The 56138-nt window shown below is 58.7% G+C and carries 53 protein-coding genes, 1 other RNA gene and 1 pseudogene (2 of these 55 cut by a window edge); 21 read left to right on the forward strand and 34 right to left on the reverse strand.

The genetic code is table 11. From position 1 onward, the window contains the following. A protein-coding gene (locus C2E16_RS17160; RefSeq protein ID WP_084970472.1) for an endonuclease/exonuclease/phosphatase family protein crosses the window boundary here: on the forward strand, positions 1 to 152 show its 3' end. 754 nt of this gene lie to the left of the window's left edge; only the last 152 of its 906 coding nucleotides appear in the window; the start codon falls outside the window, past its left edge; it ends in the stop codon at positions 150 to 152. A 101-nt stretch (positions 153 to 253) separates the two neighbouring features. Here C2E16_RS17160 and gcvP read toward each other — a convergent pair whose 3' ends face one another. The 7 genes from gcvP to C2E16_RS17195 all read right to left on the reverse strand — a co-directional run bounded on the left by gcvP (position 254) and on the right by C2E16_RS17195 (position 9627). After that, positions 254 to 3127, reverse strand: a complete 2874-nt coding sequence (gcvP, locus tag C2E16_RS17165; RefSeq protein WP_084970473.1) for an aminomethyl-transferring glycine dehydrogenase — start codon at positions 3125 to 3127, stop codon at positions 254 to 256. Between the two features lie 109 nt (positions 3128 to 3236). Continuing rightward, entirely contained in the window at positions 3237 to 3623 is a 387-nt protein-coding gene (gene gcvH / locus C2E16_RS17170) for a glycine cleavage system protein GcvH (protein ID WP_038624315.1), read from the reverse strand. 21 nt (positions 3624 to 3644) lie between these two features. After that, positions 3645 to 4739: a glycine cleavage system aminomethyltransferase GcvT gene (gene gcvT / locus C2E16_RS17175; protein ID WP_084970474.1), complete on the reverse strand. Its 1095-nt coding sequence runs from the start codon at positions 4737 to 4739 to the stop codon at positions 3645 to 3647. 544 nt (positions 4740 to 5283) lie between these two features. Beyond that, positions 5284 to 6483, reverse strand: a complete 1200-nt coding sequence (ubiI, locus tag C2E16_RS17180) for an FAD-dependent 2-octaprenylphenol hydroxylase (protein ID WP_038624311.1) — start codon at positions 6481 to 6483, stop codon at positions 5284 to 5286. A gap of 13 nt (positions 6484 to 6496) precedes the next feature. Then, a complete protein-coding gene (gene ubiH, locus C2E16_RS17185) occupies positions 6497 to 7675 on the reverse strand; it encodes a 2-octaprenyl-6-methoxyphenyl hydroxylase (RefSeq protein ID WP_084970475.1) in 1179 nt (392 codons plus the stop codon). Next, positions 7672 to 8994 carry a Xaa-Pro aminopeptidase gene (gene pepP / locus C2E16_RS17190; RefSeq protein WP_084970476.1) on the reverse strand — a complete coding sequence of 441 codons (1323 nt, stop codon included), beginning with the start codon at positions 8992 to 8994 and terminating at the stop codon, positions 7672 to 7674. Before pepP ends, ubiH begins: the two co-directional genes overlap by 4 nt. Positions 8995 to 9042: 48 nt before the next feature. Next, positions 9043 to 9627, reverse strand: coding sequence for a YecA/YgfB family protein (locus tag C2E16_RS17195; RefSeq protein WP_038624305.1), 585 nt, complete (start codon positions 9625 to 9627; stop codon positions 9043 to 9045). Positions 9628 to 9796: 169 nt separating this feature from the next. Here C2E16_RS17195 and zapA point away from each other — a divergent pair, with 169 nt between their 5' ends. From zapA to C2E16_RS17210, 3 genes are all read left to right on the forward strand, one after another. Further along, positions 9797 to 10126 carry a cell division protein ZapA gene (zapA, locus tag C2E16_RS17200; RefSeq protein ID WP_038624303.1) on the forward strand — a complete coding sequence of 110 codons (330 nt, stop codon included), beginning with the start codon at positions 9797 to 9799 and terminating at the stop codon, positions 10124 to 10126. A gap of 40 nt (positions 10127 to 10166) precedes the next feature. After that, positions 10167 to 10350, forward strand: a non-coding RNA gene (gene ssrS / locus C2E16_RS17205) — 6S RNA. A 109-nt stretch (positions 10351 to 10459) separates the two neighbouring features. Continuing rightward, on the forward strand, positions 10460 to 11053 hold the full coding sequence (locus C2E16_RS17210; RefSeq protein ID WP_084970477.1) for a 5-formyltetrahydrofolate cyclo-ligase: 594 nt from the start codon (positions 10460 to 10462) through the stop codon (positions 11051 to 11053). Positions 11054 to 11108: 55 nt separating this feature from the next. On the opposite strand, the gene serA is transcribed toward C2E16_RS17210, so the two are convergent. Together serA and rpiA are read right to left on the reverse strand one after the other, a co-directional pair. Continuing rightward, complete coding sequence (serA, locus tag C2E16_RS17215; RefSeq protein ID WP_038624299.1) at positions 11109 to 12347, reverse strand: phosphoglycerate dehydrogenase; 1239 nt, start codon at positions 12345 to 12347, stop codon at positions 11109 to 11111. 281 nt (positions 12348 to 12628) lie between these two features. Further along, on the reverse strand, positions 12629 to 13288 hold the full coding sequence (gene rpiA / locus C2E16_RS17220) for a ribose-5-phosphate isomerase RpiA (RefSeq protein WP_038624297.1): 660 nt from the start codon (positions 13286 to 13288) through the stop codon (positions 12629 to 12631). Between the two features lie 190 nt (positions 13289 to 13478). Here rpiA and C2E16_RS17225 point away from each other — a divergent pair, with 190 nt between their 5' ends. Continuing rightward, on the forward strand, positions 13479 to 14390 hold the full coding sequence (locus C2E16_RS17225; RefSeq protein ID WP_038624295.1) for a LysR family transcriptional regulator ArgP: 912 nt from the start codon (positions 13479 to 13481) through the stop codon (positions 14388 to 14390). 44 nt (positions 14391 to 14434) lie between these two features. Here C2E16_RS17225 and C2E16_RS17230 read toward each other — a convergent pair whose 3' ends face one another. From C2E16_RS17230 to epd, 6 genes are all read right to left on the reverse strand, one after another. Beyond that, the gene (locus C2E16_RS17230; protein ID WP_084970478.1) at positions 14435 to 15160 is read right to left on the reverse strand and encodes an oxidative stress defense protein; all 726 of its coding nucleotides are present in this window, start codon (positions 15158 to 15160) and stop codon (positions 14435 to 14437) included. 173 nt (positions 15161 to 15333) lie between these two features. Next, positions 15334 to 15957: an arginine exporter ArgO gene (gene argO, locus C2E16_RS17235; RefSeq protein ID WP_038624291.1), complete on the reverse strand. Its 624-nt coding sequence runs from the start codon at positions 15955 to 15957 to the stop codon at positions 15334 to 15336. A 127-nt stretch (positions 15958 to 16084) separates the two neighbouring features. After that, positions 16085 to 16960 (reverse strand): small-conductance mechanosensitive channel MscS, encoded by an 876-nt coding sequence (mscS, locus tag C2E16_RS17240; RefSeq protein ID WP_038624289.1) that lies wholly within the window; start codon positions 16958 to 16960, stop codon positions 16085 to 16087. 181 nt (positions 16961 to 17141) lie between these two features. Further along, on the reverse strand, positions 17142 to 18221 hold the full coding sequence (gene fbaA, locus C2E16_RS17245; protein WP_038624287.1) for a class II fructose-bisphosphate aldolase: 1080 nt from the start codon (positions 18219 to 18221) through the stop codon (positions 17142 to 17144). Positions 18222 to 18317: 96 nt separating this feature from the next. Next, a complete protein-coding gene (gene pgk / locus C2E16_RS17250) occupies positions 18318 to 19481 on the reverse strand; it encodes a phosphoglycerate kinase (protein WP_038624285.1) in 1164 nt (387 codons plus the stop codon). Positions 19482 to 19531: 50 nt separating this feature from the next. Beyond that, a complete protein-coding gene (gene epd / locus C2E16_RS17255; RefSeq protein ID WP_084970479.1) occupies positions 19532 to 20551 on the reverse strand; it encodes an erythrose-4-phosphate dehydrogenase in 1020 nt (339 codons plus the stop codon). Between the two features lie 630 nt (positions 20552 to 21181). Between epd and C2E16_RS17260 the strand changes: the two genes are divergently transcribed. Beyond that, complete coding sequence (locus tag C2E16_RS17260; protein ID WP_159378863.1) at positions 21182 to 21718, forward strand: bactofilin family protein; 537 nt, start codon at positions 21182 to 21184, stop codon at positions 21716 to 21718. A gap of 340 nt (positions 21719 to 22058) precedes the next feature. Here the strand turns inward: C2E16_RS17260 and tkt are convergent, their stop codons facing one another. Continuing rightward, positions 22059 to 24050: a transketolase gene (gene tkt, locus C2E16_RS17265; RefSeq protein WP_084970481.1), complete on the reverse strand. Its 1992-nt coding sequence runs from the start codon at positions 24048 to 24050 to the stop codon at positions 22059 to 22061. Positions 24051 to 24342: 292 nt separating this feature from the next. Here tkt and loiP point away from each other — a divergent pair, with 292 nt between their 5' ends. Further along, positions 24343 to 25101 (forward strand): metalloprotease LoiP, encoded by a 759-nt coding sequence (gene loiP, locus C2E16_RS17270; RefSeq protein WP_084970482.1) that lies wholly within the window; start codon positions 24343 to 24345, stop codon positions 25099 to 25101. A 255-nt stretch (positions 25102 to 25356) separates the two neighbouring features. Here loiP and C2E16_RS17275 read toward each other — a convergent pair whose 3' ends face one another. The 16 genes from C2E16_RS17275 to speA form a co-directional block, all read right to left on the reverse strand. Next, complete coding sequence (locus C2E16_RS17275; protein WP_104951581.1) at positions 25357 to 26997, reverse strand: thiamine pyrophosphate-binding protein; 1641 nt, start codon at positions 26995 to 26997, stop codon at positions 25357 to 25359. A gap of 15 nt (positions 26998 to 27012) precedes the next feature. Further along, positions 27013 to 28482: an aldehyde dehydrogenase gene (locus C2E16_RS17280; protein WP_104951582.1), complete on the reverse strand. Its 1470-nt coding sequence runs from the start codon at positions 28480 to 28482 to the stop codon at positions 27013 to 27015. Between the two features lie 11 nt (positions 28483 to 28493). Then, the gene (locus C2E16_RS17285; RefSeq protein WP_084970561.1) at positions 28494 to 29264 is read right to left on the reverse strand and encodes an aspartate dehydrogenase; all 771 of its coding nucleotides are present in this window, start codon (positions 29262 to 29264) and stop codon (positions 28494 to 28496) included. 9 nt (positions 29265 to 29273) lie between these two features. Beyond that, positions 29274 to 30068: an SDR family oxidoreductase gene (locus C2E16_RS17290; protein ID WP_084970560.1), complete on the reverse strand. Its 795-nt coding sequence runs from the start codon at positions 30066 to 30068 to the stop codon at positions 29274 to 29276. After that, the gene (locus C2E16_RS17295; RefSeq protein ID WP_038624267.1) at positions 30052 to 30822 is read right to left on the reverse strand and encodes an alpha/beta fold hydrolase; all 771 of its coding nucleotides are present in this window, start codon (positions 30820 to 30822) and stop codon (positions 30052 to 30054) included. Before C2E16_RS17295 ends, C2E16_RS17290 begins: the two co-directional genes overlap by 17 nt. Positions 30823 to 30831: 9 nt before the next feature. Next, the gene (locus tag C2E16_RS17300; protein WP_038624265.1) at positions 30832 to 31356 is read right to left on the reverse strand and encodes a cupin domain-containing protein; all 525 of its coding nucleotides are present in this window, start codon (positions 31354 to 31356) and stop codon (positions 30832 to 30834) included. 10 nt (positions 31357 to 31366) lie between these two features. After that, positions 31367 to 32623: an MFS transporter gene (locus C2E16_RS17305; RefSeq protein ID WP_038624263.1), complete on the reverse strand. Its 1257-nt coding sequence runs from the start codon at positions 32621 to 32623 to the stop codon at positions 31367 to 31369. 26 nt (positions 32624 to 32649) lie between these two features. Next, a complete protein-coding gene (locus tag C2E16_RS17310; protein ID WP_084970559.1) occupies positions 32650 to 33843 on the reverse strand; it encodes an NAD(P)/FAD-dependent oxidoreductase in 1194 nt (397 codons plus the stop codon). Beyond that, entirely contained in the window at positions 33840 to 34766 is a 927-nt protein-coding gene (locus C2E16_RS17315; RefSeq protein WP_038624259.1) for a VOC family protein, read from the reverse strand. Before C2E16_RS17315 ends, C2E16_RS17310 begins: the two co-directional genes overlap by 4 nt. Before the next feature lie 85 nt (positions 34767 to 34851). Continuing rightward, the gene (locus C2E16_RS17320) at positions 34852 to 35637 is read right to left on the reverse strand and encodes an IclR family transcriptional regulator (RefSeq protein ID WP_038624257.1); all 786 of its coding nucleotides are present in this window, start codon (positions 35635 to 35637) and stop codon (positions 34852 to 34854) included. A gap of 16 nt (positions 35638 to 35653) precedes the next feature. Continuing rightward, positions 35654 to 36403 carry an SDR family oxidoreductase gene (locus tag C2E16_RS17325; protein WP_038624255.1) on the reverse strand — a complete coding sequence of 250 codons (750 nt, stop codon included), beginning with the start codon at positions 36401 to 36403 and terminating at the stop codon, positions 35654 to 35656. Beyond that, on the reverse strand, positions 36403 to 37425 hold the full coding sequence (locus C2E16_RS17330; protein WP_038624254.1) for an aromatic ring-hydroxylating oxygenase subunit alpha: 1023 nt from the start codon (positions 37423 to 37425) through the stop codon (positions 36403 to 36405). The genes C2E16_RS17325 and C2E16_RS17330 overlap by 1 nt, the downstream gene beginning before the upstream one ends. Positions 37426 to 37435: 10 nt before the next feature. Next, positions 37436 to 37744 (reverse strand): recombinase-like helix-turn-helix domain-containing protein, encoded by a 309-nt coding sequence (locus C2E16_RS17335; RefSeq protein WP_038624252.1) that lies wholly within the window; start codon positions 37742 to 37744, stop codon positions 37436 to 37438. Then, positions 37741 to 38064: a Rieske (2Fe-2S) protein gene (locus C2E16_RS17340; RefSeq protein WP_038624250.1), complete on the reverse strand. Its 324-nt coding sequence runs from the start codon at positions 38062 to 38064 to the stop codon at positions 37741 to 37743. Before C2E16_RS17340 ends, C2E16_RS17335 begins: the two co-directional genes overlap by 4 nt. 614 nt (positions 38065 to 38678) lie before the next feature. Next, positions 38679 to 39614, reverse strand: coding sequence for an agmatinase (gene speB, locus C2E16_RS17345; protein ID WP_038624248.1), 936 nt, complete (start codon positions 39612 to 39614; stop codon positions 38679 to 38681). A 179-nt stretch (positions 39615 to 39793) separates the two neighbouring features. Then, positions 39794 to 41770, reverse strand: coding sequence for a biosynthetic arginine decarboxylase (gene speA, locus C2E16_RS17350; protein ID WP_038624246.1), 1977 nt, complete (start codon positions 41768 to 41770; stop codon positions 39794 to 39796). Between the two features lie 782 nt (positions 41771 to 42552). Here speA and metK point away from each other — a divergent pair. The 8 genes from metK (at position 42553) to ruvX (ending at position 49957) form a co-directional block, all read left to right on the forward strand. Continuing rightward, positions 42553 to 43704: a methionine adenosyltransferase gene (metK, locus tag C2E16_RS17360; protein ID WP_038624242.1), complete on the forward strand. Its 1152-nt coding sequence runs from the start codon at positions 42553 to 42555 to the stop codon at positions 43702 to 43704. A 424-nt stretch (positions 43705 to 44128) separates the two neighbouring features. Continuing rightward, positions 44129 to 45526: a sugar porter family MFS transporter gene (locus tag C2E16_RS17365; RefSeq protein ID WP_071883656.1), complete on the forward strand. Its 1398-nt coding sequence runs from the start codon at positions 44129 to 44131 to the stop codon at positions 45524 to 45526. 102 nt (positions 45527 to 45628) lie between these two features. Continuing rightward, a complete protein-coding gene (locus tag C2E16_RS17370; RefSeq protein WP_038624238.1) occupies positions 45629 to 46147 on the forward strand; it encodes a SprT family zinc-dependent metalloprotease in 519 nt (172 codons plus the stop codon). A gap of 134 nt (positions 46148 to 46281) precedes the next feature. Next, complete coding sequence (gene endA / locus C2E16_RS17375; protein ID WP_038624236.1) at positions 46282 to 46995, forward strand: deoxyribonuclease I; 714 nt, start codon at positions 46282 to 46284, stop codon at positions 46993 to 46995. Positions 46996 to 47108: 113 nt separating this feature from the next. Beyond that, positions 47109 to 47840, forward strand: a complete 732-nt coding sequence (rsmE, locus tag C2E16_RS17380) for a 16S rRNA (uracil(1498)-N(3))-methyltransferase (protein WP_038624234.1) — start codon at positions 47109 to 47111, stop codon at positions 47838 to 47840. Between the two features lie 94 nt (positions 47841 to 47934). Then, positions 47935 to 48879 carry a glutathione synthase gene (gshB, locus tag C2E16_RS17385; protein WP_038624227.1) on the forward strand — a complete coding sequence of 315 codons (945 nt, stop codon included), beginning with the start codon at positions 47935 to 47937 and terminating at the stop codon, positions 48877 to 48879. Positions 48880 to 48971: 92 nt separating this feature from the next. Continuing rightward, positions 48972 to 49535 (forward strand): YqgE/AlgH family protein, encoded by a 564-nt coding sequence (locus C2E16_RS17390; RefSeq protein ID WP_038624225.1) that lies wholly within the window; start codon positions 48972 to 48974, stop codon positions 49533 to 49535. Then, entirely contained in the window at positions 49535 to 49957 is a 423-nt protein-coding gene (gene ruvX / locus C2E16_RS17395) for a Holliday junction resolvase RuvX (RefSeq protein WP_174705322.1), read from the forward strand. Before C2E16_RS17390 ends, ruvX begins: the two co-directional genes overlap by 1 nt. Here the strand turns inward: ruvX and C2E16_RS17400 are convergent. Next, positions 49920 to 50945 carry a type IV pilus twitching motility protein PilT gene (locus C2E16_RS17400; protein WP_038624219.1) on the reverse strand — a complete coding sequence of 342 codons (1026 nt, stop codon included), beginning with the start codon at positions 50943 to 50945 and terminating at the stop codon, positions 49920 to 49922. The two genes, ruvX and C2E16_RS17400, sit on opposite strands and share 38 nt — an antisense overlap. A 15-nt stretch (positions 50946 to 50960) precedes the next feature. On the opposite strand from C2E16_RS17400, the gene C2E16_RS17405 reads away from it, so the two are divergent. The 6 genes and pseudogenes from C2E16_RS17405 (at position 50961) to C2E16_RS17430 (ending at position 55455) form a co-directional block, all read left to right on the forward strand. Continuing rightward, complete coding sequence (locus C2E16_RS17405) at positions 50961 to 51674, forward strand: YggS family pyridoxal phosphate-dependent enzyme (RefSeq protein WP_038624218.1); 714 nt, start codon at positions 50961 to 50963, stop codon at positions 51672 to 51674. Between the two features lie 8 nt (positions 51675 to 51682). Next, entirely contained in the window at positions 51683 to 52234 is a 552-nt protein-coding gene (locus C2E16_RS17410) for a YggT family protein (protein ID WP_038624217.1), read from the forward strand. A gap of 33 nt (positions 52235 to 52267) precedes the next feature. Beyond that, positions 52268 to 52861, forward strand: a complete 594-nt coding sequence (rdgB, locus tag C2E16_RS17415; protein WP_038624216.1) for an RdgB/HAM1 family non-canonical purine NTP pyrophosphatase — start codon at positions 52268 to 52270, stop codon at positions 52859 to 52861. Beyond that, positions 52854 to 53990 carry a radical SAM family heme chaperone HemW gene (gene hemW, locus C2E16_RS17420; RefSeq protein ID WP_084970558.1) on the forward strand — a complete coding sequence of 379 codons (1137 nt, stop codon included), beginning with the start codon at positions 52854 to 52856 and terminating at the stop codon, positions 53988 to 53990. The genes rdgB and hemW overlap by 8 nt, the downstream gene beginning before the upstream one ends. Positions 53991 to 54333: 343 nt before the next feature. Further along, positions 54334 to 54757 (forward strand): annotated as a pseudogene (locus C2E16_RS17425) (DUF5675 family protein). Then, positions 54754 to 55455: a hypothetical protein gene (locus C2E16_RS17430; protein ID WP_038624213.1), complete on the forward strand. Its 702-nt coding sequence runs from the start codon at positions 54754 to 54756 to the stop codon at positions 55453 to 55455. Before C2E16_RS17425 ends, C2E16_RS17430 begins: the two are co-directional and overlap by 4 nt. Positions 55456 to 55523: 68 nt before the next feature. Here C2E16_RS17430 and C2E16_RS17435 read toward each other — a convergent pair whose 3' ends face one another. Beyond that, positions 55524 to 56138: the 3' portion of a YggN family protein gene (locus C2E16_RS17435; RefSeq protein WP_038624212.1), read on the reverse strand. 102 nt of this gene lie beyond the right edge of the window; the window shows 615 of its 717 coding nt (coding positions 103-717); its start codon lies beyond the right edge, outside the window — the gene reads right to left on this strand; its stop codon occupies positions 55524 to 55526.

Here is a 56138-nt window from a genome sequence, read left to right on the forward strand (position 1 = left end):
CTGCTCTGGACCTTGACCATATTTTTACGTTTAAAGGGCAGAAGTGGAACGTTAAGGGACTTAATGTTCCTGATGAAAAAGAGGGGTTCAACTGGGCGGCCGCCAGCGATCATTTACCGCTGATTGCTGAACTGGAACTCCAGGAACAATAAAACGTTTTTCATAAAAAAAGGGTTTGCTGGCAAACCCTTCTTATTTTACGCCTTATGTAACAACCGGCTGCGCCTGATAGTGCAGGCGCAGCCCAACGCGATTACTGGTATTCGCTCATCGGCACGCAAGAGCAGAACAGGTTACGGTCGCCGAATACATCATCCAGACGCTTCACCGTCGGCCAATATTTGTTATCGCTGCCCGCCGGGAAGACCGCCAGCTCGCGGCTGTAAGGATGCGACCACTCGCCTACCAGCTCCTGCTGGGTGTGCGGCGCGTTGACCAACGGGTTATCCTCCAGCGGCCATTCGCCATCCGCCACACGATCGATCTCCATGCGGATCGCCAACATCGCGTCGATAAAGCGATCCAACTCCGCTTTCCCTTCCGACTCGGTCGGCTCTACCATTAGCGTGCCCGCCACCGGGAACGACATGGTCGGCGCGTGGAAACCGTAATCAATCAGGCGTTTGGCGATATCCAGCTCGCTGATGCCGGTCTGCTCTTTCAGCGGACGAATATCGAGAATACACTCGTGCGCCACGCGGCCATCACGTCCGGCATAAAGGATCGGATAAGCCGATTGCAGACGGCTGGCGATATAGTTCGCGTTAAGGATAGCGACGGCGCTGGCCTGCTTCAGCCCTTCCGCGCCCATCATGCAAATGTACATCCAGCTGATCGGCAGAATCGAGGCGCTGCCGAACGGCGCGGCGGAAACCGCACCCTGCTGCGTCAGCATGTCGTCAATCTGCACCACGCTGTGGCCCGGCACAAACGGCGCCAGGTGGGCCTTGACGCCGATCGGCCCCATGCCCGGACCGCCGCCGCCGTGCGGAATGCAGAAGGTTTTATGCAGGTTCAGGTGAGACACATCGGCGCCGATATAGCCCGGCGTGGTGATGCCGACCTGCGCGTTCATATTAGCGCCGTCGAGGTAAACCTGGCCGCCGTACTGATGAACGATCTGACAGACTTCGCGGATCGTCTCTTCATACACGCCGTGCGTAGAAGGATAGGTGACCATAATGCAGGAGAGCGCCTTGCCCGCCTGCTCCGCCTTCTGGCGCAAATCGTGCAGATCAATGTTGCCCTGCTTGTCGCAGGCCACCACCACTACCGACATGCCGGCCATCTGCGCCGACGCCGGGTTGGTGCCATGGGCGGAGCTGGGGATCAGACAGATATGGCGTTCGCCTTCGCCACGGCTTTCATGGTAGCGACGGATCGCCAGCAGACCGGCGTATTCGCCCTGCGCGCCGGAGTTAGGCTGCATGCAGAGCGCATCATAACCGGTGAGCTGCACCAGCCACTGCGACAGCTGGGCAATCATTTGCAGATAGCCTCCCGCCTGCTCGGCGGGACAGAACGGATGCAGTTCGGCGAATTCCGGCCAGGTAATCGGGATCATCTCAGCGGCGGCGTTAAGCTTCATGGTGCAGGAGCCGAGCGGGATCATCGCCTGATTAAGCGCTAAATCCTTTTTCTCCAGACTGTGCATGTAGCGCATCATCTCGGTTTCGCTGTGATAGCGGTTGAAAACCGGATGCGTCAGCAGCGGCTGTTGACGTTGCAGCGCCGTCGGAATTGAGCCGCTGTTGGCTGCGACTGCGTTATCCAGCGCCTCAATATCCAGGCCATGCTCGTCGCCGAGCAGGATCGCGAACAGTGTGGCGACATCTTCCCGCGTGGTAGTCTCATCCAGCGTAATGCCGACCGCATGATGGATATCGGTACGCAGGTTAACGCCGAAGCTGAGCGCGCGCGCCAGCACCGCCGCCTTATCGTTTACCTCAACGGTAAGGGTATCGAACCAGTGTTGATGGCGCAGCGTCAGGCCGCCCTGCTTCAGGCCAGCGGCCAGAATATCGGTCAGGCGATGGATGCGCCCGGCGATGCGCTTCAGTCCTTCCGGGCCATGGAATACGGCATAGAAACCGGCAATATTGGCCAGCAGCACCTGCGAGGTACAGATATTGGAGTTCGCTTTTTCACGACGAATATGTTGCTCGCGCGTCTGCATCGCCATGCGCAGCGCGGTATTGCCCGCGGCGTCGCGCGAGACGCCGATAATGCGCCCCGGCATTGAACGCTTGTATTCATCGCGCGCGGCGAAGAAGGCGGCGTGCGGCCCGCCATAACCCATCGGCACGCCGAAACGCTGGGCGGAACCGAAGACGATATCCGCGCCCTGCTTGCCCGGCGCCTCCAGCAGCACCAGCGCCATAAAATCGGCCGCCACGCTGACGACGACGTTGCGCGCCTTGAGATCGGCGATGAGTGCGCTGTAGTCATGCGCTTCGCCGGTGGTGCCGATCTGTTGCAGCAGCACGCCGAACAGCTCGTCATGATCGCGCGCGCGCTCCGCTTTATCGATAATCAGCTCAAAGCCGAAGGTCTCCGCGCGGGTTTTCACGACGTCCAGCGTCTGCGGATGAATATCCTCGGCGATAAAAAATTTGTTGGCGTTCTTCAGCTTGCTGACGCGTTTGGCCATCGCCATCGCTTCCGCCGCCGCCGTCGCTTCGTCCAGCAGCGACGCGGAGGCGATATCCAGCCCGGTCAGATCCAGCGTCAGCTGCTGGAAGTTCAGCAACGCCTCCAGCCGGCCCTGCGACACCTCCGGCTGATAAGGGGTGTAGGCGGTATACCAGCCCGGATTTTCCAGCAGGTTGCGCAGGATAACGGGCGGCGTCAGCACCGGCGTATAGCCCATGCCGATATAAGATTTGAAACGCTGGTTGCGGCTGGCGATCGCTTTCAGTTCCGCCAGCGCCTGATGTTCCGTCAGCGCATCGCCGACAGCGGGCGGCCCCGGCAGCTGAATGTCGGCCGGCACGATGCTGGTGATTAACGCATTGAGCGAGCTGGCGCCGATCGCCTGCAGCATGCTTTCCTGCTGCGCGGGAGACGGGCCGATGTGGCGTTCGATAAAGGCGCCAGTATGTTCAAGCTGGCTGAGTGTCTGAGTCATGAATCGTCAATCCTGAAGAGCTGGCTACGGCTGGTGATAACGAGTCGTCTGTCGCGGCCCGTAAAGAGAGCCGCCCGCGCCTGACTGCGCGCGGACGGCCCGCCTGAAGTTATTCGTCGATGGCGGCCTGGTAGCCTTCGGCGTTCAGCAGCTGTTCCAGTTCGGACTCATCGCTCGCCTTGATGCGGAACAGCCAGCCTGCGCCGTAAGGATCGCTGTTCACCAGTTCCGGCGACGCTTCCAGATCGGCGTTTACCGCGACGATTTCGCCGCTCAGCGGCGCGTAAATGTCAGAGGCGGCCTTGACCGATTCGGCGACGGCGCAGTCATCTCCGGCGGCGAAGCTGGCGCCCGCGTCCGGCAGATCGACAAAGACCATATCGCCCAACAGCTCCTGCGCATGTTCGGTAATGCCTACGGTGTAAGTGCCGTCCGCTTCCTTACGCACCCACTCATGACTTTCACGATATTTTAATTCGTTTGGCACATTGCTCATCGCCGCATTCTCCTGAAATAGTTACTGAGCGACCGGCTTACCGGCGCGGACAAAAATAGGTTTGGTGACTTTTACCGGCATTTCCCGGTTGCGAATTTGCACGATAGCGCGTTCGCCGATGCCTGCCGGCACGCGCGCCAGCGCGATGCTGTAGCCCAGCGTGGGCGAGAAGGAGCCGCTAGTGATAACGCCCTGGTGCAAGTTGCCCTGCGCGTCGGTGAACATCACCGGCAGTTCATTACGCAGCACGCCCTTCTCCGTCATGATCAGGCCCACCAGCTTGTCGGTACCTTTTTCACGCTGCAATTCCAGCGCCTCCCGACCAATAAACTGGCGATCGGTCGGCTCCCAGCAGAGCGTCCAGCCCATATTCGCCGCCAGCGGCGAGACGCCTTCATCCATTTCCTGACCGTAAAGATTCATGCCCGCTTCGAGACGCAGCGTATCGCGCGCGCCCAGCCCGGCGGGCTTCACGCCAGCGGCCAGCAGGCGCTGCCACAGCCCGGCGGCCTGCGCGTTCGGCAACGCGATTTCATAGCCGCTTTCGCCGGTATAACCGGTGGTAGCGATAAACCAACCGTCCGCCTCGACGCCGAAAAAGGGCTTCATGCCGCTTACCGCCTGGCGCTGCGCGTCGCTGAAGACCGTTTGCGCTTTCTGCTGCGCCTGCGGTCCCTGAACGGCGATCAATGCCAGATCGTCGCGCTCTTGCAACGTGACGCCGAACGGCTGCGCATGCTCGCCGATCCACGCCAGATCTTTGTCGCGCGTAGCGGAGTTAACCACGAGGCGAAACCATTCTTCGGTCATAAAGTAAACAATCAAATCGTCAATCACGCCGCCCGATGCGTTGAGCATCGCGCTGTAGAGCGCCTTGCCCGGCTGCGTCAGACGCGCAACGTCGTTGGCCAGCAGGATGCGCAGAAATTCCCGGGTGCGCTCGCCGCGCAGATCGACAATGGTCATATGGGAGACATCAAACATGCCGGCATCCTGACGCACCGCATGATGTTCATCGATCTGCGAGCCGTAGTGCAGCGGCATCATCCAGCCATGGAAATCGACCATGCGGGCGCCGCAGGCCTGATGCTGTTCATACAAAGGAGTCTGCTTCATAACATTCCTGTGCGTTAACGGGTTGGGTAGACGCTAAATGTGGCTAAAACGTCCGACGCAAACGTTCTCTTTGCCCTGACGTTACCACTGAACGCCGGTTTTAACCATAAGCTAAACAGGGGCGAAACGGCGTCGGCATCGTCCGATGTCTTTGGGATTGTGCAGAATTTTTGACTACAAAAATGCGTCATAAGGCACATAACGAACAACAGACGCGCAACAAAGCCGTTTAAAAACCAGACAGCGGATAAATAACGTGAAAATCGCCCGGCACAGAAAAGACTTACTCATGAGCAAAAGTAATGCGAAGCAGGGAGTGAAATTAGAATAATTCAAATGAGCGCGCGAAAAGCGTGCGCGCGCCTCAAAATGGTGCGAATCGCGTTGGAGCCTCGAATAACGTCGCGTCAGGGCGGGGCTGAGCACCCCAACGCCTTCAATACGCTTAGAGAAAAGATGCGTGAGGGCAACAGGCATGGCGCAAAAATGAAAAAGGACCTTTCGGCCCTTATTGAAGAGATGTCTCAGCGCAATGAGAAAGATATCAGCGCAGCCATTCCGGCAGATCGTGCAGCCCCATCGCCTGTTTCAGCAGGCGCGGCTTCACGCCAGGCAGGTTGTCCGCCAGCCGCAGGCCGACGTCGCGCAGCAGCTTTTTTGCCGGATTATTGCCGGCAAACAACTCACGAAAGCCCTGCATGCTTGCCAGCATCACGGCGGCGCTGTGCTTGCGCGTACGCTCATAGCGACGCAGATAGAGATGCTGACCGATATCTTTGCCCTGCTGATGCAGGCGGCGGATTTCGCCTGTCAGCTCGGCGGCGTCCATAAAGCCCAGGTTGACGCCCTGCCCCGCCAGCGGATGAATGGTATGCGCGGCGTCGCCGACCAGCGCCAGCCGGTGAGCGGCAAACTGGCGGGCATAGCGCGCCATCAACGGAAAGGTCTGGCGTTCGCTCTCTACCTTGCATAGCCCCAGACGCATATCAAACGCCACCGACAGCTGCTGGTTAAACAGCTCGGCGGGCATATCACGTAGCCGCGTCGCTTCCTGTGGTGACAGCGACCAGACGATTGAACAGAGATGCGGATCGCTGAGCGGCAGAAACGCCAGGATGCCATCGCCGTGGAACACCTGACGCGCTACCGCCTGATGCGGCTGTTCGGTGCGAATATTGGCGACCAGCGCATGATGGTCGTAGTCCCAGAAGGTTAACGGGATATCGGCTTTGCTGCGCAACCACGAGTGGGCGCCGTCGGCGCCGATCAGCAGCCGGGCGCTCATCATATTGCCGTCTTCCAGCGTAATAAAGGCTTCGTTATCGCCGAAGGCGACCTGTTGCAGCTGCGCCGGCGCCAGCAGCGTGATATCGCTCAGCTGCTGCGCGCGCTGCCAGAGCGCCTGGTGGATCGCCTGGTTTTCAATGATATGGCCAAGATGGCTGACGCCCTGGGGCTGATCAAATTCAATACGGCCAAAGCTGTCGCGATCCCATACTTCCATACCGTGATAGCTGCTGGCGCGCAGCGCCAGAATCGCTGACCAGACGTCAAGATGCTGTAACAGACGCTCGCTGGCCGCGTTAATGGCGGAAACGCGCAGTCCGTGCGGTTCGTTGGGGTTAAACGCGTCCGGCGCCGCTTTCTCCAGCACCGCGATACGCAGCCCGCAGCCCTGTAAGCCGCAGGCGACCGCCAGGCCAACCATACCGCCGCCGGCGATCACCACATCATAAGTTTGCATTGAAATCCTCTTTTCAGCGCGTTACCCAGCCCAGCGTCCGCTCCGCCAGGCGGTTGCGCAGCCAGGGTAAATTATCCATTGTCATCAGGCCGAGATTACGCCCAACGACCAGCGGCAGGTAGCGGTTGGCGAACAGCCGCACCAGCCCATCCGTTATGCCGATCGTGGCGTCACGATCGGTTGCGCGTCGTTGTCCGTAGCGCTGCAGCACGGCGAAGCTGCCCGCATCCTGCCGCTCGCGATGCGCCGCCGCCAGCGTTTCCGCCAGCGACATAACATCGCGCATGCCGAGATTGAAGCCCTGTCCGGCGATCGGGTGCAGCGTCTGCGCCGCGTTGCCCACCAGCGCCAGCCGATGCGCGACCGTCTGGCTGGCCATTTGCAGCGCCAGCGGATAGCTGTGGCGCTGCCCCACATGGGTAAAACGCCCCAGCCGCCAGCCGAACGCCTGTTGCAGCTCCGCTAAAAAGGTCGCGTCGCTCCAGCCGTCGATGCGTGTTTTCGCTTCCGGCGGATGACACCAGACCAGCGAACTGCGGCCGTTCGACATAGGCAGCAGCGCCAGCGGCCCGTGTTGCGTGAAACGTTCAAACGCCCGCCCCTGATGGGCGATCTGCGTCGTCACGTTGGCGATAACCGCGATCTGCTGGTAATCCTCGCTGCGCCACTGAATGCCGCAGGCGGCGGCGATATGCGAACGGGAACCATCCGCCGCCACCAGCAGCTGTCCATCCAGCTTTTCGCCGCTCGCCAGCGTGACGCTGACGCCATCCTGCCGCCGCTCAACCCGGCTGACCGTTTCCGGGCAGCGCAGCGTCACGCCCGGCGCTTTGCGTAGCAGCTGATAGAGCCGGTTGCCCACCTCATGCAGCTCAACCACATTGCCCAGCGCCGCAACGCCATAATCGGCGGCGTCGATATTCACAAAACCGGCGTGCCCGCGATCGCTAACGTGCACATGGGTAATCGGCGTGGCGCAGCTCGCCAGCGCAGGCCAGAGGTTAAGGCCCGCCAGCTGCTGGCAGGTGCCTTCCGCCAGCGCGATCGCCCGTCCGTCATAGCCTGGATGCGCGCGGTCTCCCGGCGCGACCGCCTCAATAACTGTTACCGGCAGTGCGCCCTGAGTAAGATGAGAGATCGCCAGCGCCAGGGTTGCGCCCGTCATGCCGCCGCCGGCAACGATCACGCTCATGCCTGTTGCGCTGCCGCCATCAGCGCTTCGATAGCGTCAGCGTCTTTCACTACGCTATCGGTAAGATTTTCATTGCCCTGTTCAGTAATCAGGATGTCATCCTCAATGCGCACGCCGATGCCGCGATATTCCGGCGGCACGTCGGCGTCCGGCGCGATATAGAGTCCCGGCTCGACGGTTAACACCATGCCCGGCTCCAGGATACGACCGCGATCCGGCGTGCCGTAGTTACCGACGTCATGCACATCCAGCCCCAGCCAGTGACTCAGCCCGTGCATAAAAAATTGCCGGTGCGCATTTTCCGCGATCAGCTGCTCGACGTCGCCCTGCATCACGCCAAGTTCGACCAGCCCGCTCACCATGACGCGCACGACCTCTTCGTTCACCTGACGGATGCTGACGCCGGGACGAAACAGCGCAAGCGCCTTGTAGAGCGAGGCCAGCACGATGTCGTAAATCGCGCGCTGCGGCGCGCTGAATTTGCCATTCACCGGAAAAGTGCGGGTAATATCGCCTGCGTAACCGTGGAATTCGCAGCCCGCATCGATCAGCACCAGATCGCCATCGCGCAATTCGCTTTCGTTTTCGGTGTAATGCAGAATGCAGGCGTTGTCGCCGCCGCCGACAATGGTGTTGTAGGAAGGGTGCTGCGCGCCATGGCGGGTAAACTCGTGGTGAATTTCCCCGGCGAGCTGATATTCAAACATGCCGGGCCGACAGGTCTGCATCGCCCGTGTATGGGCCATAGCGCTGATTTTCCCGGCGCGACGCAAAATATCCTGTTCTTCGGGATCTTTGAACAGCCGCATTTCATGCACCCAGGGACGCCAGTCGGTCAGCGTGTCCGGCGCCGTCAGGTTCTGCCGGAAGCCGCGACGCAGCTTGTCCAGCGCGCTAAACAGGATGCGATCGGCAAATTCATATTCGCCCTGCGCATGATAGACCACATCAAGGCCGTTCAGCAGCTGATGTAGCTGTTCATCCAGCGCATCCCACGGCAGCGCGCGATCGACGCCCAGCTTCTCCGGCGCCGCCTCCTGTCCCAGACGACGGCCGAACCAGATTTCCGCCTGTTTATCGCGCACGCGGTTAAACAGCACGCTGTGATTATGCGTGTCGTCGCTTTTAATCAGCACCAGCAGCGCTTCAGGCTCGTTAAAGCCGGTGAAGTACCAGAAATCGCTGTTCTGACGGTAAGGGTATTCACTGTCCGCACTGCGCGTGACCTCCGGCGCGGCGAAAATCAGCGCCGCGCTGCCCGGTGCCATACTCGCCAGCAGCCTCTGGCGGCGCTGCAAAAAAGTATCCAGCGTAATCATCCGTATCTTCTCCCTGAGTGAGGCCGTCGCGCGGCGATAGCAAAACGATCAGTGTAGCGTCGGTTTTTTCATCTCCGGCGCGGTCGGCATCTCCGGCGGGTTGAATGTCTCGTGGCACAGCAAGGCCGCCACGCGCACATACTCAATCACTTCTTCCAGCGACTGCGCCAGCTCTTCGCGATCGTCTTCTTCTTCATCATAGCCAAGCTGAGCGATGGTGCGCAGATCGTCGATGGCTTCGCCAGCTTCGCCTTTTACCTTATCCAGTTTAGGCTGCGTTACGCCCAGCCCCAACAGGAAGTGGTTCACCCAGCCGGCCAGCGCGTCGGCGCGCTCAAAGACGCTGCTCTCTTCTTCATCGGGCAGCATCAGCTGGAACAGAAAACCTTCTTCTTCCAGCGTGTCCTGAATATGGCCGTGCAGCGCCTGCAGCGGCTGGGACAGCGACTGAGAGAACGCCAGTCCTTCGTTGGTCAGATCGTGAACCAGCGTTTTCCAGCTGTGATCTTTATTGCCACCGCAGACAATGCCGCTGATCAGGCCATGCATTTCAGCCGGTGTCATTCCCACGCCCTGTTGGCTAAGAGCGGACGCCAGCGCCTGATAGCCCGGCTGTGTGTTATCTGTAGACATACGCATTCATCATCGTTGGCGGATTAAGTTCGTGATATGCTACCACCAGGTGCCTTGGGGTTTCCAGAAAGGGCTTGTTTCTTCACACAAGGGTCGATATAGTGGCGCCCCTTCTGAGCCGGAGCAGGTTCAGAGCGATGCGGGCGCAGTAATCAGTCAGGAAGGTGGCATGTCTGCACAACCGGTAGATATTCAGATTTTTGGACGTTCATTGCGCGTGAATTGTCCGCCTGAACAGCAAGATGCGCTGAATGCGGCGGCGGAAGATCTTAATCAGCGGTTGCAAGATCTGAAAGTTCGCACTAGAGTCACAAATACAGAGCAACTGGTGTTCATCGCGGCGTTGAACATTTGCCATGAGCTGGCGCAGGAAAAGGTGAAAACCCGAGACTACGCTGCTAACATGGAACAACGCATTCGCATGTTGCAACAGACCATTGAACAAGCGCTGCTTGAGCAGGGTCGTATAACTGAACGCCAGGGTGCGAAGTTCGAATAATACTTTGCGGCCAACTGTGATACAGTGGCGGTGAGGTCAAATTTCTCTGAGATGTTTGCAAGTGGGCCAGTCCCCTGAGCCGATATTTCAAACAAACAGAATGTGACGCTCCGTAACCTGTGAGCATGCCCGGTCCGTCCGGGAAGCCTAATGGTTGCGACGGCATGTTCACCTTGAACCAAGGGTTCAAGGGTTACAGCCTACGGCGGCATCTCGGAGATTCCCTTCTTTATCCCTTTCGTTGTTGCTTTTCCCGGCGCGTTGCCGACGGGTTGAAAGTACTTGCCTCTGCTGTGTATAGTCGCAACACACCCGCAGGCGCAGGAAAATCCCATGTCTCACTCTCAGCTCGATCGCCAGGTTATCCGTACTCACGTCCGTCATTTGCGGCGCGGGCTGAGCGCTGAACAGCAAACCCTGGCGGCGGACAGCGTTGCCGAACATGCGCTAAACGTGGCGCCGGTGGATCAGGCGCAGCATATCGCCCTGTTTCTCTCCGTTGACGGCGAACTTAATACCCGCCCGCTTATCGCCCGGCTCTGGCAGCATCATAAGCAGGTTTATCTGCCCGTTCTGCACCCCTTTTCGCCCGGCAATTTGTTGTTTATCCGTTACACGCCGGAAACCGTGCTGACGCAGAACCGTCTGAGAATTCCCGAACCCCCGCTTGATATACAGAACCTGATTCCGCTCGATCGACTGGATGTAATGTTCGTGCCGCTGGTGGCGTTCGATCGCCAGGGACAACGGCTCGGCATGGGCGGCGGCTTTTACGATCGCACCTTGCAGAACTGGCGTCGGCATCGGTTTCTGCCGATAGGGCTGGCGCATGACTGCCAGCAGGTTGAGAAGCTGCCGTGCGCCGACTGGGATGTGCCGTTACCGGCGATTCTGACCCCTTCGCATTTCTGGCAGTGGGAAAAGTAAAACGCCGCCCTGAGACAGGACGGCGTGGAAACAACAACCAGAGCGCTTATCTCAATCAGTAAAGCAGGCGCGCGCGCATGGTGCCGGGGATCGCCTTCATCGACGCCAGCGCTTTATGCGCCGCATCCTGCTCCGCGTCGATATCGATCACCACATAGCCCATCGCCGGCGTGGTTTGCAGATACTGCGCGGCGATGTTGATGCCCTGCTCCGCGAAAATCTGGTTGATCGCCGTCAGCACGCCTGGGCGGTTTTCATGGATATGCAGCAGGCGGCTGACATGCTCGCCGTGCATCGGCAGGGAGACTTCCGGGAAGTTAACGGCGGAGAGCGTAGAGCCGTTGTCCGAATATTTCGCCAGCTTGCCCGCCACTTCAATGCCGATATTCTCCTGCGCTTCCTGCGTCGATCCGCCAATATGCGGCGTCAGAATAACGTTATCAAACTCGCACAGCGGAGAGCTGAACGGATCGCTGTTGGTAGCCGGTTCTTCCGGGAATACGTCAATCGCCGCGCCCGCCAGATGTTTGCTGGCCAGCACGCCGCACAGCGCCGGAATATCCACGACCGTGCCGCGCGAGGCGTTGATCAGCAGCGAACCGGGCTTCATCAGCGCCAGCTCCTCGGCGCCCATCATATTCTGGGTCGACGGCGTTTCCGGCACATGTAGACTGACCACGTCGCTCATATTGAGCAGGTCGGAAAGGTGCGTCACCTGCGTGGCGTTGCCCAGCGGCAGCTTGTTTTCAATATCGTAGAAGAAGACATGCATGCCCAGACTTTCCGCCAACACGCCCAGCTGCATGCCGATATGGCCATAGCCGATGATGCCGAGTTTTTTGCCGCGCGCTTCATACGAACCCGCCGCCTGTTTGTTCCAGATGCCGCGGTGTGCTTTGGCGTTAGCTTCCGGAACGCCGCGCATCAGCAGCAGCAGTTCGCCAATCACCAGCTCCGCCACCGAGCGGGTATTGGAGAAAGGCGCGTTAAATACCGGCACGCCGCGCTTCGCCGCCGCATTCAGGTCCACCTGATTGGTGCCGATGCAGAAGCAGCCCACGGCCACCAGCTTCTCCGCCGCGGCGAAGATCTCTTCAGTCAGCTGAGTACGGGATCGAATGCCAATAAAGTGCGCATCGCGGATGGACGCTTTCAGCGCGTCACTGTCGAGCGCACCTTTGTGATATTCAATATTGGTGTAACCTGCCGCGCGCAGATTATCCAGCGCGCTCTGGTGGACGCCTTCCACCAGCAGAAACTTAATTTTGTCTTTCTCCAGTGATACTTTTGCCATTTCCCGACCCTATTTTGCAGACTTCAGATGGGGCTGTGATAAGCCAGCCTTCTGCCAAAATATCAAAATTTACGCGCGCGGCAATACAAACGATTGCCTGCCGCTCAGCATGGCTGGGGGGCGAGAACAACAGATACGGCAGATTATGATGGCAACGACGGCGCAGGCAGGATGATAATGCTGCGCGTTACCGTTATGTGACATAAGTCACCAAATTACGCCAGCCAGAGAAAAGATGTTTTTCGACAAGAAATAACTGGCGCCTTGACGCGCCAGCAAGATCATTTGGTGATAGTTTTAACGCCGTCCGGGCCGCCAATCAACGCCACATCCGCACCGCGCGCGGCGAACAGGCCCACGGTCACCACGCCGGGCAGCGCGTTAATGGTGCGCTCCAGCTCAGTGGGATTGACGATGCTGAGATTATGCACGTCGAGAATAATGTTGCCGTTGTCGGTCACCACGTTCTGACGATACTCAGGCAGGCCGCCCAGCTTCACCAACTCGCGCGCCACATAAGAACGCGCCATCGGGATCACTTCGACCGGCAGCGGGAAGCGGCCCAGCACATCCACCTGTTTCGAGGCGTCGGCGATGCAGATAAACTTCTCCGCCACCGCCGCAACGATCTTCTCGCGCGTCAGCGCCGCGCCGCCGCCTTTGATCATCTGCATCTGCGGATTGATTTCATCCGCGCCGTCAACGTAGATCGCCAGCGAGTCCACTTCATTGAGATCGAATACCTGAATGCCGAGGCTCTTTAACTTCAGCGTGGAAGCTTCGGAGCTGGAGACCGCGCCATCAATCTGATGTTTGATCGAGCCGAGCGCGTCAATAAAGTGGGCGGCGGTGGACCCCGTGCCTACGCCGACGATGGTGCCCGGCGTGACATAGTCCAGCGCGGCCCAGCCTACTGCTTTTTTAAGTTCATCCTGCGTCATGGTATGTTTAAAACCTGTGCTAATGGTGTGCGCGTAGTATAAAACAAGCGCGGATTAAAGTGCGCGTTCGCCGCGCGGCGATTTGCCGCTTTGTAAGACAGCCCACAGATTGATGACCGCGCATAAGGTGCAAAGCGTGAATTTTATGGCATAGTGCCTTACCCATACCTGAAGGAGAGCCACAATAACAATGAAAAGACCCGATTATCGAACGCTTCAGGCTTTGGATGCTGTGATCCGCGAACGCGGCTTCGAACGCGCGGCGCAAAAATTATGTATTACCCAGTCAGCGGTGTCGCAACGCATTAAGCAGCTGGAAAATATGTTCGGCCAGCCGCTGCTGGTGCGCACCGTTCCGCCGCGTCCGACCGAGCAGGGACAGAAGCTGCTGGCGCTGCTGCATCAGGTCGAACTACTGGAGGATGAGTGGTTGGGCGATGAAAACGGCGGCACCACCCCGCTGCTGCTGTCGCTGGCGGTGAACGCCGACAGTCTGGCGACCTGGCTGCTGCCCGCGCTAAAGGATGTGCTGACCGATTCGCCGGTGCGCCTTAATTTGCAGGTTGAAGATGAAACCCGTACTCAGGAACGGCTGCGTCGCGGCGAAGTCGTGGGCGCGGTAAGTATCCAGCCGCAGCCGCTGCCCAGCTGTCTGGTCGATCGACTTGGCGCGCTCGACTATCTGTTTGTCGGCTCGCGCGAGTTCGCCGCGCGCTATTTTCCCAACGGCGTCACCCGCTCCGCGCTGCTGAAAGCGCCGGCGGTGGCGTTCGACCATCTGGATGATATGCATCAGGCGTTTTTGCAACAGAATTTCGATCTGTCGCCGGGCAGCGTTCCCTGCCATATCGTTAACTCGTCCGAGGCGTTTGTGCAGCTGGCGCGCCAGGGCTCGACCTGCTGTATGATCCCGCATTTGCAGATTGAAAGGGAGCTGGCCAGCGGCGAGCTGATCGATCTGACGCCGGGCCTCTATCAGCGCCGTATGCTTTACTGGCACCGCTTCGCGCCGGAAAGCCGCCTGATGCGCAAGGTAACCGACGCGCTGCTGGCGCACGGCCATCGCGTGCTGCGTCAGGAAGATGAGACGGTTCCCGGCTGAGGAACAACGATGTAAAAAAGGCGACCTGGCGTCGCCTTTTCGCTTTATGGATTGCGTTGCAGCTCAAACACCACATCCACCTGATCGTCAAAATGAATGCTCTGCTGCTCATAGGTCTGCGCGGCGGAGGCCATCGGCGCCGCGTCGGCTGCTTTATACATGCGCGCTATCGGCATCGGCTGATAGTTGGCGACATGGTAGCGCACGCTGTATACCGGCCCCAGCTTGGCGTTAAAGCCCTGCGCCAGCGCCGCCGCCTGCTGCGTGGCGTTTTCAATCGCTGCCTGACGCGCTTTCGCTTTGTAATCGTCCGGGTTCGCCACGCCCAACTCTACGGAGCGGATTTCATTCAGTCCCGACTTCAGCGCGCCATCCAGCAGGTCGTTCAGCTTATCCAGCTGGCGTAACGTCACCTGCACCTGACGCACCGCGCGGTAGCCCTTCAGCACCGACTTGCCTTCTTTGGTGTAGTCATACTCCGGCTGAGTGCGCAGATTGGCCGCATCGATATCTTTCTTCTCGATACCGTTTTTATTCAGAAAATCGAAATACTGGGCAACGCGATCGTCAGCCTGTTTTTTCGCTTCGGCGGCATCCTTTGAAGAGACGTTGACTTCGATAGCCAGCGTAGCAATATCGGGACGCGCGTCGACGCTGGCCTGTCCGGATGTCACGATATGCGGTCCGCCAGGCAGCTCATCGGCATGCGCCGCCAACGATCCGGCGCCTAATCCCATCATGGCAGCCAGTGCCAGTGCTTTCAGTTTCACGAACGGTCCTCCTTGAAGACAAAACAAATTAACGGGGCGCTATGCCGCGCCGCTGTGACGATGACGCAAGCCTGCCACAAGCACGCGGACGATGACATGCGTGTTCCTCTGAGTTTTTATTCTGGCAAAAGTTTCTTTTTTTGCCGCCCCGCCCCGTTTAATTATTCTGCCGCTCAGTGGAAACCGGCCAGCCCCTGCATCGCCAGCCGGAAAGCGATAACCCACATCACCAGGCCGACGAACAGATTGATGACGCGCTGCGCCCGGACGGTGCTGAGACGCGGCGAGAGCCAGGCCGCCAGCAGCGCCAGGCTAAAGAACCAGAGACAGGAAGCGCTGACGGTGCCGAGCGCGAACCAGCGTCGCGCTTCGGCGGGCAGCTGCCCGCCCAGGCTGCCCAGCACCACAAAGGTATCCAGATAAACATGCGGGTTCAGCCAGGTGACCGCCGCCAGCGTGGCGATAATCCGCCAGCGGCTCTGCTGCTTTATCTGGTCGCTGGCCAGGCTGATATTGGCGCTGAAGGCGGTGCGCAGCGCGCCCCAACCGTACCAGAGCAGAAACGCCACGCCGCCCCAGGTGACCAGATTAAGCAGCAGCGGCGACTGATTCAGCAGCGCGCTGCCGCCGAAGACGCCGGCGCAGATCAGAATAATATCGCTAAGCGAACAGAGCGCCGCGGTCATCACATGATACTGGCGACGAATCCCCTGATTCAGTACAAACGCATTCTGCGGTCCCAGCGGCAGGATCAGCGCGACGCCTAACGCAACGCCCTGAAGATAGACGGATAACATACATTTTCTCCCTGATAAGCATGGCGAAGGAGTGTATAGCGACGGATCGGCGGGGGGAAATGGAAAGAACTAATCGGGTATCAGCAGGGCTAATAGAAACGGGCGGGAAAGTTCCCGCCCGGTCAGCTTATTGCGCCTTCGCCGTTTCGGCCTCGGCAGTTTTTACCTGGTGCAGATGCACATCCATCTGCGGATAAGGAATGCCGATGCCGTGCGCATCCAGCGTGCGCTTGAAGTTTTTCATCAGATCCCAGTAGACATCCTGCAGATCGCCGCTGTTGCTCCAGCAGCGCACCACAAAGTTAAGCGACGAGGCGGCCAGTTCGTTCAGGCCGATCTGTACGCCGCGATCCTGCAACACGCGCGGATCGGCGTCTACGACTTCACGCAGCAGAGCGATCACCTGATCCACGTCGGCATCATACGCCACGCCGATAACGAACTCGTTGCGGCGCACCGGCTCACGCGAGAAGTTAACGATGTTGCCAGCAATAATCTTACCGTTAGGCACCACGACGATTTTGCCGTCACCGGTGCGCAGCGTGGTGGAGAAGATCTGCACATGGAGTACGGTGCCCATGACGCCGCCGAGATCGACGAACTCGCCGGTGCGGAACGGACGGAAAGTCACCAGCAGCACCCCAGCAGCCAGGTTAGAGAGCGATCCCTGTAATGCAAGACCAACGGCCAGACCGGCGGCGCCCAGTACGGCGATCACCGACGCCGTTTGCACCCCAACGCGCCCCAACGCCGCGATCAGCGTAAAGGCGATAACGCCGTAGCGCACCAGCGCCGACAAGAAATCCGCCACGGTAGCGTCAATATGCCGCGCCAGCAGCAGACGGTTCACGCCGTTAGAAATAATGCGGGCGATGAGCATCCCGACAATAATGATGGCAATGGCGGCGACAATATTGACCGCATAGCTCAGCAGCAACGCCTGGTTATGCACCAGCCAACCGCCCGCGCTGTTAATACTGTTGACCACGTTTAAATCTTCCATTTATCCACCCTGTTGTGGTTCCCAAAAAAGTAACGACAACCGTCAGCGGGAACTGACGAACCATTCACAAAGGGTAAACAATATATTTCCTGTTCGCCAAGTAACTGACGAAAAACGTTACATTTTTGACACAATAAACGTAAAAAAGGCCCCGCAGGGCCTTTTATAAGCAACTCGCCGATTACAGCGTGTTAATGTTGTTCAGCTCTTTGAACGCCTGTTCTAAGCGCACAACCATAGAGGACTGTGCGGCACGCAGCCAAACGCGCGGATCGTAGAACTTCTTGTTCGGCTTATCTTCGCCTTCCGGGTTGCCCAGCTGAGCCTGCAAATAGCCTTCGTTCTTTTTGTAGTACTGCAGAATACCGTCCCAGGTCGCCCATTGGGTGTCGGTATCGATATTCATTTTGACCACGCCGTAGTCGATAGACTCTTTGATCTCCTCCGCAGAAGAACCAGAACCGCCGTGGAATACAAAGTTCAGCGCGTTGTGCGGCAGGTTGTGTTTCTGGCAAACATATTCCTGAGAGTTTTTCAGGATTTTCGGCGTCAGCACTACGTTGCCCGGCTTGTAAACGCCATGAACGTTGCCGAAGGAAGCGGCGATGGTGAAACGATGGCTCACTTCACTCAGCTTGGTGTAGGCGTAGTCTACATCTTCCGGCTGGGTGTAAAGCGCGGAGCTGTCGAGATGGGAGTTGTCCACGCCATCTTCTTCACCGCCGGTCACGCCCAGTTCGATCTCCAGGGTCATATCCATCTTCGCCATGCGCGCCAGATATTTGCTGCAGATTTCGATGTTTTCTTCCAGAGATTCTTCAGACAGGTCGATCATGTGAGAAGAGAACAGCGGTTTGCCGGTCTGGGCGAAGTGTTTTTCACCCGCGTCCAGCAGGCCGTCGATCCACGGCAGCAGTTTCTTGGCGCAGTGGTCGGTGTGCAGGATAACCGGCACGCCATATTTTTCAGCCATCAGGTGAACATGGTGCGCGCCAGCGATAGCGCCGGCGATAGCGGCAGCCTGCGGCTCGTCAGATTTAAAACCTTTGCCGGCGATGAACGCGGCGCCGCCGTTAGAGAACTGAACGATAACCGGCGCTTTTACCTTAGCGGCAGCTTCCAGTACGGCGTTGATAGAGTCGGTGCCCACGCAGTTTACAGCGGGCAGAGCGAATTTGTTCTCTTTCGCTACCTGGAACACTTTCTGTACGTCATCACCGGTGACAACGCCTGGTTTTACGAAATCAAAAATTTTAGACATCTGTTTTGTCCTGTTTCGTCGGCCGTGTTACGGATTCACGCCCATGTCATAAGCTGGGCAATACGTTCTGGCAGGGCCTGCGCCCTGCCCCAAAAGTTACTGTTTCGCGCGCTCTTCCAGCATCGCGACCGCTGGCAGTTTTTTGCCTTCCACGAACTCAAGGAACGCGCCGCCGCCGGTAGAGATATAGGAAATTTTATCTTCGATGCCGAACAGGTCGATGGCTGCCAGCGTATCGCCGCCGCCTGCAACGGAGAAGGCTTCGCTGTCGGCGATCGCGTTAGCGATGATTTCGGTGCCTTTACGGAAGTTCGGGAATTCGAACACGCCTACCGGGCCGTTCCACAGGATGGTTTTCGCCTCTTTCAGCACTTTCGCCATCGCCTGCGCCGTTTCATCGCCGAAGTCCATAATCTCTTCGTTGTCGGCGACTTCGTTAACTTTTTTCACGGTCGCGGTCGCAGTTTCAGAGAATTCCGTGCCTACGCGGGAGTCGGTCGGCACCGGAATGCCGAACTGATCGCGCAGGCCTTTCGCCGCTTCAACGAAGTCCGGCTCATACAGAGATTTGCCGACTTTGTTGTCGATCGCCACGAAAGTATTGGCGATGCCGCCGCCGACGATCACGGTGTCGGCGATTTTTACCAGCGAGTTCAGCACGTCGAATTTGGTGGAGACTTTAGAACCGCCCACCACCGCAACCAGCGGACGAGCCGGGTTGTTCATGACTTTGCCCAGCGCTTCCAGCTCGGCGGAAAGCAGCGGACCGGCACAGGCGATCGGCGCGAATTTGCCGACGCCGTGCGTGGAAGCCTGCGCGCGGTGCGCGGTGCCGAACGCGTCCATAACGAACACGTCGCACAGCGCCGCATATTTTTTAGAGAGGGTTTCGTCGTCTTTCTTCTCGCCTTTGTTGAAACGCACGTTCTCCAGCACGACCAGCTCGCCAGCGCCCACTTCCACGCCGTCCAGGTAGTCTTTCGCCAGCGTCACGTTGGTGCCGCTCAGCTTCTCTTTCAGGTAATTAACCACCGGCAGCAGCGAAAACTCTTCGTTGTATTCGCCTTCGGTCGGACGACCCAGGTGCGATGTCACCATCACTTTCGCGCCCTGCTTCAGGGCGGCTTCGATGGTCGGCAGAGAAGCGCGGATACGCGCGTCTGACGTCACTTTCCCTTCTTTAACCGGTACGTTGAGATCGGCACGGATCAGAACGCGTTTACCAGCAAGATCCAGATCGGTCATCTTAATTACAGACATGGTGAACCCTCTCGTTGATTCTCATAAGTTTTGTCAGACGCATCCGCGTCTTACCTGAAACCGCTTGCGGCCATCGCTAAGGTGGTGTCGAGCATCCGGTTAGCGAAGCCCCATTCATTGTCACACCAGACTAATGTCTTAACCAGGTGGTGACCGCTGACCCGCGTTTGCGTGCCGTCCACTATGGCACTGTGCGGATCGTGATTAAAATCGATCGAGACTAACGGTATTTCCGTATAGTCAACTATACCACTAAAAGCCCCCGCTGAGGCATTTTGCAGCACCGCGTTCACCTCGCTGGCCGTGACCGCCGCCCGCACGCTGACGCTCAGATCCATCGCGGTGACGTTGATCGTCGGCACGCGCACGGCGATCGCTTCGAAGCGATCGTGGAACTGCGGCAGGATACGGCCAATCCCCGCGGCCAGCCGCGTATCCACGGGAATGATCGACTGGCTGGCGGCGCGCGTGCGGCGCAGATCGCTGTGATAAGCGTCGATCACCTGCTGATCGTGCATCGCGGAATGGATAGTGGTAATCGCGCCGGATTCAATGCCGAAAGCGTCATCCAGCAACTTAATTATTGGAATGATGCAGTTAGTGGTGCAGGAAGCGTTGGAGACAATGCGGTCAGTTTGTTTAAGAGCCTGTTCGTTAACGCCGAACACTACCGTAGCGTCGAGATCGCCGCCGCCGGGATGGGAAAACAGCACTTTCTTCGCGCCCGCCTGCAGATGGGCTTCGCCATCGGCGCGGCTGCCCCAAATGCCGGTGCAGTCCAGCACGACGTCGACGTTCAGTTCGCGCCACGGCAGATCGGCGATCCGCGCCTGATGCAGCAGACGAATGGTATCGTCGCCGACCCATAGCAGATCGCGCTCCTGACGCACCTCCCAGGCGAAACGGCCATGGCTGGTGTCATATTTCAACAGATGCGCCATCCCGGCGGATTCCGCCAGTTCATTGATGGCGACCACGCTGATTTCCGCCCGGCGTCCGGTTTCATACAGCGCGCGCAATACGCTGCGTCCAATGCGACCAAAGCCGTTAATCGCTACGCGAAGGGTCATAGTATTCCTGCGTCAGAACCTGAAAAAAACGTGCCGATAGCCTGAGCCAGCCGCTACGATTTGTACAGGGAAAAATCCACTGGCGTCAACCGCCATGCACGGGGGAAACCGCGCTAACTGAAACGCTTCAGCGAGAATATTCGTTACCAGGAATAATTAAAATGACAGCGATCAACCCTTAAAACAAACTTCTGACGCAGATCACAATTTTGAATAAAAATTGCAGAGAGAAGCGCCGTTTCTTCTCTGCCTCATAGTATGGTGACGCTTCACTATGCTTTTTTTTTCATCAAACGCATCGCGTCGGGTACTTTTTGCTGCGCAACCGCCTCATCTGCCGCTGAAAGCGAGGCGCTCCATATAAGACGCTTTGTTGCGGGAAATGATTCCTGACGCAAAAAAACGCCGATGGCTGCGTAATATATTTAGGTTCTGTAAAAGGACATTATGAACTACAACCTGCTTTGGGGCGTCTGGATAATCTGGGCGCTGGCTCTGCTGGTCTATTGTCTTGAATGGGAAAGCCGTTGGGGCTTATTAAATCGTCTGTTAAAAATAGCGCCGACGTTAATAATATCTTTCATAATTTTATCTTTACTTCGCTATCTGAAATCTGACAAAGGACTGACTATGTTTAAACGTAAAGAGAATTCGCCTGCCGATAATTACTCTTCGCTGAAGCAGGAAACGATTATCCCGCCGCAGCCTCTGCAAGAGAATATTGAAAAAGTCTCCTCCGCAATTGTCGTGGATAAAGAAGCCACGATTATTCCCGCCAGCTGCCATATTACCGGTGAAGTAAAAGCGTCTGGCGATATGAAAATTAACGGCACGATTGACGGTACCATCAACGCGGAGAAAACCGTCTACGTGCTTAGTCAAGGCAATGTGGACGGCGAGATCTATGCGGCGAAAGTGGTTGTGGATGGCAAGGTTAAAGGCGTCTGCTCCAGCGCGATAGTGGAGATCAACGCCAGCGGCTTTATGGACGGCACCATTGAAAGCGACGATCTTTCTATCAATAAAAGCGGGCGCTTTTACGGTATATCGAAACCGCTGGCTGTAATGAAATCGCCAGTGGAAAGTAAACCTGTCGTCAAAGAGAGCAGCGGCGAAAAGCTAACGGTTATTCAGCAGGTGTTAGATAATATGCAGGAAAATCGCTGATCGCGCTTAGGGTGAATTAACGATGTATCGTCGATATAAAAATCCCGTTAAGCATTAAGTAAATCTTTTTCATTAAGCTGCAACAGAAACAATATTATTTACACCTTTAAACTAGCCAATTCATTAATCGCAGGGTAAAAGAATGCATTAATGCAGTCAGTTAAATCTCCAACCACCAGGGAATTAGCGGTAGCGCTTATTTACTCCGCTAAAAAAGTAGCCGCAGGACAGTAATTGAAATTTAATTAATGCGGTATTATCGCGTCAAAAATAATGGCGCAGGGTTTAAGCTGCGCCATTTGAAAAGCGGGTTCGACCGTCCACCGGTCGAACCTCTTTTTTACAGAATTGCTTTGGCTTTCGCCACGACATTATCCACGGTGAAGCCAAACAGCTCGAACAGCTTCTCCGCCGGCGCCGATTCGCCGAAGCTGGTCATACCGATAATCGCGCCGTTCAGGCCGGTATATTTGTACCAGTAGTCGGCAATGCCCGCTTCGATAGCGACGCGCGCGCTGACCGCTTTCGGCAGCACCGATTCACGGTAGGCTTCGTCCTGCTTGTCGAACGCGTCGGTAGACGGCATGGAAACCACGCGCACCCGATAGCCTTCGGAAGTTAGACGATCCCAGGCGGCGACCGCCAGTTCCACTTCAGAACCGGTAGCGATCAGGATCAGCTGCGGCTGACCTTCGCACGCTTTCAGTACGTAGGCGCCGCGCGCGATGTTTGCCAGTTGCTCAGCGTCACGCGGCTGCTGCGCCAGGTTCTGACGGGAGAAAATCAACGCGGTCGGGCCATCTTTACGCTCAATGGCGTATTTCCACGCCACGGCGGATTCCACCTGGTCGCATGGACGCCATGTGCTCATGTTCGGCGTTACGCGCAGGCTCGCCAGCTGCTCAACCGGCTGGTGCGTCGGGCCATCTTCACCCAGGCCGATAGAGTCGTGAGTATAAACCATCACCTGACGGATCTTCATCAGCGCCGCCATACGCGCCGCGTTGCGCGCATATTCCACGAACATCAGGAAGGTCGCGGTATAAGGCAGGAAGCCGCCGTGCAGCGCGATGCCGTTGGCGATGGCGGTCATGCCGAATTCACGCACGCCGTAGTGGATATAGTTGCCCGCCGCATCCTGGTTGATGCCTTTCGAGCCGGACCACATAGTCAGGTTGCTCGGCGCCAGGTCGGCAGAGCCGCCCAGGTATTCCGGCAGCAGCTTGCCAAAGGCTTCGATGGCGTTCTGCGAGGCTTTACGGCTGGCGATTTTCGCCGGGTTCGCCTGCAACTGTTCAATGAATTTCTGCGACGCTTCCTGCCAGTTGGCCGGCAGTTCGTTGCTCATGCGACGGGTGAATTCGGCCGCCAGCGCCGGGTAAGCTTCCGCGTAAGCGTTGAATTTTTCCTGCCAGGCCGCCTCTTTGACGCGACCCGCTTCTTTCGCATCCCACTCGGCGTAGATTTCCTGCGGGATAACGAACGGCGCGTGTTCCCAGCCCAGCTGCTTGCGGGTCAGCGCGATTTCGTCATCGCCCAGCGGCGCGCCGTGGGAGTCATGGGTGCCCGCTTTGTTTGGCGAACCGAAGCCGATAACAGTTTTGCACATCAGCAGAGACGGTTTGTCGCTGACCGCTTTCGCTTCTTCGATCGCTTTTTTAATCGATTCCGCATCGTGGCCATCGACGCCGCGCACCACATGCCAACCGTACGCTTCGAAACGGGCGCCGGTGTCGTCGCTGAACCACTCTTCTACGTGTCCGTCGATGGAGATGCCGTTGTCATCGTAAAACGCCACCAGCTTGCCCAGCTTCAGCGTGCCCGCCAGCGAGCAGACCTCGTGGGAGATGCCTTCCATCATGCAGCCGTCGCCCATAAAGACATACGTATGGTGATCGACAATCTCATGACCTGGACGGTTGAACTGCGCGGCCATAGTGCGCTCCGCAATCGCCATGCCGACCGCGTTGGCGATGCCCTGGCCCAGCGGACCGGTGGTGGTTTCCACGCCAGCGGTGTAGCCGAACTCCGGATGACCTGGCGTTTTAGAGTGCAGCTGACGGAAATTCTGTAACTCGCTCATCGGCAGATCGTAGCCGGTGAGGTGCAGCAGGCTGTAAATCAGCATCGAGCCGTGGCCGTTGGAAAGGACGAAGCGATCGCGATCTGCCCACAGCGGGTTGGTCGGATTGTGGTTCATATAGTCGCGCCACAGCACTTCGGCAATATCAGCCATACCCATCGGGGCGCCCGGATGGCCAGATTTCGCTTTCTGCACAGCGTCCATACTTAAAGCGCGAATAGCGTTGGCAAGCTCTTTACGAGAAGACATGTTTTACTCCAGGTCGGATTATTGTGCTTCGCCTTCCTTAACCTATTGTAATTAATGAGTTATCAGGCAAAGTCAAAGAAAAGTCGCCAAACAATGTACATGAAAAGCGGGGTGAAAGTACATGGCGCGGGCTGCAAAATATCAGGGACAATTTGCGCTTTAAGCGTTGTCTGCTGGGCTTTATTTCTCAGAACCGTTATAAAAAAGTCTTCCTGAATAAAACCGCCCTGCGCATTTTATTCAGAACGCTGTTTTTTTTATTAGCTTGTTACTGTTAAGGGATGAGAAAGGAATGAAAATCCGTGCTTGTGTGGTGGCGATCTCTCTCGCCACGTTACTTTCTGGTTGTCAGAATCTTGATAGCTCCGCATTAATGCAGTCCGGCGCGCAGGCTTTTCAGGCCGTCACCTTAAGCAACGATCAGGTGAAGGCGCTCAGCGAACAATCCTGCCAGCAGATGGACAGCGAAGCGCAAATCGCGCAGCCCGGCAGCGAATACCAGAAACGCCTGGATAAAATCGCCGCCGCACTGGGCAACAACATCAACGGCACGCCAGCCAACTATAAGGTTTACATTACCAAAGACGTCAACGCCTGGGCGATGGCCAACGGCTGCATCCGCGTTTACAGCGGCCTGATGGATATGATGAGCGATAACGAAGTGGAAGCGGTGCTGGGCCATGAGATGGGCCACGTCGCGCTGGGCCACTCCCGTAAGGCGATGCAGGTTGCTTATGCCACGACCGCCGCGCGCACCGCCGCCGCGTCGATGGGCGGCATCGCCGCCAGCCTGTCGCAGTCGCAGTTGGGCGAACTGGGACAGAAACTGGTGAGCGCGCAGTTCTCCCAGACACAGGAGTCGCAGGCGGATGATTACTCCTACGATCTGCTGAGAAAACGCGGCATCAACCCGAACGGCCTGGTCACCAGCTTTGAAAAACTGGCGAAGCTGGAAGGCACGCATCAGAGCTCGATGTTTGACGATCACCCGGCTTCGGAAGCGCGTGCGCAGCATATCCGCGAACGCATGGCCGCCGACGGCCTCAAATAAGCCCATCGGGAGGCGATATTCCTCCTTTTTTCTGCCAACGGCCTTAAAAAAGGGGAGGCTTCCCGCCTCCCCAGTCAGCGTGCTGATAAACTCAAAAAGCGGGCGTCATAGACCAGAGAGCAAAGCGTCCCGCGCCATGAACGGCGCGGGCCGATCTGGCAGGGATGCCGTTTTTCGCGTCTTTGCGAGCGGGCCATGTCACCCGCGACACCGCTTTGCTAATCATCTGACGGGGACCAATAGCCCGCAAGCAAATCAATAGAGCGTTTTCTGCGGCGGCCCGGCAAAGCGCAGCGCGCCGGTTTTATCCATTCTGATCTCAACCACCGACGGGCCGACAGAGGCCAGCGCTTCCGTCATCACCGCCTGGAAATCCTCAACCTGCTCCACCCGCCACGCCTGAAGGCCGATCGCCTGCGCCAGCAGGGTGAAATCGGGCGTATGCAGCTGGTTGTAATACTGTCTTCCGCCGAAATATTTATCCTGGATGCCGCGCATCACGCCGTAGCCGCCGTCGTTCATAATCAGCAGCGTGACATTGGCTTTTTCCTGCGCCAGCGTCGCCAGCTCCCCCAGGTTCAGGCTCAATCCGCCGTCGCCTACCAGCCCTACCACCTTACGCTGCGGGTTGGCGATGGCGACGCCGATCGCCATCGGCAGCCCCATGCCGATGGCGCCCGCCAGGGAGTGAATATTCATCAGCGGACCGTTGGCGCGCAGCAGGCGGCTGCCCCACAGGCTGCCTGAAACGGTAATATCGCGCACCAGGATGCCGTCCGATGGCAACGCCTTATCTATCGCATCGTTCAGCTGCGCGTAGACGCCGCACTGCTCGCGCAGCTCCTGCTCCGCCTGCGCCACCGCCGATCGCACCTGCGCATCCCAGCGCGCATCACCCCATTCGCGCCCCTGCGCCTTTTCCGCCAGCGCGCTCAGCAGCGCGGCGCAGTCGCCGACCAGCGTGTCGTCCATCAGGTAGTTGCGGCTCGCCGCCGCCGGATCGATATCGATCTGGATGCGCGGCGTCGGCAACGGCAACGTCCAGGAACGGGTTTCGTTGCTGCGCAGACGCGATCCCGCCACCAGCGTGAGATCGCACTGCGTCAGCACCGCCTCTACCGAGGGCGAATTGTGAAACGCGCGCAGGCTGGCGGGATGGGCGTCGGGCAGAATGCCGCGCCCGTGGGTGCTGGAGATCACCGTAACGCCCGCATCTGCCAGCTTTCTCACCGCCCCGGCGCAACGCAGCGCGCCGCCGCCCAGCCACAGCAGCGGCCGTTTCGCCTCTTTTAACTGACGCCACAGCGCCTCCACCCGCTCTGGCTCCGGCGCGGCGCCTGCCAGCGGCGCGACGGGCGCGGTCGCCAGCGCCAGCGGAATCAGGCTGCTCTGGATATCGACAGGAATCTCGACCGAGACCGGACCGCAGGGCGTCGTCTGTGCTTCCTGAATCGCCTTATGCAAAATGGCGATCGCCTGATTCGCGCTGCTGACGCGCCAGGCGCGTTTAGAGGCGGCTTTCAGAAAGGTCAGCTGATCGCGCGTTTCGTGAATAAAACCGGTATCGGCATCAAGCCAGGCTTTTTCCACCTGTCCGGTAAGATGCAGCAGCGGCGTGCCGGCATTCAGCGCCTCGACCAGCGCGCCCACCGCGTTGCCCGCTCCGGCGCCGGTACTGGTCAGCGCTACGCCCAGGCCGGAAAAGCGGCCGTGCGCATCGGCCATGGTGACCGCGCCCGCCTCGCCGCGCGCCGGGACAAAACGGATTTTCTCCCGCTGCCCGATGGCGTCGGCAATCGGCAGGTTATGAATGGAAATCACGCCGTACAGCGCGTCGACCTGATACTGCTCAAGTGTTCTGGCGATCGCCTCGCCCACGGTAATCATTTCGCTCATTGCACACCTTTCTTGTTAGTCGCACCAGGCGTTCACGCCATTACCTGTCGCCAGATAAACGCTCTTTTGCTGCATCCAGGCCTTCAGGCCCTGAATGCCTTTTTCGCGGCCCAGCCCGCTCTCTTTAAAGCCCCCAAACGGGGTGGAAATGGAAAAGACTTTATAGGTGTTGATCCAGACCGTGCCGACTTCCAGCCGCTCGCTCAGGCGCAGAGCGCGGCCCGCGTCGCGCGTCCAGATCCCGGCGGCCAGTCCGTAAACGGAGTCATTGGCCTGCTGGATCAGATCCGCCTCATCGCTGAAGGGCATCGCCACCAGCACCGGCCCGAAGATCTCCTCCTGGCAGACGCGGGCGCGGTTGGTCAGCCCGGCGATAATCGTCGGCTGAAAATAGCTGCCCGCCGCCAGCGCCGGATCGGCGGGAATTTCGCCGCCGCACAGCACGCTGCCGCCCTCCCGCTGCGCCAGCTGAACGTAGGCCATTACGCTGTCGCGATGCTGCGCGTTGATCAGGGGGCCGATATGGGTATCAGCGGCAAGGGGATGGCCGATGCGCAGTCCGCGCGTCAGCTCCAGCAGGCGTGCCATCAGCGCCGGGTAGACCTGCTGATGAATAAACAGGCGCGAACCGGCGATGCATGCCTGGCCGCCTGAGCTGAAGATGCCATAGCAGATGCCACGCGCCGCCTGCTCGATATCCGCATCTTCCAGCACGATGGTGGGCGATTTGCCGCCCAACTCCAGCGAGGCGGGAATCAGTTTTTCCGCCGCCACATGCGCCAGGTGGCGTCCGGTCGAGGTGCCGCCGGTAAAAGAGATTTTGCGCACCAGCGGATGCCGCGCCAGTGCATCGCCGATAATCGATCCTTTGCCTGGCAGCACGCTCAGCAGTCCGGCAGGCAGCCCCGCCTGCTCAAACAGGCGCGCCAGCTCCAGCGCCATCAGCGGCGTCGCTTCCGCTGGCTTCAAAATCACCGCGTTGCCGGCGGCGATCGCCGGCGCCACCTTCTGCATTTCGCTGGCGATCGGGGAATTCCACGGCGTGATCGCCGCCACTACGCCCAGCGGCTCATAGCGGCTGAAGGTGATCAGATCGGGCTGACGCGGCGTCGGCAGTTCGCCCTCCAGCAGTTCACAGGCGGCGGCGAAATAGCGCGCGCTGCCGGCGGCGCTCATCACCAGCCCGCGCGCCTCCGCCAGCGGCTTGCCGTTATCGCGGCTCTGCATCTGCGCCAGCTCATCCAGGCGCGCTTCAATCAGATCGGCGACGCGGTGCAGGATCTTCGCGCGCAGATGGGGCAGCCTTTCTCGCCAGGCGGGATCGCGCCAGGCGCGTTCGCCGCAGGCGACCGCCTCTTGCAGGTCGTCAAGGCTGGCGGCGTTCAGCGTGGCGTTAACCGAGCCATCCGCCGGAAACAGGCTCTGCATGCGGTAGCCGCCGCCGCGCCGCCATACACCGCCGATAAAAATTTTCTGTTCTTCCATTTCAGCCTCCTTTAGCGCTGCGTCAGTTCGCGGCAGGCGCGCACCGCGCTCAGGGCCGCCAGGGTGGAGGTTTTCGGGTTGTCGGCCAGCGGCAGCCCGCTCAGTTCAAGGCGCAGTTCACCAAACAGTCCGCTGGCGTGCAGCGTATGGGTATTGCGCTGCGTCGCCGGATCGGCCATCAGCTGAACGCGGGTGGCATCCATTCCGACGCCGCCAAGAGCGATCGTCGCCGCCACATTGGCGTTGGCGGGAAACAGCCGCGCGGCCTCACGCGCGCTGCCTTCGAAAAAAATCTGCGCTTCGCGGATGGCGTTCAGATCGATCAACGTTTCCGCATAGCTGCCGCGCCAGCTGGCGGGCGATTTGCGCGAACGATAGACAACCTGCTCCAGCCCGCCCTCTTTCGCCGCCGCCAGGCCATCAATGCCAGCTACCGCGCCGGAAAGCAGCGTCAGCCGCCCGTCTGCATGCCGCAGCCGTTGCTCCAGTGCGCTGTCCGCCAGCGCGCCGGTCGAGATAATCGCCAGGTGCCAGCCGCGATGCAGCACCGCCTCGCCATACTGCGCCACCGCCTGCTGGCTGGCGCACTCCAGCACCAGATCGGGCGTTTCCGCGCAATCCTGCGGCAGCAGCAACGGCCGCGCCCGATCGCCGAAGCGCGTGCGGATCGCCGCGTGGTGATGCGTTCGCGCGACGATCCAGCCGATCGTCACGCCTTCCGGCAACCTTTCGATCACCGCCTGCGCCATCGCGCCATAGCCGATCAACATGATCTTTTTCATCATCGATCCTTACAGATGACGGCAGAAGCCGCCGGAGACATCGAGCGCCGCGCCGGTAGTAAAGGAGGCGAGCGGCGAGGCGAGGAACAGCAGCGCCTGCGCCGGCTCCTGCGGTTTTCCTAAGCGCTGCATCGGGATACCGCGCCGACGGGCGATTTCCGCCGTCCAGTCGGCCCAGCTTTGGCGTTTATCAGCACGGTTTTCGAAGCGGCGTCGCCACTGCCCCGACTCCACCATGCCAAGCAGAATGGAGTTGACGCGGATGCCCTTGCCCACCAGCTCCTTCGACAGCGTCAGCGTCATGTTGAGCAGCGCCGCGCGCGCCGCCGAGGTGGCGATCATGTGTTCTTCCGGCTGCAGCGCCAGCAGCGAGTTGACGCAGGTGATGGAGGCGATATCGGATCGCTCCAGCAGCGGCAGAAACGCCTGCACCGGATTAATTACGCCGAAGAGCTTTAGCTCTGCCTCATGCAGCCAGGCGCCGCGCGGCGTCTCATCGAAATGCGCCACATAGCCCTGCCCGGCGTTATTGATCAGCAGATCGGCGCCGCCAAAGCGCGCCTCCACCGCCGCGGCGAAGGCTGCCACCTCCTCTTCCTGCAGAACATCGCAGCGGTAAGCGAAAATCTCGCTCTGCGGATAGTCGTTTTGCAGCGCCGCCTGGGCGCTGGCCAGTCGGTCCGGGTCGCGTCCGCAGAAAGCCACTTTCGCGCCTTCGCCCAGCAGCAGGCGCAGCGTTTCAAACCCGATGCCGGAGGAGCCGCCGGTAACAATCGCCACGCGGCCTTCAATCTGTGCATTCATTCCGCACCCCTTCCAGTAGCTGTAACAGCCGTTGATTAAACAGCGCGTCGTTGTCGAGATAGCTGGCGTGCCCGGCGTGCGGAATCGGGCGGTAAGGCGCGCCGTAGCGTTGCGCCAGCGCCTGCGCCTGCGCAGGCGGCGTGATGGTGTCCTGCTCGCCGCACCAGACTTCCAAACCGCCCCGATATTGCGCAAGCCAGCGGTGAATATCGTCGTGAGCCAGCATCCAGGCCGCTGCGAGAAAACCTTCAGGGCGTAGCCTGCGCATACCGGCGGCAACGGTGGCGATATCCTCCGGTCGCGCGTCGGGCCGCAGCAGTTTGGCCGCCCTGGTCTGCGCCAGGATTTCGCCGCCGAGCGCTATCTGCTGCTCCCGGCTGCGCCATACCTGTTCACGCATCGAAGGCGCCGCCTCGCCGTAGCCCTGCGCCGGATCGACCAGCGCCAGCCGCGCGACGCGTTTGGGAAACCGCGCGGCAAAGGCGGCGGCGATAAGCGCGCCGAGCGAATGCCCGACCAGCGTGACGCGCTCCACATCCAGCCGATCCAGCAGCGCCGCCAGCGCCTGCGCGTAATCGCCCGCATTCGCCTTTTCCACCGTCAGCATCGGGCTGTCGCCATAGCCGGGCATCTCCCAGGCCAACACACGGCAGCCCGGCAGCGTCATCTGTTTATGCCAGGCGGCCGCCCCGGAACTGATGCCGTGCAACAGCATCAGCGCCGCGCCGTTTCCCTGCTCACGAAAACCGCTCATTGCGCGTCCTTAGCTGCGTTTTACGCTGGCCAGCGGGTGATCTTCCGGGTAGGTCGGAATATGCGGCTTCTGCGTGCCAAGCATCACGCACATCAGCGCCTCTTCCTCACCGTGGTTAAACAGCCCACGATAGATGCCCGCCGGCACCGAAATCAGATCGCGCTCGCGCAGAATGGTTTCCAGATAGTTGTCGCCATCCTGAATCATCAGCGTGATGGCGCCTTTGAGCATAAAGAACACCTCTTCTACATCGTCATGCAGATGCAGCGGCCCTTCACACTTGGCGGGCAGCACCATGGTAGAAAAAGTGAAATGCTCCGCCGGCACGGTGTTGGCGTCGGTCGCCACGCCGGTAGCGCCGGTGCCGATATAGCGCATCTGGGCGCGACGGTATTTAGGATCGAAATCGGCCTGAAACTTCAACGCGTTCCAGTCATATTTACGTCCTTCAAAGCGCGCGATGCGCGATTCCACCCACTCTTCCATCGTCAGGTGAGCCGGTTTGATGCCAGGGTTCAGGGTTGTATCGGTCATGATTAACTCCTCAGTAACGTGTCAGCAGCGGCAGCAGCAGGACACAGCCCAGCGCCGCCATAATGGTCAGAAAGATCAGGCCGGAATCCATACTTTGGGTGAAGGCTATTAGCGCCCCCATCACCGCCGGCGACAGCGCCCCGGCGAAGTTGCCCAGCCCGTTGAAAATGCCGCCCGCGGTGGCGCTAACGCGCGGATGGGTCGCCTTCGCCAGCAGGGCAAAGATGTTCGGTGCGCCGGTGCCCCACATAAAAGTGCTAAAGCTCATCGCGGCGATAACCGCCGGAGGGGTAGCAAGCTGCATCACCGCAGCCAGCCCCAGCGCCGCGCCCGCCATTGAGATAAAGCAGGCGGCGGCGCGTTTGTTAACGCGGTCCGACAGCCAGGCGCCCAGCACTTCACCGATCAGCATGGCGATAAACGGCATCGACGAGAGCCAGCCCGCATGTTCCAGGTGAATGCCTTTGCCTTTAATCAGGTAGCCGGGCAGCCAGCCGTTGATGCCCCACAGGTAGGTCAGGAAAGCGATATTGAAAATGCAGATCATCCAGAAGTGCGGGCTGACCAGCAGCTCGCGCCGCGCTTCCCGGCGCGACTGCTGTGAAACCGCCGTGCGATCGGCGGCGGGCGCCAGATGAATATTGCGCAGCCCGGTGCGCACCAGCAGCAGCACCGGCAGCGTCAGCAGCGCCATGACGAAAAAGGTGCTCTGCCAGCCGAAAGTGTTCAGCAGCCACAGCGACAGCGGAAAACCGATGGCGGCCCCGACCGGCGTGCCCAGCAGCCAGAGCATGGTGGCGCGCGCCTGTAGTCGCTGCGGGAAGGTATGGCGCACGATGGCGAACGCCAGTGGGAACAAGGGCCCTTCCGCTACGCCCAGCAAAATGCGCAGCGTCACCATCACCGCATAGTTATGAGTCAACCCCATCAGCACCATCAGCAGACACCACGCCACCATCATGCCGCTCAGTAGACGCAGCGGCGCGATGCGGTCGCCCAGCCCGCTGAGCAGCACCGAAGAAAAGCCGTAGCTCAGCAAAAACGCGCTCATCAGAATGCCGAGGCGCGTGGTGTCGAAATCAATCCCCATCGCCTGCTGAAAATGCGCGTCGGAAAAGAGCGCGGCGATGCTGATCTTATCGAAGAAGGCCAGCAGCACGCAGGCGAGCAGCGCCAGCGGAATGGTCCAGCGAATCGGTTTTTCAGGCGTAAGGCTGCCCTCACCGCTCGTCACGTCGGACGCGGTGTTTGTCTCTAATGTGGTCATCTTTCCCCCTGGGGGCTAAGCCTTGTTCAGCGCAACGACATCAGCGAAAAATCAGGGTCGTCCAGCGGCGTCTGCGAGAGATCGCGGCCGGAGGCGATCCAGCGCTTCGCCAGCTTGACGGCGCGCGCGTCGTTAAAGGCCACCAGCTGATTCAGCACGCCGTCGGGACCGAGCGAGAAATAAAGGTTTCCCTGCGCGCTGCGGCGCACCAGGCTGCGGTCGCCGGGCTGCGGCAGGCCGAGGATCTGGATGTTGTGCTGATATTGATCGGACCAAATCCACGGGATCTCGTCGTAGCCGGGCGCCTCATCGTTCAGCATCGCGCGCGCCGTGGCGATCGCCTGGTTCTGCGCGAACGCCCAGGACTGTAGCGAAATGCCATAGCGCGGATGCTGCGCCACATCGCCGGCGGCGAAGATCGCCGGATCGGTCGTTCTGCCCTGCGCATCCACTACGATGCCGCGCCCGATCGCCAGCCCGGCATCGCGCGCCAGCTCCAGATTCAGATCCACGCCGATACCGGCCACCACCGCATCGAACGGCTCGCATCTGCCGCCGCACTGGATGACCGGACTGCCGCCTTCGTCTTCCAGCGTCAGCGCGCCGCAATCGCAGTGGATCGCCACGCCCTGCTCCTGATGCAGCTGATGCAGCGCCTGCGAGACTTCCGCGCCGACGGATCGCATGCAGAGCGCGGGCTGCTGCTCGAACAGGCTCACCGCCACGCCGCAGCGTCGCGCCGACGCGGCGATCTCAAGACCGATCCAGCCACCGCCGACAATCACCAGCCGCTGGCTCTGCCTCAGCCGCGCCTTCAGCCGCTGCGCATCCTGCCAGTGGCGAAGCGTATAAACCTGCGGATGGCGCCGCCAGGCGTCGCCCGGCAGCCTGGCCCGACCGCCGGTGGCGATCAGTAGCCGGTCATACTCCACCCGCTCGCCATTGCTCAGCCGCACGCTTTTCGCGGCGCGATCGATCGCCTCGGCGCGTAGCGGACGATGCCAGCGCAGATCGAGCGACTGCTGGAGATCGGCGCTGAACAGGCGCGGCAGCGCGGCGTCTTCCAGCAGCGCGCTTTTCGACAGCGGCGGGCGCTCGTAGAAATCCCACGGCTCATCGGCGATAACGGCGATTTCGCCGCGGAAGCCCTCATCGCGCAGGGTTTTCGCCGCCCAGCCGCCCGCCTGACCGCCGCCGATAATCACTATCCGCGTTGTCATACCGCCTCCGGCTTTTTCTGCTGGCGGCGCGTGTCGTGATCGATGCCGCCCTCCACCGCCCATTCGGTGAAGGAGACCAGGGAGTGCTCCAGCTCGCGCGGACGCCAGTTTTCCGTCAGGTAGTCATCGTTGGTGTAGTATTCAAACGCGCCGCCGGCAGGACTGTTGACGTACCAGAAATAGGCGGAGGAGACCGGATGACGGCCCGGCCCGATAAAGGTGCTCCAGTGATTTTTATTCATCGCAATGCCGCCGCCGATCACCTCATGAATATCGCGCACGGTAAAGGCGACATGGTTCAGTCCTCTTTTACGGTTCGGCAGCTGAAGCAGGAAAAGATTATGATGGCCGCCGCGCGCCTGGGTGCGCAGGAAGACGGCACGGTTAACGTAGCGATCGGAAACCTCGAAGCCCAGCACGTCGCGGTAGAAGCTCTCCACCGCCGCCAGCTCCTCAACGAAAAACACCACGTGGCCGATGTTGATCGGCTCGGCGCGATCGTAAACCGGACTGGGCGTATCGACCCGGCGCATATCGCCCCACTGGTTAATCGGCTCGACGTTAAGGTTGACTTCTGTCTGCTGCGTCACCTGAATGCGCAGCGTCATGCCGTTGGGATCGCGGCACTCCAGCACGTCGTGCGTTTCGCGAAAGCCAGGCTGCTGCGCCAGCTTCGGCCGCAGCGCCTCCAGCGCGGCGCGGTCAGCCACGCCCCAGGTCATGCGGCGCAGCGTATTGCCCGCCTCGAACGCGGGCGGCAGGTCGGGGCTGTCGATCGGGTTAAGCTCCAGCCGCGCGCCGCTGAGCGTGGTGAATTTCTGCCCGCTGGCGTCGCGCGTCAGGCCAAAGTCGCACATAAATTTGGCGCAGTGGCTGAGGTTATCGACGCCAAATTCCAGCTTTTCAATTCCGGTTACACGCATTGGTTGCCTCTTTACGGTTCAGTCGCCCGGATTAGGGCGTAGAGATTGCCCGACGCAATAAAGCGCCTGATGTTAACTTATTGATTTAACTGACTTTAGACAGATAACCTAAAAAGCCAGAGATCTTATCCGCCGCGCTGCGAACTTCGTTTTGCAGCCGCTCGCGGTCGCTTTGCGGCACTTCGCCCGACGGCACCAGAATGCTGACCACCGCCGCGACTCGCCCGCTGCGGTTAAACACCGGATAGACGATGGAAGAGATACCGTGGCGGAAAAAGGATTCGCCAATCACATAGCCGCGCGCCCTGTCCTGCTGCACCATCTGCCAAAGCGTCTCACGGTCGTACTGCTGATCCGGCGTGTTGCTCAGCCTTTCATGAGGAAAGAGCTGTTCAAACTCGGCGCGCGTCACGTCGGTGAGCAGCATGCGGCCCAGCGAGGTGCAGTGCGCCGGCAGGCGGGTGCCGATGCTCACCTGGTTAATGCGCGATCCGGCGGCGCTGACGCGGGCGATATAGATGATGTCGCGGCCATCGCGGATCGCCAGATGGCTGCTGCATTCGCTGCTGTCGCGCAGCTGCTCGATCACCGGCTGGCCGACCTGCGCCACATCCAGCGAGGCGATATATTCAAACCCCAGGCGCAGCACGTTCATGCCGAGCGAAAAGGTGCTGGTGCGCGGATTGCGCTCCAGAAAGCCCATATGTTCCAGCGTCTGCACTACGCGGTACGCCGTCGCTTTCGGCATATCCACCAGCCGGTGCAGCTCGGCGAAGGTGAGCTCGCGGTGCTGCTCGCCAAAGGCCAGCAGCAGCTGCAAGCCGCGCTCCAGCCCCGGCACCAGATATTTGATTTCCTGCTGATTCGCCATACCGCCTCCGCAACCTTCAGTTAAAGACGAACCCACCGTTTACCGGAATGAGTTGGCCGGTGACAAAGCGCGACAGGTCGCTCAGCAGCCACAGCGTGCTGCCGGTGACATCTTCCGGCAGCTGCGCGCCGCTCAACGCCCGTCCGTTTTCATACAGTTGATGCCGCTCTGCCGGCACATACTCCGTCGCTTCGACGCGCGTCAGGCCAGGCGCGATGGCGTTAATGCGGATGCGTTTTTCGCCCAGCTCACGCGCCATCGATCGCGTCATGGCGATGACGGCGCCTTTGCTGGCGACGTAGGCCATCAGGCGCGGCGCCCCCCACAGCGCGGTGTCCGACGCCACGTTGACGATGCCGGAACCGGGACGCATCAGCGGCACGGCGGCGCGCGTCACCAGCCAGGTGCCTTTGACATTGACCGTCATTACCCGATCCCAAAGCGTCGGGTCATAATCGAACATATCCTTGCCGCCGACGCCGGTCGCCAGCGCCGCGTTGTTCACCAGGCCGTCAATCGCGCCCTGTTTGCCAATGACGCGAAACGTCTGTTCGATATGCTCGCCGTCAGCCAGATCGATAGCATGATCCTCTACGCGATATCCCTGCTGACGCAGACGCTGGGCGCTTTCCGCCAGCTCGCCCTGGAGGATGTCGCACATCACCACCTGCGCGCCCTGCTCGGCGCACGCCGCGGCGAAGGCATAACCCAGTCCGCGCGCCGCGCCGGTGATCACGATGCGTTTATCCTGCAGCAGGCCGTTCATCAGGCGGCTCCCTGCTGCGCTTCACGCTGGGCGAGCTGTTCTTTCGCCGCCTTCTGCATCATGCGGCGCAGGCGCGACAGGCCGACGTCGTGCTGATAGAGGTACTCATGCTCGCGCGCGTTCGGCGCAAGATTCTCCAGCACCACGCGATCCTGCTCCAGCACCTCCCAGTGCAGTTTTTCCAGCCGGTTACGGTAGATAAAGCGCCACATATCGCGCTGCCAGCCCTGCACGCGGCGGATGCGCCAGAAAAAGACGCGGCAGTGGTCATTGTCCTCCGGCACCACCATGCCGACGATCCAGAAGTGGCCGCCCGGCCCGAAACGTTTTTTATAGGGGATAGAAAGGCGCATCCAGTAAGCGCCGCTGGCGCCGAACTCCACCCAGTCGAAGTTGACGCCGCTCTGCCCTTTTTTCTCAAAGGTAAAGCCGGTCTGAGTCGGTTGCAGCACCATTTCCGCCTGGCGATCGCCTTCCGCCATCGAGTGCGATGAGGAGTGCAGGTAGGTGCCGTGCATCGGGTCCATTACGTTTTCCAGTGCATACTGGTAGTTGCAGTTCCAGGCGGCGGTGCAAAGAAAGTGGCTATAGCTTTCACTGTCCGCCAGCTCCTGCGGAAAGCTCAGCGGCTCCGGCGTCTGGTCGGCGGTAACGCCGAACCAGAGGAAAATCGCGCCGTGCGCCTCCTGCACGTTATAGCTGCGCACGCACTGCTGCCCCACCAGCGGACAGCGATCGACTGCCGGCACGCTTTTCACTTCGCCGCTGCCGCCGACCTCCACGCCGTGATACCAGCAGGCGATGCGATCGCCGAGGTTCCAGCCCATCGACAGGCGCGCGCCGCGATGCGGACAACGATCCTCCAGCGCCTGCACCTGACCATTCTGATTGCGCCACACCACAATCTGTTCGCCAAGGCGCGTGATCCCGACCGGCGCGGACTGGACTTCCCAGCTCGCCAGCACCGGATACCATAAACCGCGCAATCCTTTATCGAGATACTCTTGAACTGCCGTCGTCATCGCCTTCCCCTCAGTATCCGTTTACCTGCAAAAAGGCCCGAAAGCTCGCTTCGCTCCAGGCTTCGCCCTGATGGTCATGCATTTTCACCGCGTTCAGGCGCTCCACCAGCGCCGGCAGCGTTTCCACGCCCTGCTCGAACAGCGTTTCCAGCTGCGCGATCAGGCTCAGCTCCCAGCTTTCCGGCGCGCGGCTGCGGGTTTGCCAAATCAGGTTTTGATAGTCGCCAGGCTTGTGGATGGTGCCGTTGCCGCCCTCTTTTGGCGGTGTGAACTGACGGCTTTCCGGCAGCGCCGGATTGAATTCCAGGGATGCGCTCATGCCACGCTCTCCTCGATAAAAGTGATTTGAATCTGATTGCCTTCGACACGTACCGGATAGCGCTGGAGATTGCGTCCGCCGGGGCCGTGCAGGCACTGGCCGGTTTTTAAATCAAATACCGCCTCGTGCAGCGGACATTCCACTTTGCCGTCTTCGACAAATCCCTGGCTCAGCAACGCGTAAGCGTGCGGACAAATATCTTCGAGGGCGTAATATTCGCCGTCGACGAGATAAATGCCGATCTCTTTACCGTCCACCCTGCCGCTGTAGGGAAAATCTTCCTGCACTTGTTCTGCGTCACACACGCCTATCCAGCTCATTGCGATCCTCCAGGCTTTTGTTTCATATATGAAACACTGTTTCTTATTTAATACGGCCAATATAAAAGCGGTGGGATTTTCGTCAAGCGGCAAGGTAGCGAAATTGTTAATTCAGTTACTTTTAGTTAACCAACTGTGGGAGCGATCACGAAAAGAAGCAACGAGAAATAAAAAAGCAGCGATCGTTGCTCTGCGGTAAAAATAAAAGACGAGAAAAGTTAGCGTTTCATCCGTGAAACTTATTTTTAAATTTCATATTAAAAACAACGAGTTTCACCGGAGAACCATTTTAGCTGCGTGATTATTAATAATGGGATAAGAACAGGAACCAGGAAATGAGATTGGGGATGGATACATTTAGCGGGAAAAAGAAAAATAGAGGCACGCTTAGCTAATGCCCTCCACATTTTTAGTGTGGACATGGATTCTGGCTATTTTGGTAATTTGACAGTCATCACACAATAAATAACGATGGCCCTGTTCAAAAACGATTAAATAGCGTCGTTCCCTGGTACGTAAATAAAAAGAATAAAGCGATGCGTAATTAAGATATTTCTGAGAAGGGTGACGACAGAAAAATACCGCCGCGTTCAGATAACGCGGCGGCACGGGCGTTAGCCTTTATTCGCTTTATTGACCGCCTGAACGTGCAGCATATCCAGCGCGATAGTCGCCGCCGCCAGCGAGGTGAGATCGGACTGGTCGTAGCCTGGCGCCACTTCTACCAGATCCATACCGACGATATCCAGCCCCTGCAATCCACGAATCAGCTTCAGCGCTTTGTCGGTGGTCAGGCCGCCGATAACCGGCGTGCCGGTGCCCGGCGCGTGGGCCGGATCGAGGCAGTCGATATCGAAGGTCAGGTAAACCGGCATATCGCCGACGATCTGTTTCACCTGCGCCAGAATATCGTCCACGCCGCGATCGTTAACCTGCGCCGCATCCAGCACATGATAGCCGAGATCTTTATCGAACTCGGTGCGAATGCCGATCTGCACGGAACGTTGTGGATCGATCAGGCCTTCCTGCGGCGCATGGTGGAACATGGTGCCGTGGTCGAAGGTCGGGCCGTTGGAGTAGGTATCGGTGTGCGCATCGAAATGCACCAGCGCCATTTTGCCGAAATGCTTCGCGTGCGCGCGCAGCAGCGGCAGCGTGATGTAGTGGTCGCCGCCGAAAGTCAGCATGCGTTTGCCGCTGGCCAGCAGTTTTTCCGCGTGCGCCTGCAGCTTGTCGGTCAGATCCTGAGAGTCGCCAAAGGCGTAAACCAGATCGCCGCAGTCGATGATGTTCAGACGCTCGCGCAGATCGAAGTTCCACGGCCAGCGGCAGCCTTCCCACGCCAGATTGGTAGAGATCTGACGGATAGCGCCCGGTCCCAGGCGGCTGCCTGGGCGGCCTGACGTGGCGGCGTCGAACGGAATGCCGGTGATTACCCATTCGGCGTCACTGTCGTACGGCTGGAAGTTAACCGGAAAACGCATAAAACCGAAGGCGTTTGAAACCAGTGAGTTATCGTACTGATGACCTAAGGTGTTGGTGTTATTCATAACAACTCCTTTTATGCATGGCGGCGCGGCCGACATGGCTGTTCAGATGAAAAAAATCCCCTCCGCGTCGTTAAACCCGACGAGGAAGGGATTGATGAGTCGCTCTGCTGGCGGCGATTATCGCCGCGCGGCGCGCTGGCGGCAATGTCATTTTGCGACCCTTGCCGCCGCATCGTCGTTTATTCGTCTTCTAAATAGGTGTAGCCGTAAAGGCCCGCCTCGAACTCTTCCAGGAACTGCGCGCGCAGCTCCTCGTCCAGATCGCTCTGCTTCACCTGAGAACGGAACAGATCCAGCAGCTCCTGCGGATTCAGCTGCACATACTCCAGCATGTCCGCCACCGTATCCCCTTCGTCGGAGAGCTGCACTTCCACGCTACCGTCCTGGAAGGCGTACACGTCCACCGCTTCGGTATCGCCGAACAGGTTATGCATGTTGCCCAGGATCTCCTGATAGGCGCCGACCATAAAGAAGCCGAGCATCGGCGGATTGTCCGCGTCGTACTGCGGCATCGGCATGGTGGTGGCGATGCCGTCGCCGTCGACGTAGTGGTCGATAGTGCCATCGGAATCACAGGTGATGTCCAGCAGCACCGCGCGACGCTCCGGCGGCTTGTCCAGGCCTTCCAGCGGCAGCACCGGGAAGAGCTGATCGATGCCCCACGCATCCGGCATTGACTGGAACAGCGAGAAGTTGACGTAAATCTTGTCCGCCATGCGCTCCTGTAGCTCATCGATAATCGGACGATGGGCGCGGTTGCTCGGATCGAGATGCTGCTGAATATAGTGGCAGATGCTCAGATAGAGCTGTTCCGCCCAGGCGCGCTGCGACAGATCGTAGGTGCCCTGCGAATAGCCGGTATGGATATCGTGCAGATCCATCTGGCTGTCGTGCAGCCACTCGCGCAGCGAACGGCGCGTGTTCGGTTCGTGCATCTCCTGCCAGGTTTCCCACATGCTGAGCAGCGGGCGCGGCGCATCCGCGTCGGGCTCGGTGGGCTTGCTGAACTCGTTGCGCTCCACGCCGATGATGTTGGAGACCAGCACGGTGTGGTGCGCGGTCACGGCGCGGCCCGATTCGGTGATGACCGTCGGGTGCGGCAGACCATGCTCCTCGCAGGCGTCGCCGATGGCCCAAATTACGTTGTTGGCGTATTCGTTCAGGCCGTAGTTTACCGAGCAGTCGGACTGCGAGCGGGTGCCTTCATAATCGACGCCCAGACCGCCGCCGACGTCGAAGCAGTGGATATTGACGCCCAGCTTCGCCAGCTCAACGTAGAAGCGCGCCGATTCACGCACGCCGGTGGCGATATCGCGAATATTCGCCATCTGCGAGCCGAGATGGAAATGCAGCAGTTGCAGGCTGTCGAGACGACCCGCGTTGCGCATGATCTCCACCAGCTGCAACACCTGCGACGCGGAAAGACCGAACTTCGATTTTTCGCCGCCGCTGGACTGCCATTTGCCGGAGCCCTGAGAAGCCAGACGAGCGCGGATGCCGAGACGCGGCACCACGTTCAGACGCTCCGCCTCTTCCAGCACCAGTTTCACCTCGGTCATTTTTTCAATCACCAGGTAAACCTTGTGGCCCATTTTCTCGCCGATCAGCGCCAGGCGGATATATTCACGATCTTTATAGCCGTTGCAGACGATCACCGTGCGCGTCTTGCCAGCGTGCGCCAGCACCGCCATCAGCTCCGCTTTGGATCCCGCTTCCAGGCCCAGCGGCTCGCCGGAGTTAATCAGCGATTCGATCACGCGCTTATGCTGGTTGACCTTGATCGGGTAAACCAGAAAATAGTCGCCGTTATAGCCGTAAGATTCCCGCGCGCGTTTAAAGGCGGCGTTAATGGAGCGTAAACGGTGTTGCAGGATCTGCGGGAAGCAGAACAGCGCCGGCAGACGTTGACCGTCAGCCTCGCGCTCTTTTACCAGACGGGCGAGATCGACGCGCACATCCGGCATATCCGGGTCAGGACAGACGCTGATGTGCCCCAGTTCGTTCACGTCGTAATAGTTGTTGCCCCACCAGGCAATGTTATAGGTGCGCAGCATTCTGCTGGCATCTTGATCGCTCATAGCCACCTCCTGCATCGAGCGCAGTCCACCCTGTTCGCCTGCTGACGAACCCTTGATATTCTTTATGTCGTCAGACATCGCGAACCTCAACGTTAACCAGTGTTGCAGAATAATTAAAAACTATCGCAGTTTGGCGCTGCCAGAACAAGCCACGCTTTGGCCTGGCTGCCAGCATAAAATGCTGAACTGTCGCCTCAGCCGCCTGCTGCATAGATTCAGTGTAAAACACGTCGCCGAACTCCGTGTTGCGGGAGAAAAAAAGCACAGCACGCCCTCAGCCACGCTGAAGGCTCCCTGTCAAAACTGTAGCAAGTTAGCCTGCGCTCGTGTCGTGTTGATTACCGAAACAGAGAAAACTTCGGCAGAAGAGGCTGGCGGAGGAGCGAACGGAAAGAGTCGACCGCACGTTAGCGCAGCGGAGCGAACCGGAAGAAAGGATGAAAACCTGGTTCATTACTCGTATCACCTCCACACATGCCGGGCATGTGGAAAAAAGGCCTGAGGGTGAAAATCAGATCTGAAATCTGACGGGCCGGACGCGAGGCGCCCTTTTTTCGCTGAAAACAGCAGCCGCGTTTTATACCGCTGCGTGGGGCAAAATGCAAAAACAAATTATGTAACCTGCAATTGCCGTCAGGAAATTTTGCCGGTTGCCGATACTCAGAAAATGCTCAAGAAGAAAAAGGGCTGGCAATTCGCTTAGGGAGTAACCTAAAATAGACGTCCAGATGTTAATCCATCTAAACTGGTTAACTCCTGTACTGCTCACGGCTTTGCCTGAAGGGGCGTCGGGTCAGGCGGAGCATTTCTCCTGCACCAGGCAGTTTTCATTAAACCGTTTTAGTAAGGTAAAGAATAAAATGGCTAAACACCTTTTTACCTCCGAGTCCGTATCAGAGGGACATCCCGATAAAATCGCTGATCAGATTTCGGACGCCGTTCTTGACGCGATCCTCGCTCAGGACCCTAAAGCACGCGTCGCCTGTGAAACCTATGTAAAAACAGGCATGGTGCTGGTCGGCGGTGAAATCACCACCAGCGCCTGGGTGGATATCGAAGAGATCACTCGCCAGACCGTGCGCGACATCGGCTATGTTCACTCTGATATGGGCTTTGACGCCAACTCCTGCGCCGTACTGAGCGCCATCGGCAAGCAGTCTCCCGATATCAACCAGGGCGTTGACCGTACCGATCCGCTGGAACAGGGCGCGGGCGATCAGGGCCTGATGTTCGGCTACGCCACCAACGAAACCGACGTGCTGATGCCGGCGCCGGTCACCTACGCGCACCGTCTGGTGCAGCGTCAGTCTGAAGTGCGTAAAAACGGCGCGCTGCCGTGGCTGCGCCCGGACGCGAAAAGCCAGGTAACCTTCCAGTATGACGGCGGCAAAATCGTCGGCATCGACGCGGTGGTGCTCTCCACTCAGCATTCAGAAGAGATTTCCCAGTCCGCGCTGCAGGAAGCGGTAATGGAGGAGATCATTAAGCCGGTTCTGCCGACCGAGTGGCTGAACGCCAGCACCAAATATTTCATCAACCCGACCGGCCGTTTCGTTATCGGCGGCCCGATGGGCGACTGCGGCCTGACCGGTCGTAAGATCATTGTTGACACCTACGGCGGCATGGCGCGTCACGGCGGCGGCGCTTTCTCCGGCAAAGACCCGTCTAAAGTGGACCGTTCAGCGGCCTACGCGGCGCGCTACGTAGCGAAAAACATCGTGGCGGCGGGCCTGGCGGATCGTTGTGAGATCCAGGTTTCCTACGCCATCGGCGTGGCGGAGCCGACCTCCATCATGGTGGAAACTTTCGGCACCGAAAAAATCCCGACCGAGCAGCTGACGCTGCTGGTGCGCGAGTTCTTCGATCTGCGTCCTTACGGTCTGATTCAGATGCTGGATCTTCTGCAGCCGATCTATCGTGAAACGGCAGCCTATGGCCACTTCGGTCGTGAGCATTTCCCGTGGGAAAAAACCGACAAAGCGCAGCTGCTGCGCGACGCGGCCGGTCTGTAATACCTTTCGCTGCTCTGCTCAGAGCGGCGTAATACTCTCAAGGGGCACATTGTGCCCCTTTTTTGTCCCTCGTTTTTCGCTTTCACCAGCTACACTTTTCGTTGCCTGTGCTTACCGCTGGCATGATAACGCTTACAAATTGAAAGACCTTATATTTCTGCCATTTAGGAATTAATCGCGGATGTATTTTGCCGGAAAATGCGTTATTTTCAGCGTCGTCTGATAGCCGGTTAACACTGGCATGTCAGAAACTTAACAGGTGCTATACCTTACTGGTTATGTAATCTGAGCCTGGTGATAAATGCTGGTTTTCAGGGTTCCGGCGTGTGTAACCGATTACACCTCTGTGATCCGTCTCACTTTTTGCTCTGCTCAGGTTTCTTAACATCGATAACTACAATGAGAGATACTATTCGGAGGCACTATGCCTGGTAATACCCACAAAAGCAGAACCTCAAATAAGGTCATGACCTTATTTGTCTGCTTTCTTGCAGCCCTTGCCGGTCTGCTGTTTGGTCTGGATATCGGCGTTATCGCCGGCGCCCTGCCCTTTATCGCTAAGGATTTTAACGTCACCAGCCATCAACAGGAGTGGATTGTCAGCTCCATGATGTTTGGCGCCGCGATTGGCGCGATCGGCAGCGGTTGGATGTCCTCCCGTCTTGGCCGTAAAAAGAGCCTGATGGCTGGCGCGGTCCTGTTTGTTATCGGGTCGCTCTGGTCGGCGATGGCGCCGAACCCGGAAATGCTGATCGCCGCGCGCGTGGTGCTTGGCCTGGCCGTAGGCGTCGCCTCCTATACCGCGCCGCTTTACCTGTCTGAAATCGCGCCGGAAAAAATTCGCGGCAGCATGATTTCGCTTTATCAGCTGATGATCACCATCGGTATTCTGGGCGCCTATCTCTCCGATACCGCGTTCAGCTACACCGGCAACTGGCGCTGGATGCTGGGCGTCATCACCCTCCCGGCGGTGCTGCTGCTGGTCGGCGTCTTTTTCCTGCCCAACAGCCCGCGCTGGCTGGCGGCGAAGGGCCATTTCCGCGACGCGCAGCGCGTGCTGGATCGCCTGCGTGACACCAGCGAGCAGGCGAAACGCGAGCTGGATGAAATTCGCGAGAGCCTGAAGATCAAACAGTCCGGTTGGAGCCTGTTCCGCAGCAACAGCAACTTCCGTCGCGCGGTGTTCCTCGGCATTCTGCTACAGGTGATGCAGCAGTTCACCGGTATGAACGTCATTATGTACTACGCGCCGAAAATCTTTGAAATCGCTGGCTTCAGCGACACCAAAGAGCAGATGTGGGGCACGGTGATTGTCGGCCTGATCAACGTACTGGCGACCTTTATCGCGATCGGTCTGGTGGATCGCTGGGGCCGTAAGCCGACCCTGACGCTGGGCTTCCTGGTGATGGCGGCCGGTATGGGCGTACTGGGCACCATGCTGCACATCGGCATCGAATCGCAGGGCGCGCAGTATTTCGCTATCGCCATGCTGCTGATGTTTATCATCGGCTTCGCCATGAGCGCCGGTCCGCTGATTTGGGTGCTGTGCTCTGAAATTCAGCCGCTGAAAGGCCGCGATTTCGGTATTACCGTCTCTACCACCACCAACTGGATCGCCAACATGATTGTCGGCGCGACCTTCCTGACGATGCTGAACACGCTGGGCAACGCCAACACCTTCTGGGTATACGCGGGCCTGAATATTCTGTTCATCATCCTTACCGTGATGCTGATCCCGGAGACGAAAAACGTCTCGCTGGAGCACATCGAGCGTAACCTGATGTCAGGCAAGAAACTGCGCGATATCGGTTCGCACGACTGATAACCACGCGTTGCATCAGAGGGGCCGCATGCTGCGGCCCCTTTTTTTCGCCCCGTTAACGCCCATTGTTTTCCCGCGTGCCGCGCCGTATGCTTGCGCCTTATGAAACCTGTCCGACTTCCTATCGCCTTGCAGCAGGCCATCATGCGCTCGCTGCGTGACAAGCTGCAACAGGCCAATCAGCGCCTCGGCAGCGACTATCCTGAGCCTGGGCTGAACTGGCAGCAGCGCGGCACTGCTGCGGGCACCGCCTGGCTGCAAAGCTGGGAGATTCGCCTGAATCCGGTGCTGCTGCTGGAAAACCAGCAGGCATTTATTGATGAAGTGGTGCCGCATGAGCTGGCGCACCTGCTGGTCTGGCGTCGCTTCGGCCGTGTGGCGCCGCACGGCAAAGAGTGGAAATGGATGATGGAGACCATTCTGGAGGTGCCGGCGCGCCGCACCCATCAGTTTGAGGTCGCGTCGGTACAGGGGAAAACGTTTCCCTGGCGCTGCCGCTGTCAGCAGCATCATCTGACCGTGCGCCGCCATAACCGCGTATTGCGCGGCGAAACGGAATATCGCTGCGTTCGCTGCGGCGAGCGGTTGCAGCCTGGCGACTATCAGCCCGCCGCCGATTAATTCTCCGCCGCGTTTTCCCCGCGCGGCCCGTTTAAAGACGCATGGCGCTTGCTTTCCGTGACGCTTTCCCATTCCGACAAACGGCGCAATCTGGTACGCTGCGCGCTCTTTTTCATCAGCTGCAAAAATGGAATATGTCTCGCAAATTTCTCTTTACCGTTGCGTTTACCGCGCTGATCGCCCCGCTGGCCGCCCACAGCCTGAGCGGTCAAACTTATCATCAGAATAACTTTCAGCAGGCGAAGAAGGTATCCGCTGAAATCAACGCCGATGCGCCGGGCACGTTTTACTGCGGCTGTAAAATCAACTGGCAGGGAAAAAAAGGGGTGCCCGATCTCGCCTCCTGCGGCTATCAGGTACGTAAAAACGCCAACCGCGCCAGCCGTATTGAATGGGAGCATGTGGTGCCCGCCTGGCAGTTCGGCCATCAGCGCCAGTGCTGGCAGGATGGCGGTCGTAAAAACTGCGCCAAAGATGAGGGCTATCGCCAGATCGAATCTGATCTGCATAACCTGCAGCCCGCTATCGGCGAAGTGAACGGCGATCGCGGCAACTTTCTCTACAGCCAGTGGAACGGCAGCGAGCGCCAGTATGGCCAGTGCGAAATGAAAATCGACTTCAAAAACAAGCTGGCGGAGCCGCCTGCCCGCGCGCGGGGCATTATCGCCCGCACCTACTTCTATATGCGCGATCGCTACCAGCTGCGCCTGTCGCGCCAGCAAACGCAGCTGTTTGAAGTGTGGGATAAGCAGTATCCAGTCAGCGACTGGGAGTGCAAACGGGACAGCCGCATCGCCAGCATTCAGGGTAATCACAACCCGTATGTCGCGCGCGCTTGCCAGCGCTAAAAGCGCTGCCCTACACTAAAAACCACCGCGCAGCGGGCGCATTATCCGACGCGTCCGTTACGCCGAATCGCTTACGCCGCGCGGCTGCGCGGCCTGTTATTATCAGGAACGACATGCGTATACCCCGCATTTACCACCCGGAAACCTTAACGGTCGGCGCTGATATCGCCCTTAGCGAAGATGCCGCTGGCCACGTCGGCCGCGTGCTGCGCATGAGCAGCGGCCAGGCGCTGGAGCTGTTCGATGGCAGTAATCTGGTTTTTGACGCCGAAATTCTGCGCGTCGATAAGCGCAGCGTAACGGTAAAAATCATGCAGAGCCGCGCGGAGAGCCGCGAATCCCCGCTTCATCTGCACCTGGGTCAGGTGATGTCGCGCGGCGAAAAAATGGAATTCACCATCCAGAAATCGATCGAACTGGGTGTAAATGTGATTACCCCCTTGTTTTCTGAACGCTGTGGCGTAAAGCTGGACGCCGAAAGACAGGCGAAAAAGATTCAGCAATGGCGCAAAATCGCCATTGCTGCCTGCGAACAGTGCGGCCGCAACAGCGTGCCGGAGATACGCGAGGCGATGACGCTGGAAGCCTGGTGCGCGGAACAGGAGAACGGCCTGAAGCTAAATCTCCATCCGCGCGCGCAGCACAGCATCAATACGCTGCCGCAGCCGGTTGAGCGGGTGCGCCTGCTGATCGGCCCGGAGGGCGGCCTGTCCGCCGACGAGATCGCGATGACCGGACGCCATGGTTTTACCGATATCCTGCTGGGACCGCGCGTATTGCGTACGGAAACCACCGCGCTGACCGCCATTACAGCGCTTCAGGTGAGATTTGGCGATCTGGGTTAAGCTAAACAGGCGGCCCATTGCGTTAAGCCTGTAAACTGAATTTATGCCAACCTGCGGCAAGCGGCATACCGACCGCCCGATCGAGGAGAACAGAATGATTAAGCTTGGCATCGTCATGGACCCTATTACGACGATCAACATTAAAAAAGACTCCAGCTTTGCAATGCTGCTGGAAGCACAGCGCCGCGGTTATGAAATTCACTATATGGAGATGAACGATCTCTATTTGCGCGGCGGCGTAGCCTATGGCCGCACCCGCACGCTGAGCGTCGAGCAGAACTACGACAAATGGTTTACGTTCGGCAGCGAGCAGGATATTCCGCTCTCCGATCTGAACGTTATTCTGATGCGCAAAGATCCGCCTTTCGACACAGAATTTATTTACGCAACCTATATGCTGGAGCGTGCGGAAGAACAGGGCGTGCTGATCGTCAACAAACCGCAGAGCCTGCGCGACTGTAACGAAAAGCTGTTCACCGCCTGGTTCGCTGAACTGACGCCCGATACGCTGGTGACGCGCAACGCGAAACGCATTCGTGATTTCTGGAGCCAGCACGGCGATATTATTCTGAAACCGCTGGACGGCATGGGCGGCTCCTCTATCTTCCGCGTGAAGCAGGACGATCCGAACGTGGGAGTAATTATCGAAACCCTGACCAATCACGGCAGCTTCTTCTGCATGGCGCAGAACTATCTGCCGGCGATTAAAGAGGGCGATAAGCGCGTGCTGGTAGTGGACGGCGAGCCGGTGCCTTATTGCCTGGCGCGTATTCCGCAATCAGGCGAGACGCGCGGCAACCTGGCCGCCGGCGGCCGCGGCGAAGCGCGCCCGCTGAGCGAAAGCGACTGGGAAATCGCGCGCCGCGTTGGACCGACGCTGAAAGAGAAAGGACTGATTTTCGTTGGGCTGGATATCATTGGCGACAAGCTGACTGAAATCAACGTCACCAGCCCGACCTGCATTCGTGAAATTGAAGCCGCCTTCCCGGTCTCCATCACCGGTATGTTGATGGATGCGATCGAGAAGCGCCTGGCGTGACGCTGAACGGGGCTGCGGCCCCGTCTTAACCCGTTAATTGTCTCTTCGGTGATACGCCGTTAGCTTTTAACCCGTATTCAGAACGAGTGAGAATGAATTTACAGCACCATTTTTTGATTGCGATGCCCGCTCTCCTGGACCCGTTCTTTAAACGTTCGGTGGTTTACGTCTGTGAGCATAATCAGGACGGCGCCATGGGGATTATCATCAACAAGCCGATGGAAAACCTGACGGTTGAAAGCATTCTGACCAAGCTGAAAATCGCGCCCTCGCCGCGCGACCCGCAGATCAAGCTGGATAAGCCCGTCTTTTCCGGCGGCCCGCTGGCGGAAGATCGCGGCTTTATTCTGCATTCCGCCCAGCGCACTTTCGCATCGAGCATCCGCATCTCCGATAACACGGTGATTACCACCTCGCGCGACGTACTGGAATCGCTTGGCACCGCAGAGCAGCCGGAGCATGTGCTGGTTGCCCTGGGCTACTGCGCGTGGGAGAAGGATCAGCTGGAAGGCGAGCTGCTGGAAAACGCCTGGCTCACTACCCCGGCTGACAGCAATATTCTGTTCCATACGCCGATAGCCGAGCGCTGGCGCGAAGCGGCGAAAAGCATCGGCGTCGATATCCATAACATCACCAGCGAGGCTGGCCACGCCTGATGAGCAGCATGACCCTTCTGGCGTTTGATTTTGGCACCAAGAGCATCGGCGTCGCCGTCGGCCAGCAGCTTACCGGCACCGCACGTCCGCTGAACGCGCTGAAAGCGCAGGACGGCGTCCCCAATTGGGAGCAGATTGAGCGCCTGCTGAAAGAGTGGCAGCCCGACCGCGTGATTGTCGGGCTGCCGTTAAATATGGACGGCACCGAACAGCCGCTGACCGCCAGAGCGCGCAAGTTCGCCAATCGCCTGCATGGCCGTTTCGGCGTGCAGGTTGATTTGCACGACGAGCGTCTCAGCACCGTGGAGGCGCGCGCCGATCTTTTCTCGCGCGGCGGCTATAAGGCGTTGACCAAGGGCAGCGTCGATTCGCTGTCGGCGGTGATTATTCTGGAAAGCTGGTTTGAGAATCTGACGGCGTAGCGATCAGCCCCTGCCGCTCTCGCTGCCGCAGGCTCTGTTCAAACGTCTGCATGCCTGACTGCATGCCGGTTTGCAGCAGTCCGCCGATCTGATGCGTTTTTCCTTCGCGTATCAGGCTGGCAACGGCGGGCGTATTGATCAGCACTTCATACAGGCCGATGCGCCCTGCCTCTTTAGCCGCCGTCAGCCGCTGGGCGATAATCGCCTTCAGACTGCCCGCCAGTTGGCTACGCACCAAATTCTTCTGCTCGGCTGGAAAGACGTCGATCAGGCGATCCACCGCTTGCGCCGCGCCGCGCGTATGCAGCGTCGCCAGTACCAGATGACCGGTTTCCGCCGCCGTTAACGCCAGCGAGATAGTGTCGAGATCGCGCAGCTCCCCCAACAGAATCACATCGGGATCTTCCCGCAGCGCCGCGCGCAGCCCCTGCTGAAAGCTGCTGCAATGCAGGCCGATCTGCCGCTGCTGGATTAACGCGCGACGGCTGACATGAATAAACTCCACCGGATCTTCCAGCGTGATGATATGGCGCGCCTGGTGCTGATTCAGCTCATCGACCATCGAAGCCAGCGTGGTCGATTTGCCGCTGCCGGTCGCGCCGGTAATCAGGATCAGACCATCCTGCTGCGCCAGCAGCGGCGGCACGCTGGCGGGCAGCCGCAGATCCTCCAGCGACGGGCACTTATCAGCGATAAGACGCAGCGCCAGCGACATGCCCATCCGCTGCCGGAACAGATTGGCGCGCAGCCGCTGGCCGCCAGAGGTCATCGCGAAATCGATATGGCCATCGGCGGCGAGGCAGCGCTGCTGCGGCGCGTCCAGCCAGCGCTGCGCCAGCGCTTCAAGCTGCGCCGACGCTATGGGCGGGAAATCGGACATCGGCTCCAGCACCCCGTGACGGCGCCAGTGCGGCAAATGTCCGCTACAAAGGTGCAGATCGGCCGCATTATGCTTTACACTAAGGGCCACGATTTCCTCCACATCCATGACATTCTCCTGACTATGACTTCTATTCAGCACAACTTACAGCAAGTTCGTCAGCGCATCGCGGCGGCGGCGGCGAGTTGCGGCCGCGATCCGCAAGAAATTACGCTGCTTGCCGTCAGTAAAACCAAACCTGCGAGCGATGTCGCAGAAGCGCTGGCGGCGGGACAGCGCGCCTTCGGCGAGAACTACGTCCAGGAAGGGGTGGATAAGATCGCGGCGTTGGGCGACGCCCTGTCGCCGGAATGGCACTTTATCGGGCCGCTCCAGTCGAACAAAAGCCGTCTGGTGGCCGAACATTTCGCCTGGTGCCATACCATCGACAGGCTGCGCATCGCGACGCGCCTGAACGATCAGCGCCCTGCCCATCTGCCGCCGCTGAATGTGTTAATTCAGGTAAACATCAGTGACGAAAACAGCAAATCTGGCATTATGCTGGAGGCGCTGCCGGAGCTGGCGCAGGCGGTGGCGGCGTTGCCGCGTCTGCGGCTGCGTGGACTGATGGCGATTCCGGCGCCGGAAAAAAGCTATGAGCGTCAGCTTGCGGTTTGTCAGCGCATGGCGGACGCGCTGGCGTCGTTGAAAAAGCATTACCCATCCGTCGATACACTTTCTCTGGGAATGAGCGACGATATGGAAGCCGCTATCGCGGCAGGCAGTACCATGGTCCGTATCGGCACCGCCATTTTCGGCGCGCGCGATTACGGCGCCACCACCCACAACAATAATTGAGGAACCTCATGCTGACGTTGACTTTTTTGGTATCGACGCTGCTTAACCTGTATGTAAAAGTGCTGCTGCTGCGCATCTGGATGCAGTGGGCGAGATGCGATTTCTACAACCCGTTTTCCCAGTTCGTGGTCAAAATCACCCAGCCGGTGGTGAAGCCGCTGCGCCGCGTGATCCCCTCTATCGGGCCGCTGGATACCGCCTCGCTGCTGCTGGCCTGGGTGCTGAGCGTGCTGATGTTCACGCTGGTCTTTGCGCTGCAAAGCCGCATTTTCCTGTTCGATCCGATCTTCCTCTATTTCGGTCTGGTGTCGCTGGTGAAAGCAGCGGGCGTGCTGGTGTTCTGGGTAATTATCGTGCGCTCGCTGATGAGCTGGATAAGCCAGGGCCGCAACCCGGTGGACTACGTGCTGATTCAGCTGACCGAGCCGCTGATGGCGCCGGTGCGTCGTTTCCTGCCGGCGATGGGCGGCATCGACTTCTCCGCAATGGTGGTGATTCTGATCCTCTATATGCTGAACTTCCTGGGCATGGATTTCATTCCCGGCTGGGCGCAGCTGTAATTGTTTTTCGTAGTAAACGTTTCTGGAACTGATATGCAAAAAGTTGTCCTCGCCACCGGTAACCCCGGCAAAGTGCGTGAAATGGCCGATCTGCTGGCTGATTTCGGGCTGGATATTGTGGCGCAAACCGAGCTGGGCGTGGTCTCCGCCGAAGAGACCGGCCTGACCTTTATTGAAAACGCCATTCTGAAGGCGCGCCATGCCGCCGGGATCACCGGCCTTCCCGCTATCGCCGATGATTCCGGGCTGGCGGTGGATGCGCTCGGCGGCGCGCCGGGCATTTATTCCGCCCGCTACGCCGGCGAGGAGGCCAGCGACGACGAGAACCTGCAAAAGCTGTTGGAAGCGATGCAGGATGTCGCGGATGGCCAGCGCCAGGCACAGTTCCACTGCGTGCTGGTTTATCTGCGCCATGCCGCCGACCCGACGCCGCTGGTATGCCACGGCAGCTGGGGCGGCGAGATCGCACGCGCGCCTGCGGGCAAAGGCGGCTTCGGCTACGATCCGGTGTTCTTCGTGCCCTCGCTGGGCAAAACCGCCGCCGAGCTGAGCAAAGCGGAGAAACAGGCCGTTTCCCATCGCGGCAAAGCGCTGGCGCTGCTGCTGGAAGCGATGCGCAATGGCTAATCTTCCGCCGCTCAGCCTCTATATCCATATTCCGTGGTGCGTACAGAAATGCCCCTACTGCGATTTCAATTCGCACGCGTTAAAAGGTGAGGTGCCGCACGAAGAGTATGTTGCGCACCTGCTGGCCGATCTGGATCGCGATCTGCCGCTGACCAGCGGACGGGAAGTCGCCACGATTTTTATCGGCGGCGGCACGCCCAGCCTGCTGAGCAGCCGCGCGATGCATCAGCTGCTGGACGGCGTGCGCGCGCGTCTGCCGCTGGCGGCCGGGGCAGAAATCACCATGGAGGCCAACCCCGGCACGGTGGAGGCCGATCGCTTCAGCGCCTATCAGGCAGCGGGCATAAATCGCATCTCTATCGGCGTGCAGAGCTTCAGTCCGCTGAAGCTCCAGCGTCTTGGGCGCATTCACGGCCCGGAAGAGGCGAAGCGCGCCGCGCACCTGGCCGCCGGGCTAGACCTGCGCAGCTTTAACCTCGATCTGATGCACGGCCTGCCTGACCAGTCGCTGACCGAGGCGCTGGACGACCTGCGCCAGGCGATTGCGCTCAATCCGCCGCATCTCTCCTGGTATCAGCTAACCATCGAACCGAATACGCTGTTCGCGTCGCGCCCGCCGGTGCTGCCGGATGACGACGCGCTGTGGGATATTTTCGAGCAGGGCCACCAGCTGCTGACCGCCGCCGGCTATCAGCAGTATGAGACCTCCGCCTACGCGAAGCCCGGCTATCGCTGCGAGCATAATCTGAACTACTGGCGCTTCGGCGACTATCTCGGCATTGGCTGCGGCGCGCACGGCAAGCTGACCCAGCCGGACGGACGCATCGTCCGCACGGTGAAAACGCGCCATCCGCGCGGCTTTATGGCGGGCGACTATCTGGACAGGCAGTATGAAGTGGCGGACGAGGAGAAACCTTTCGAGTTCTTTATGAACCGCTTCCGCCTGCTGGAACCTGCGCCGAGAAGCGACTTCAGCCGCTATACCGGCCTGGATGAGGCGCTGATTCGCCCGCAGATCGATACGGCGCTGGCGAAAGGCTATCTGACAGAAACGGCGGAAACCTGGCAGGTGACCGAAAAAGGAAAGCTGTTTTTAAACTCGCTGCTGGAGCTGTTCCTGGCGGAGTAATCCCTTCGATTAAAAAAGCGCACTGCCGTCGACGGTTTTATTTAAGCCGATGTCGTGCGCTTTCTTTTCTCCATAAACCAGAATGGTTATTAATTAAAGCACGGGCGAGTATTATTGATTCCGGTAAGACATTACGTTAATCACTCAACGCTTTATTACGGCTTAATGCATTGATTGCTTTTACGTTATCTCCCTCCTTACGTCATTCTATCCCTGTTAATAAATGATTGTGTAAAATGCTATGGCGTTCAACCGCCTCCGACGACATGCTAAATATCTCTCCCTGTTAAAAAGCTGCTGGCGGCTCAAAGGGATATTGGACTAAATAACAGGAGGTTATTTCTTGGCATACACGATTTTTATCCAGAGAAAATGGCAGACGGCTTTATCCACAATTAGCGAATTCAACATCCCCGGAACGGAAATTAAAGGCTACTTCCTGGAATGCCCGGGACCCGATACCGAAACGCCAAATTTAAACAAAAGAATTCCAGAAGGCCATTACAGTCTTGTTTGGCATGCCAGTAATAAATTTGCTGTTCATAACCCTGTACCAAAACTATTTAATGCTAAGGTGCCATCATATTCATCTAGGCAATACGCCTGGAGACACTCAGGGATGCCTTCTGCCGGGAACAGAACGGCTAATCGACAAAGTCACAAACAGCGTTATCATGTATAAAAAAATAAAAAACATTCTAAAAAAAGAAGGCATATCTAAATTTAATATCACTATCACCTCTTGCTATGTGGATGGAAGCAGATGAACAGTAAGCCCGGTTTAATGTCATTATTCATTTTAATAGTGAGTTTGTTATCCTTTAGCTATCAGGCGCAGGCTGTTACGGCTTTGAAGGGGGGCACTCTCCAGGCATACTGGAAAGCAGAGTGGAACGATGAGGCTACAATAAATACTCCGCAATTAGGCTTCCGGTATTTCCCTAACGAGTCCGCACTGGAAAAAGTGAAAGTAATAGACATTTTCATGGATGGCAGCGATGAAAATAAAATAATCTTTATAAAAAGCAACTTTAATAATATACCCGCTAATTTTTTGCAATATAAAGAGTGGTACGTTAACCAGAAGGGAGATTTAACCGTTAAAGAAATCAGGCATTATGTTGAATGCAATGCAGATCATTATGCCGCTGACTTTGTCTCTTTTACGCCTGCCGCAAAATCGGATGCCACGACAGATGACGATACGGGCTGCGCCTATGGGGGCAGTTTCCCTTATTTAACGACCTATATCCTTAAAGAACATACCGCTATCGGACAGCTTAAGGACGAGCCCAGAGAAAATGCTAACGTTGAATATACCTTTAGCCGCAATGATAGCGTAGTGAAAATCAGAACCGTCAATCAAGAATGGATGTATGTATCGGTATACGATCCCTCAGCTCAGGATCGGTTAAGCGATAAAAGGGGGTATATTAGATTCAGCGACGTTGCGCCGTTGAACTAACGCATCAGCGGCTTAGCCGATGACTAATAAGCGCCCCAACCGTCCGCTAAGACCGTCAGGGCCTTTTACTATTTGATCCCAGCCAGCACTGCTTTACGCTGGGTCTCCAGCGCCGAGACGCGGTTGCAAACTTCGTGGCCGAAATTCTGGAAATCCTGCTCCTGATTGCTCCATTCCGCCTGGATCGCCTGCTGCAGGCCGCCGAGATTGCCCATAATCGCCTGTAGTGGGTTGCTGCCCTGCGAAGCCTGTTTGGTGCCTAACTCGTTCAGGCTGTCCTGTACGACCCCGCCCAGACTGCTCTGCACCAGGCGTTCGCCGTCGGCGCGCACCTGATCGATCGCCTGATGATGGAAGGTCAGGCCGTCGCTGCGATGCTCGATAATGCGGTTCATCTGCTGCTTCAGCTGTTTATCCAGCGTGGTGAGACGATTGCGCACGTTGCTGTCCGCGCCGAGCTTGTCGACAATGACCTTATCCAGCGCCACGCGGCCTTTCTCCAGCCGCTGCGAAGCGCCCTGATCGACCCACGGCAGATCGCGGCGCAGCGCCGTCTGATAATCCAGCGCCTTCTGACGCGTCGCGTTATCGACCTGAACCTGCTTACCGTTGTACTGAAGATCGCCTGTCGGCGAGATCACCAGATTGCCGCTGGCGCCGATCACCTGTACCGACTGCGGCGT

It is taken from the genome of Mixta calida (genome assembly GCF_002953215.1).
GTDB classification, from domain to species: Bacteria; Pseudomonadota; Gammaproteobacteria; order Enterobacterales; family Enterobacteriaceae; genus Mixta; species Mixta calida.

Coding starts and splice junctions, on each gene's coding strand:
- C2E16_RS17195 (WP_038624305.1), bottom strand. CDS start 9,627: ATGTCTACAGATAACACACAGCCGGGCTATCAGGCGCTGGCGTCCGCT.
- tkt (WP_084970481.1), bottom strand. CDS start 24,050: ATGTCTTCTCGTAAAGAGCTTGCCAACGCTATTCGCGCTTTAAGTATG.
- metK (WP_038624242.1), top strand. CDS start 42,553: ATGGCTAAACACCTTTTTACCTCCGAGTCCGTATCAGAGGGACATCCC.
- speA (WP_038624246.1), bottom strand. CDS start 41,770: ATGTCTGACGACATAAAGAATATCAAGGGTTCGTCAGCAGGCGAACAG.
- gcvH (WP_038624315.1), bottom strand. CDS start 3,623: ATGAGCAATGTGCCAAACGAATTAAAATATCGTGAAAGTCATGAGTGG.
- C2E16_RS17305 (WP_038624263.1), bottom strand. CDS start 32,623: ATGACCACATTAGAGACAAACACCGCGTCCGACGTGACGAGCGGTGAG.
- C2E16_RS17340 (WP_038624250.1), bottom strand. CDS start 38,064: ATGAGCTGGATAGGCGTGTGTGACGCAGAACAAGTGCAGGAAGATTTT.
- pgk (WP_038624285.1), bottom strand. CDS start 19,481: ATGTCTGTAATTAAGATGACCGATCTGGATCTTGCTGGTAAACGCGTT.
- rpiA (WP_038624297.1), bottom strand. CDS start 13,288: ATGACGCAGGATGAACTTAAAAAAGCAGTAGGCTGGGCCGCGCTGGAC.
- pepP (WP_084970476.1), bottom strand. CDS start 8,994: ATGATTACGCTGGATACTTTTTTGCAGCGCCGCCAGAGGCTGCTGGCG.
- C2E16_RS17330 (WP_038624254.1), bottom strand. CDS start 37,425: ATGACGACGGCAGTTCAAGAGTATCTCGATAAAGGATTGCGCGGTTTA.
- C2E16_RS17320 (WP_038624257.1), bottom strand. CDS start 35,637: ATGGCGAATCAGCAGGAAATCAAATATCTGGTGCCGGGGCTGGAGCGC.
- endA (WP_038624236.1), top strand. CDS start 46,282: ATGTCTCGCAAATTTCTCTTTACCGTTGCGTTTACCGCGCTGATCGCC.
- C2E16_RS17280 (WP_104951582.1), bottom strand. CDS start 28,482: ATGGAAGAACAGAAAATTTTTATCGGCGGTGTATGGCGGCGCGGCGGC.
- rdgB (WP_038624216.1), top strand. CDS start 52,268: ATGCAAAAAGTTGTCCTCGCCACCGGTAACCCCGGCAAAGTGCGTGAA.
- speB (WP_038624248.1), bottom strand. CDS start 39,614: ATGAATAACACCAACACCTTAGGTCATCAGTACGATAACTCACTGGTT.
- loiP (WP_084970482.1), top strand. CDS start 24,343: ATGAAAATCCGTGCTTGTGTGGTGGCGATCTCTCTCGCCACGTTACTT.
- gcvP (WP_084970473.1), bottom strand. CDS start 3,127: ATGACTCAGACACTCAGCCAGCTTGAACATACTGGCGCCTTTATCGAA.
- ubiH (WP_084970475.1), bottom strand. CDS start 7,675: ATGAGCGTGATCGTTGCCGGCGGCGGCATGACGGGCGCAACCCTGGCG.
- C2E16_RS17295 (WP_038624267.1), bottom strand. CDS start 30,822: ATGAGCGGTTTTCGTGAGCAGGGAAACGGCGCGGCGCTGATGCTGTTG.
- fbaA (WP_038624287.1), bottom strand. CDS start 18,221: ATGTCTAAAATTTTTGATTTCGTAAAACCAGGCGTTGTCACCGGTGAT.
- gcvT (WP_084970474.1), bottom strand. CDS start 4,739: ATGAAGCAGACTCCTTTGTATGAACAGCATCAGGCCTGCGGCGCCCGC.
- C2E16_RS17275 (WP_104951581.1), bottom strand. CDS start 26,997: ATGAGCGAAATGATTACCGTGGGCGAGGCGATCGCCAGAACACTTGAG.
- ruvX (WP_174705322.1), top strand. CDS start 49,535: ATGAGCAGCATGACCCTTCTGGCGTTTGATTTTGGCACCAAGAGCATC.
- argO (WP_038624291.1), bottom strand. CDS start 15,957: ATGTTATCCGTCTATCTTCAGGGCGTTGCGTTAGGCGTCGCGCTGATC.
- C2E16_RS17260 (WP_159378863.1), top strand. CDS start 21,182: ATGTTTAAACGTAAAGAGAATTCGCCTGCCGATAATTACTCTTCGCTG.
- zapA (WP_038624303.1), top strand. CDS start 9,797: ATGTCTGCACAACCGGTAGATATTCAGATTTTTGGACGTTCATTGCGC.
- C2E16_RS17390 (WP_038624225.1), top strand. CDS start 48,972: ATGAATTTACAGCACCATTTTTTGATTGCGATGCCCGCTCTCCTGGAC.
- C2E16_RS17400 (WP_038624219.1), bottom strand. CDS start 50,945: ATGGATGTGGAGGAAATCGTGGCCCTTAGTGTAAAGCATAATGCGGCC.
- hemW (WP_084970558.1), top strand. CDS start 52,854: ATGGCTAATCTTCCGCCGCTCAGCCTCTATATCCATATTCCGTGGTGC.
- C2E16_RS17225 (WP_038624295.1), top strand. CDS start 13,479: ATGAAAAGACCCGATTATCGAACGCTTCAGGCTTTGGATGCTGTGATC.
- C2E16_RS17335 (WP_038624252.1), bottom strand. CDS start 37,744: ATGAGCGCATCCCTGGAATTCAATCCGGCGCTGCCGGAAAGCCGTCAG.
- C2E16_RS17325 (WP_038624255.1), bottom strand. CDS start 36,403: ATGAACGGCCTGCTGCAGGATAAACGCATCGTGATCACCGGCGCGGCG.
- C2E16_RS17210 (WP_084970477.1), top strand. CDS start 10,460: ATGTCTCACTCTCAGCTCGATCGCCAGGTTATCCGTACTCACGTCCGT.
- gshB (WP_038624227.1), top strand. CDS start 47,935: ATGATTAAGCTTGGCATCGTCATGGACCCTATTACGACGATCAACATT.
- serA (WP_038624299.1), bottom strand. CDS start 12,347: ATGGCAAAAGTATCACTGGAGAAAGACAAAATTAAGTTTCTGCTGGTG.
- C2E16_RS17290 (WP_084970560.1), bottom strand. CDS start 30,068: ATGAATGCACAGATTGAAGGCCGCGTGGCGATTGTTACCGGCGGCTCC.
- C2E16_RS17365 (WP_071883656.1), top strand. CDS start 44,129: ATGCCTGGTAATACCCACAAAAGCAGAACCTCAAATAAGGTCATGACC.
- rsmE (WP_038624234.1), top strand. CDS start 47,109: ATGCGTATACCCCGCATTTACCACCCGGAAACCTTAACGGTCGGCGCT.
- C2E16_RS17315 (WP_038624259.1), bottom strand. CDS start 34,766: ATGCGTGTAACCGGAATTGAAAAGCTGGAATTTGGCGTCGATAACCTC.
- C2E16_RS17285 (WP_084970561.1), bottom strand. CDS start 29,264: ATGAAAAAGATCATGTTGATCGGCTATGGCGCGATGGCGCAGGCGGTG.
- epd (WP_084970479.1), bottom strand. CDS start 20,551: ATGACCCTTCGCGTAGCGATTAACGGCTTTGGTCGCATTGGACGCAGC.
- C2E16_RS17430 (WP_038624213.1), top strand. CDS start 54,754: ATGAACAGTAAGCCCGGTTTAATGTCATTATTCATTTTAATAGTGAGT.
- C2E16_RS17300 (WP_038624265.1), bottom strand. CDS start 31,356: ATGACCGATACAACCCTGAACCCTGGCATCAAACCGGCTCACCTGACG.
- C2E16_RS17370 (WP_038624238.1), top strand. CDS start 45,629: ATGAAACCTGTCCGACTTCCTATCGCCTTGCAGCAGGCCATCATGCGC.
- C2E16_RS17405 (WP_038624218.1), top strand. CDS start 50,961: ATGACTTCTATTCAGCACAACTTACAGCAAGTTCGTCAGCGCATCGCG.
- C2E16_RS17410 (WP_038624217.1), top strand. CDS start 51,683: ATGCTGACGTTGACTTTTTTGGTATCGACGCTGCTTAACCTGTATGTA.
- ubiI (WP_038624311.1), bottom strand. CDS start 6,483: ATGCAAACTTATGATGTGGTGATCGCCGGCGGCGGTATGGTTGGCCTG.
- C2E16_RS17310 (WP_084970559.1), bottom strand. CDS start 33,843: ATGACAACGCGGATAGTGATTATCGGCGGCGGTCAGGCGGGCGGCTGG.
- mscS (WP_038624289.1), bottom strand. CDS start 16,960: ATGGAAGATTTAAACGTGGTCAACAGTATTAACAGCGCGGGCGGTTGG.